The following is a 57671-nucleotide window of genomic DNA, read 5'->3' as shown; positions in this document are numbered from 1 at the left end:
GCCTCATCCGACAATGCGATGAGGCGTGGCTTGTATTCTTCCTTGCCGAGCGCCGCGACGATCTCGTCGTAGCGCTCCCTCACCTGTGCGTCTGTCACGGGCTCGGGGCGGATGGTGTCCTTGAGGTAAAGCTGCGTTTCGGCGTTGGCCTTCGCGGCATTCGTAACGTCCTGCACTTCGGGCTTTTCGCCGTAGTGCGCCTTCTCGGCCTGCTGACGGAACAGTTCGCGCACGATCAGTTCCTGCCTGAGCGCCTTGCGGACCTTAGCGCTATCGGGCTGGCCGGATGCACGAACCAGCGCGTCAAGTTGCGTCTGCGCAATGTTGACGCCGTTGACCGTCGCCACCACACCCGGGGGCAGCGCAGCGGCCGGCGCCGAAGTGGAAATCGAAGCGGTTTGCGCCAATGCAGGCATCGCTGCGCCAAGGTAGATCACCGAGGCGGCAACGAACGTAATCCGGTTTGACGGGTGTCGAGTTCTCATCGAGATAATCTCCTAATAGTTCCAGTTAAGCGTGAATAGAAAAAGCGTGGCTATGGGCCCCAGCGAAACCGGTTGCGTCAGCGCACGACCGAGCATGGCTTCGGCCGAGAGCAGCTGCCGATGCCATTGCCATTGCGCGCGCAGGCCTGCGCCGGTGCCGACGAGCGACGGAAATCCGCCCACCGCGACGAGACTCGCCTTGCCCGCATCAAAGAACAGGTACGGCTCAATGCGGCCGTCATGCCACGACGGGACGTTCACCAGCGCAATCTCGTTGCGCGAATAAAACCCCCGGTCGCCCACGATCTCGCCAGACCGGAACCCGCGCACGGTATCCATCCCGCCGAGATAAAGCTGCTCGGAGCCGAACAGCGCCACATTCGTGAACTGGCCGCCGAGCACGCCGCGGTATGCGAACGCCGCCGGACCCACCGGGGTGCTCAGTACGGGCAGCGGTAGCGTAAAGGTTGCGGTCGCATCAAGCTTCGTGAACTGGCTGTGCGCATCGGCCTTTGCGATCCTCCCGGCGTCGTGAACCGCCTCGAACCACGGCAGGCCCTGCGATATGCCAGCATTGAGCGTCACATTGGCCGGCGTATCGTTCATGACAAATTTATGCAGCCACGTGCCGCCCGCGCGTAGCACCGCGATATGTTGCGGGTCCAGTTCGATATCGTTGACCTCGCGGTCAGTCCGCCGCCATGAAAGCGTTGTGTCGGAACTGACGGCGTCCGAACTCGTGTTAGCAAGCGCGTAGTTCCAGCCGAAGATGTGGCTGAGCGTGCGTCCATACATCACCGCCGTGGTCTCAACGAGTTGCTGATACTCCGAATCGGAGACTGTGTAGCTGAACGTGTGCCGTCCAAACGGCACGGCGATCGAGCCCACGACCGCATTACTGTCCAGGCTGTCGACGTAGCTGAGACTAATAGATTCCTGCAGCCCGATCAGGTTATCGGCTTCCACGCCCGCGCGATAGCGCATCACACCAGTGGCTTCGCTGCCATAGTTATCGGCACCGAGGGTGTAGTAGAGGCGATCGCCAGGCTGGTTGCTGATAGCGATCAGCGAGTCGCCGGGGCTCTGCCCGGGCAGGATCTGGACTTCTGCCTGATTGCGGCGCAGCCGGTTGACCTGCGATACGCCTTCGTTAAGATTTTCGAGTCTGAGCGGGTCGCCTGTCGAGCCGGGGAAGGCGTTTTCATATCCGGCGTCGGTGAGCCATCCCCCGCCCACCGATTTCTCGCCAGGCGCGAGCCGGTGCAGTGTTTCGCCATTGAGTGTGTAGCCGCCGACGCGGCCGACTTCGACCGTGATGGTGAGTGTGCCCGATCCGAGGTTTTGCGCCCCGAGGTACGCGCGCGTCGTGATATAGCCGGCTGACACGAACGCATCGGTGAGCCTTTGCAGGAGCACGTTGGTCCGCCGTGAGCCGATATCGTGATCAACGAAGGCCGACGTAATCGCATTTATCCGCGAGGGTGGCAGCACGGTATTGCCCTGCACGTCGATGTGGTGAATTCTGAAAACCGGACCGGTTTCGGCGATCTGGTCGACTGGCGTATCGGGCGGCACCTCGGCGGAGGTTCCCGGCGTCGACGGTGGCAGGGAGACGGTCGCCGGCGGCTGATTAAGTTTGCGTTGTGCGGCCTGCTCGCGCTGCTGGTCGATCAGCAGCTGGGCTGGGTCCTGAACCGGTCGAACCGGTACGGCAAAGGGCAGCGCCGGCGGCGTTTGCGCGAAGACAGGTGAAACGATCACCGCCAGCAGAATGATTTCCGCAGCGACCAGAACGGATATCCACCACATCGACTTTGGATTGGGCATCAGAAGCCAATCCAGGTAGTGAGACCCAGATGCTGGCCAAGCTGCACAGGCGTCGTGGCAGGCGAGCGAAGCGTTGTGATGCCGCCCGTCGCCGAGACGCCTTTCGCGCCGTTGATATAGCCACCGTTAATAATCGCGTCACCGGTGAGCAAGACCGATCCATCGGCCGTGAAGCCGCCGCCAACATCGGTCGCGATGATCTGGGCCCACGTGCTCCCAAAGAACGCCTTGAAGCCACGATCCTGATTGATGGCCGAAAAGCCGGTCACGCCGGTTGCATAGGTCGTCGGTGCCGTGACGTTGATATTGCCCTGCGCGAAAACATTGCCGCCGATGTTGCTCGCGGTTTTGCCCGCGGTAATCGAAATGTCGGTGCCAGATTGGATGGTGCCGCCGTACGGCGCGACATTGCTTGCCGCGCTCGAGTGGCAGAAGATCCAGCAGCTACGGGCGTAGCTCGCCTGTCCGGTAAAAACCGCTGCGTTGCTGAACGCGTTTTGCGCGGTGATCGTTATGCCCGCGTCGTTCGACTGGATGATGCCGCCGGAATTCCTGACGTTCTGACCGGAAATGCCCACCGGCCCGCCTGTCGATGCGATGTAGGCCAGTTGGGTCGGCTCGGTGACGGTACCGTAGTCGACGTTAAAGCCGCTCGACGTGTGGGTAAAGAAGATGAAGCTGCCGCCCGTGTTCGAGTATGCAACGGGAGCACCGCCGTTGGTGCCGCCAGTGTGGTCGATGACGTTCTGCACGTCGCCCTGCGCGGCGAGCGTTACTGCACCGTTGGCCAGAATGCGGGCGTTGTCGTTGGTGATATTGCCTCGCGCGGAAAGAGCCGTCGAGCCGTTCGCTGAAAAAATGATGCCGAGGTTAGCCGGCGTTGAGTCATTGACGATGTTGCCGCTTGCTGTCAGCGACACGTTTCCATCGGCCTTGGTGCCATCGGACGCAACCGAGCCAGCCTGGATCGCGCTGCCGGTATTCGAAATGTCGCCTGTACTCGTCAGATTCACGGAGCCGGTGTTTGCGGCCAGAAGCGTGGCGCCGTTGCCGTTGTCGCTGAGGGCGATGCCGTTCGCGCTGATGTTCACGTCGTTGGCAGCGTTCACCTGCGCATGCGTAAGCGCTACGGCCCCGGGCGTGCTGAGCTGGACGTCGTGTTCGGCAACGATGGAACCATCGGTCACACCGACATCGCCGTTAGCGAGAATGATTGCGTCACCCGCGTTTGCATAAAGCTTGCCGAAACTGCGTACGCCCGCGCCTTGGTCGTTCACGATCAGCTCGATGCGTCCGGCCGTGAGGCTGCCCAACGCGCTGATGTCCACCGCAAGCGCGGAGCTGGTCGAGCCCGGCGAGGTGCTGCTCGCCAGCCAGTCGTGTGTGTTGTCCGAGGGCGAAAAGCTGGTGTTGTAAGTGTTCGTGCTGTCGCCGACGATCGCACGGATGCCGCTGTTCGAACTGGTAAAGCTGTTCGTGACGGGGCCGTTGATGGCAAGCTGCTTCGCGATCAGGTCGAGGTTGATCAGCGTTCCGGTGAGGCCGCCGGGACCAATCGTAATCGTCCCCTGACTCGTCGTGAGCACGACGTTGCGCTGGGTTACGCCGGGCGCCGGTGTGAGGTCGTTGAACGAGACCTGCCCGGTCGAGAGCACGACGTGTCCGGCGTTGATGAAGCTCCCCCCGTCAATGGTGACGCCATTCGGATTCGCCAGGATGACGTTTGCGCGTGGACCGAGTACCGAAATGGCACCCTGAATCAGCGAGGGATTGGTGCTGGTGACCTGGTTGACGATCGTTCGCGCATTGATGCCGACGTTGTCCAGGTCCGCGCCCGCCGATGTGACATTGAATAACGAATAGGTGTTGTTTGAAACGCCACCGATCGCAGGGGCTATGTTCACGGTCTGGTGGCCATTCGACCTGGTTAATACAGAGGTAGCGGTGCCGCCGTCTGCAACGATGGCGGCACCGTCAGCTGCCGCGCCAAGAACCTCCAATAGCGAGCCGAGTACAATAGCGGTCATGAACCGTTGAGAAATATTCATCCAGCGTGAAGCCTGTCTGATTGTTAAGTCCCGCAATGAGCCATAGTCCGACAAAGCGGTGTTTCGTCGTTGCGCCGGTCTTAATGTTAAGAACCCCGTCTCCGCTAGTCACTGGCGACCCGGCTCAAAGACGTGGACCGGCGCATACGGCATTCCCAACAGATTAATACCGCCCGGCGCCTCGTTGATCTCAAGCCAGGCCTTATTGCTCTGAACCTTTTTCACTGTCGGCCCACATATTTGAGCGACTTCATATGCCCGGCCGCGGCTTCCGGAGTCTCCACAAAGGGACGGACGTGGCCAACGATGAATCCGGGAGTCACAGTGGTCCGCACATATTTTGTTTCACCTGCGGCAAGCGACAACGTGAGCGTGTTTTCCGCCTCCGTTCTCACTGACACCGTGTGCTCGCCCGCTGGTTCGTCAACATAGAAATACTGGCCTGTGACTGAACGGCCAACTGCAACGCCGTCGATATTGATGAGTGGACTAACTCCGGCACCAAGAAACGAGCTTTCCCGGAAAAAATATACCCGTCCATGGTTGGGCTGCAGCGTTGGTATGCCCGAGGCATCCATCTCTCTGAATTGCGGTCCTGATGCACAGCCGGCAGCCAATAGTGCGGTGCAGGTCGAGAGCAACACGGCGCGATATATTTTGGTCATACAGGTTTCCACCCGCTAGGGATCAGTCGGTTCGGCGACTAACTCTCGCCGCAGCCGAGTGCCGGAAAGATCAGTTAGAAAAAGCTGCGTTTTGAATAAAAGCCGTCGTGGCTCGGCGAGATGCAGCGCAATCAGTCGCTTAGCGCTTACCTAAGGCCGCCACCTCAGGGGGAACAGCGAACAGCGGCAATGGCCTGATCTAGCGAAAGCCCTCGCAGCGTAATAGCTATGCTGGCGCGCCGTGCGGTCCTTCATTCGAAACGCAACTCAGCTGAGCGCTGTGGAAATCGTTCGTGCGTGAAGGTCCGGCGGCTCAACGAAAGTCTTGACGCTATGTCAAATTTCCCAACCTCTGCATCGGCTCGGATTCGCATAAACCAGTCTTTACCACCGTCAGCGCACTCAATTCCTCAAGGTTCTCAAAAACCGGACGTCTCATGGAAGCCGCGCTGGTTTTCGATGCCGCAATTTTTCATTTCCTTGAATAGTGATCAGCGCTTCCTTTTACCGTATTCAGCCATGGGCTTGCCCACTGCTCATACCGCGCGCCACTCAACCCGAATGCCGAGAACTCACTATGTTCACTGGAATTCAAGAACCAACTTGCCTCCAGCACGGCCAACACAGCACGATCTCGCTCGTCGTCGCGTACCGGCTCGATAATTGAGTCATTCTGCCAAGTGCGTCGGGTGTTGCGACCTAGATGCCATGACTGGTTCTACCGCAATGAGATCGAGATTCTCGTAGGCGCTGGTCTAGCTAGGCAACAGGACGTCCGTCATGTTGTCAAGCAACTTCACCCTTAGGCTTGCGCCAGCCCGATATCCTAGGTAATTGGCCGTGCTACCGATATTGCCCCTCACCGATGAATGGTCTGGGACGGGGTGCTGCCGCAATCACCGCTATGATCCTCGGCGTCTTTGCACTTGAATCTGCACATCAACCTAAATTTTTTAGCAACCGTATATCCTGAGATTTAGAGGCAATTAGAAAGCAGCGGACAATTGAGTATCGAGCGAATCCTCCCGCGGCATGCGCTGCCCAACGATGCCCCTTCCGCCACTGGATGCCAGCGCCGTTGTTGCCTTGTCACCGTTCATTGCCCGCATCACGTTGCTGATTGCTTCTAGGCCGGTAGCGATTGCAGGGATATTAATCGGACAGACCGCAAGACCTTGCCGTGCCTTGCGCAACACGCCTGATAACGAATCTGCTTAAACGGTCTGCTAGGAATCACCGACGGCCTTGGTCGCCTAAGCGTTACGATCGAACCCTTAGGCTGTTCGTTGACGACTGGACAGTATTCCCAACGTAAGTGCGGCCGTCACGGCGCCCTGAATGCCAACTTCTCGGTGCAGTCCCACTTCACCATTTCTCTGCGACGCCAGTTTTTCAGCTCATGAGCACCTCTGACAGGTCAAACCGTTCATCGTAAGGTTCTTTGCACCCCTGAGCAATAACGCGGCTAGCACAAATTTTTGATTCGATTCTCTCTTTAGCGTACATGAAGCGAGTTCAGTCTCGCTCATGCTTTGTGATGAAGTTTGGGGCTGACTTCAGATTCACGCAAACCCCAGGCCTCTCGGCCGAGGGTTTGCTTTGGCTTCCTTGTGCTACGAGTGACGCTTAGAATTTGTGGCGCATTCCCAGACTTACTATCTCTTGCGACTTCGCCGTTGACAGATAGTCATAGTCGGCGACCGAAGCGAACGCACCAGCGCCATTCGCATGCTGATAGGCGCCTACGAGGTAAACGTCGGTTCGTTTCGATAGGTTGTAATCCCCTCCAAGCGATACTTGATGATAGGACTCAGACACGTTGCCCTTGCCGTGGGTGTAAGTGTAGCCAAGACCAATCATTGCAGCAGGAGTCACCTGGTAATTTACAAAGCCGGCACCAACATCATACTTTTGGGTAGCAGAAAAAGCAGAGAGTGCATCCGGCTTGTACTGGGCGTTGCTGTAACGCGCACCGAGAGTGAATGGGCCCGCAACATACTGGCCCGCGATAGAGGCAATATTAATGGACTTTGCAGATTGGTACGGGAGATTGATCGAATTGAACGTTCCGTCCGAAGTGGCCCCGGAGTTCCAACCGATGCGAGCCATTGTCGTGTTGGAATTATCCATGACAATATAGCCTGCCGCGATGCTAAACGGACCGGCCCCGTAGGTTGCCGCGAGGGACCAGGTCTGCCCAGATCCTGTTGAACCAGCAGCACCTCCGAATGCATACATGCCTTCAAACTGCAGGCCCGCCCATACCGGTGAAACGTACTTCGCAGCGTTGTTCGTGCGCGAGCTGTTGTCGTTATTATCAACATCGCTCGGAGTCGTAAAGGTAGAGCCCCAGTAGTTATCCGCCGTGAGCGGCTGAACGAGATCCACCACCGGATCGTACTGTCGGCCGAGAGTCAAAGTGCCGTAAGCATCATCCGTCAGGCCAACATACGCCTGACGCCCAAACATGCGATTACCTTGATTAAGTTTGCCGTTGTTCGGGTTAAAGCCGTTTTCCAACTGGAAAATGGCCTTGATACCGTTACCAAGGTCTTCTGAGCCTTTCATACCCCAGCGATTGCCCTGCAAATTACCGCCTACCATGCCGATAGAGTTGGCGTTCCCACTTGCTGCGGTCGTGTTGTGCACGAACTGCACAGAATCATCGATCACGCCATACAACGTCACACTGCTTTGTGCATTCGCAACGCCCACGGTTGCGAGTGACGCCAGCGAGAGGGTCGACATTACTAGCTTTTTCATTCATTTCTCCACTTGGATTAACAGGTTATGTTGCGGCGTGGAGGTTAGCGCAGCCCGATACGCTTAGGAATAGAAAATTTATTTAGTGTTTCCTAAAAGTGACACAGGAAGGGGTGGATCCCTATCAAGGAGTAACTACACGGGCAGGCTTTGAGACGTCATTCTGTTCGGAACTCATGTCGCCGCGAACATCCACGACGGCTACCGAACTTCCAGGCATGAATTTTTGATCCCCGGCGAGCAAGCGAGGGAACTGTTGCGCCACGAAATCCACCCATGTCTGAACCTTTGCATCGGAACCATGTGCGGCGAGATATGAAACGAGCGCGTTCGTTTGCGCAAAACTATGCTGCGATAGCACGCGGACAAGATTGCCGGAACCGAGCGCAGGAGCAGCCCTCGGCAGCATCACGGGTCCAATGCCCGCACCGCTTAGGACTGCGTACTCCAGAGTTTCGATAAGATCCGCCTGTAGCGGCGTCGATGTAATTTTGAATGACTTTCTGCCTTCGGCAGTTTCGAAAGACCATTGCCCCGGATCAGCGCTGCCATCATTTAAGACGAGACAACGGTGTCGCCGTAGATCATCTACCGCTTCTGGCAACCCGTGACGGGCCAGATAGGCAGGCGATGCGCACAGGACAGCTCCAAAGGCGCCGAGGTTCCTGGACAAAACGTGATCACTATCCGACGGCGCACCACATCGCAGCATGACATCGCAGTCTTGAAGATGGGCGTCCGAATTCGCATGCCCACGCACAAGCTCGACCGAGATCTCGGGAAACCGCTCGAGGTAGCCTGAGATCACGGAAAGGAGGTGATGCCTGTCGAATAAGGGGGAGATCCCCACACGCAGTGTGCCTGCCGGCTGGGCACATAACGAAGCGGCTTCAGCTTCCGCCAGTCGCAGCCGCTCGAGGATCGACCTGCAATGTGCGAGATAGCGCTCTCCTATAGAAGTTAACGCGACGTACCGGGTCGTTCGATTAATTAACCGGGCACCGAGATGAGTTTCGAGGTCAACGATTGCGCGCGAAACCTGCGGTGTTCCAACGCACAGACGCTTTGCCGCCGCGGTAAAGCCTCCAGAATCCGCTACCGCGACGAACGTCTGAATCCCTTGCATCATGTCCATTGCATGCCTAGCTTTGTTTGGGGAATTCAATAGCCTTTGTAGTCCTCGTCACCGCTACCCGCGGACAATACGTCGCCCCGGGCAAACCGTCACTTGACCCCCCATATTTTGCGGTAGACATTAACAGCCTTTTTCCACTTTTCTGTGATCAACTGTTATTAGATGTGATCCAGCTTCAGCATTACCGCGAACAATGATTTCACGATCGGCCGCAAGGGCCGACACATTCCACACACCGCCCAGCGGCGCAACCATGTACAGGTGCCGTACCTCGCCACGGCCCATCTTCGCGTCCGCAGTGCGACGGCCGTACATCTGCCACACCCGGCCCCGATCATCGTCAGCAGCCAAACAACTGCAAAGCTCTCGTGGTCAAGGGTCAGGCGGTGTAAATCCGGCGGTTGTGCGGTTGGGCACGATAGGTTTGACGAAGTGCGTAGCAATTTGTCGAACATATCCATCGTGCCTCCTCTCACACCCAGTTTTGCGCCGACAGGTTCGATCAGTTGCAAATGGGTTCATTGCGGATGCAACAGGTTTCATTCAGTTTCACAAGGGTTCGCTCAAGGTACAGAGAAGGTACAAATAGTTGCAGAAGGCTTCGGTGCGGGTACGGCGCGACCCGGCGTTCTCAGCTTAAGGGGGCACGACGAATGTCTCCGACGCCGGCCGTGCATAGCGCAAAGCACAGAAGCAATCGTACCGCCAGAAACGACAAACCCGGCGCTTGTGCTAGGTTCATGCGTCTGTCGATCGCATGTCGTGCTCCGTTGGGCGCGGCTGCGCCTGCGTTCCGTTTCCCGAGCGTCAACAAGCTGCGCGCGGAGACGATCTCAACCCGCACGCGAAGCGTCGCGTTGGCCTTCGGGTGTCGGGCGCAGCCTGACCAAGTGGGTTGTGGCCACGATCGCGCGGTGTCCGCGATTGTGGCCACAACCCATATCTTGCACAGCCTTTGAAGTGGAATTTTTCCGGACAGAAACCGGCGCATCTGCGCATCGCCGTCGTACAGCCTGCGTCACGCGAGCGGGCGCGCACGTGACACGACCACGCACAACAGCGTGCATCGCGAACTCCACAAACAACAAACCCGGCCAAAGCCGGGTTTGCATGCAAGCGCTTGGACGCGTGCGCAATGTGTGTGCTCTTAACAGGGGAGATTTTGATGTTGAACTACAACGAGCGTTTGCCCAATTCGGCGGCCGCACCGACCGTCGAGCAACACGACTCTCATCGCGTTATTGCCGACGAGTGGCTACGGCGCGCGATCGACGGAATCAGGGAAATGCACCTCAACGAGAACGTGCGCCGCGAAGTCGCAAAGAGGATTTTCTAGCCAACCGGTGCCACACGCACAACGACCACGAATTGCACAAACCGGATGACAGCGCCACGATGCTCCCCGATGCGCTAAAGCACAAACCCGGCCGAGGCCGGGTCCGTTATTCACGCTCGCTTCTTGGCAACAGCCGTCAAGGCAACTACCCCCTCACAGGCAGTTCAAACGAGAAACGGGAACCCTCAGTCGTTTTCCCGATGATTTCGGAAGAAGTAATCGTATAACTTTCAATGACACCTTCAGTTACAAACTTCCAGAGCTCGCTTCCGGTTGGCGCAATGCCAACAAACCCCATCTCATCTCGAACAATAAGCGAATCACCAGCATAGATGAATTCGTGAAACACCAAAGGCATGCGGTAGGAGAAGTACTTGGCACCGACCGATAAGTCATAGCCGACCAAACATTCGTTGACTCCCACAAGCATACGGTGACCTACGAGCACGGCCTGCGGCACTAGCCCTATGTTCGCGTAGCCAATGTTCAGATGTCCGCCTTCCGGCGTTTGAACGTATCCCCACGTATTCGCATCAGAGGTCAGCAGCGTTCCCACAACCTTCTCTCCGGAAGCGCGCGCTTCCATGTCACTGCGGGAATCGCAGGGTACCCACTTCAGAATGTCAAATCCAGTCATGGTCACTTAGCGATAATGGTGAGTACTTTCCCATTTAACTCAACAAATTGAATCTTGGAACCCGTACCGGTTACTCCTGGCAAATAGAATTCCCGAAGGTTACTACCGGGCACCGTTCCCGGGCCGACAATGGTTGATGGGTCATTGTAGGCTTGGTTAAACAACTGCGTCACTTCAGCACGATTTGCGGGAGTATCTGCAATTCCGATTCTGCTTGCGTTTCCGGCTGCTCTAGCTGCGTTATATGCGTTCGACGAATCAATGTTGCTGTTGAACAGAAAGTCCAACTTGCGCCCGTTAGCACCGAACGTTAGTTCACTCGCAGTGCTTGTGGCAACTGATTCGGCGAACGCCGAAGAAGCAAGAGTGCCAAGCCCGAACGTGCCGTAAAGCTCACCCAGCGCACCAAGCGCCGGATTGCTGTATTGGAAATATGGCACGTAATCCGGCATCCCCGGCAGCGAGAAGGTCGCCGCGTTCAGCGCCGTATTCCCGATACCCGCGAGCACGTCGGTACTTGCCGCCGACTCCATCGCCGGAACGTCTGCTCCTGCATTGAGTGCATTGCTGACGTTGTTCGCAACCGCCGTAAGCCACTTCCCGCAGGAGTTGTGCTCGCAGAAATTGTTCAGCGTCTCGTTCTGCGCCGCCGTCACCGCCCCCTGAACATTGAGCCCAAGCGCGCCCGCGACACTGCCACTGACGAGCGTTTCGACCGCAGCCAAGGCAGCAGGCGAGAGGTTACCGCTGCTGTTGATGATCGGGTTCAATCCCGCCGACACGGCTCCGCCAATGGCACCGCCACCGCATCCGGTCCCTTCAGCCGCACCTGCCGCGCACCCCAGCGCCGCGTGCGCCGCCACGTACCCGAGGCCGGTGAGGTCACCGCTCTGGTTCAGGTTGCCGATCCCGTATGCCGCCGCTGCTGCGACATCGCTCACTGCGCTGTTGCGGAAGTTGGTCAGGAAGCTGCCGCCTTCAATCGCAGTCTGAACGCCCGCCTGGAGTGCGGCTTCCCCGGCAATCGCTGCGCCTTGGGTGAGCACGGTCGTAGCGTTCACCGTTCCAGCCGTCGGCACCAGCGCATTACCCACGCTCTGCACGCCCGCCAGCGACGCCGGACTGTCGACCGAGCCGCTGGAGGTCCACCCGATACCGCTCCCGTTTGCCGTAATGCCATTGGTCAGTCCCGCAGTCAGCATGGCCGTCGCGCCAGCCTCGAACATTGAGGCTGCACTGAACGAACCGTCGCCGAATGCTTCCTGGCTCATCGCGCTGTTGAGCATGCCGGTAAAGCCCGCCGAGAGCGCCATATTGCCAACTCCCGCACCCACGGCAATTCCATCTACCGAAGTTCCCGCCGCCGAGAAAGCCATGCCTGAACCGGCCGCTTCACCGGCCGCCGCACCGATCGCAGCCGACGCCGCGCCCGCCGAAATGATCGCGATCCCGGCGAGGTCCACCATCATGAAGAGGTTGTCCCACATCGACGGGCCACCGACCACCGACGTGTTCAGGTTGTTGCCCACCGTGCTTTGCGTGAAGCTCGTGCGGAGCTGGCTCTTCAGGTTCGAGAGCAGCTGCGCGGTGGCGGCCTGATTCACGCTGCCGTCGGCATTGACCTGCTGGATCTGGCCACCGATGTTGTCGATCGCCTGCGCGTTCATGTCGTAATTCGCCGCCGACATGAAGCCGCCTTGCTGCACTACCGTGCCGGTGGTCTGTTCAAGCACGCCGTCCTGCACGATCTGGTAGATCGTGCCGACGTTCGTCGAGTGTGTTTCGTTCGTCAGGGAACCGGTGTTCACGCTCAGCGTGCCGCTCGCGCTGATGCTTCCGGTGTTGAGGATGTTGTTGCTGTAGTTGAGCGAGACGTTCGTGCCGCTGATTTCGCCGTCCGCGCTGACCTGTGCATAGTTGGCTGGCAGCAGCACTTCTGGCATCAGCGCCTGGACCGGCGGACACGCGCCGCTACCCGTTACCGTGCATCCCGGCTCGGGGACGGTTTCTTCCGTGTACCAGAGCATCGGCGCGTTGATCAGCGCGAGCTGCGCCTGGCTCAACTGCGTACCCAGCGCGATGTTGTTCTGCTCCGCGTACTGGAGCGCTGCGCCATACAGCGCGTTCTTGTCCTGGTTCGCGATGGACGTCTGGCCGGTGCTGTCGGTCGCGCTGGTCGTACTGTAGAAACTGCTCTTGCCGGTCGCCGTGAGCGCGGCCTGCTCGATCTGCTGGTCTTCGGTATACGGGTCGTAGTAGAACGGCACACTGGCCGGTTGCAGGCTGGAGGGCAGTTGCGCGAGAAGAGCGCCCGGCGTGATATCCCCCATGACCTGCGCCGCAGGGTTGTTCGTCAGGTAACTCACGGTCAACGTCTGGCCGCTCAGGGTCTTCACGGTGCTGCCTGCCGGGGTGTACGCACTGTTCACGGCTGGCGCGACGGGTTTGCCGACCGTCTGCACGCCAATGGGCACGCCCGACGGCACACCCGCCGTCCCGGTCACCGAAACCGGCTGCCCGGTGAGGGTCGTGACGAGCCCCGCGCTGTTGACGGTCGTCGTTGCACTGCCCGACACCGCCGGAGGGCCGAGCGAAATCACCTGATTCGACACGACAGGCGGCGGGGTATAGACGTGCGGATTCGTCAGGCCGTTGACCAGCTGCGAGCCGCTCAGCGCCACCGTCGTACCGATAACATTGCCGGTGTTGGTCAGCGTTGGCGAATTCACCGACAGCGTATTCCCCGCCTGGATCGTGCCCGTTACGAAGTCAGGCAGCCCGACGGACGAAGGAAGGCCAGCGGGGTTCTGCACGTCGCTTGCCGAGTACGCGCTACCGTAAAGCGTCTGGCACAGCGACGGATTGCTCGCGCAGCCCCACACGCTGAAGCCACCCGGATTGGCGTGCCAGTACGCATTCAACAACTGGCTGCCGCTCGTCGCAGAACTGGTCGCGCTGATCGACACGTTGTTCAGCGCGGTGACGAGGCTACCGGTGTTACTGAACGTATTGCTGGTGATCGACAGATTATTGTTTGCGGTGATCGACGCCGGATTTCCCGCCTGCACGTCAATGTACGCCTCGCAATTCTGTCCGCATCCGGCGAACGGCGACGCGCTGCCGTAGTTCTGGTGAACCTGCACCGGCGCAGCGATCGTGTTCACAACGCTGGCCGCGTTGATCTGCACATTGTTGGCCGCGATCGAACCGGACGTATTCGTGAAACTTGCCGCCTGCGTCGCGTTGGCCGCAGTCGTGCCCGCACCTCCGATTGCAACCGTACCCGCCGCGACCAGATTCCCATACGTGTTGGTCACCGAGTTCGCCGCGATCACCAGGTTGTTGCCCGCCGTGACCGTGCTGTTGGTCTGCTGATAGGCGTAGGACTGCGAGCTCGGGTTCGTGGTATTCAGGCCCGAGCAGCCTGCCGAATACCCCGACGCGCAGCCGGCCGTGGTCGTTACCGTCCCGACATTCGTGCCCTGATTCGTGAAGCTCGCTGCATCGATGTTGACGTTGTTTGCTGCGGCGAGTGTGCCGGCATTCGTGAGATTGCCACCCGAGAGATTCAGGTCGTGCCCGGCGATAACCTGTCCGGTCGCGCCCTGCACGGTCACCGAGGACGACGTGGACAACGGCGTTACCGTACCAGGCGCCGCGAGCTGGATGCCGGACGGATCGATACACGCGCCACGGCTGTTCGGGCAGCCGGTGCCGCCGTTCGTGACCGTGCTCCAGACCGAGATCGTCGAGGGGGCCTGCGTCAGGAAACTGTTGATCGAGGCGACGTCGACGGTATCCGTCACTGTCGAGGTATAGCTGGAACCGCCATTGTTCAGCGACTGCAGGTTCAGTGACGCGTCGTTCCCCGCGCTCACCGTGCCGCCCTGGTTATTGAGGCTGTTCGCCGTGATGCTGGCGTTGTGGCCAGCGGCGATCACCGAGGTGGTACCGGCGGTGCCGCCGGTGGTCGTGGTGGTCTCCGTTGCAGTCGGCAGGTTGAGCGTCACCGTGGCGATCGCACCCGCTGCGTTCGCCGCAGTCCTGACGAACCAGAGGTTCTGGATGATCGGGTTTCCCTGACCGTCCGTACCCGTCACCGGCACTTCGACAAGCGTGACGGTGTTGCCGGACACGAGTGCCGGACTTCCGGTCAGCACTCCCCACGGAAACCGGTCCGCCACCAGCTGGTTGTTAATGGATGTCGGGTCGACTACGCCGTTCGCAGACACAGCGTCGGCCAGCGTCACCTTGTTGGAGAACCCAGCCACCGTGCAGCAATATCCGTTTTCGGCGGCCCCATAGCTGCTGGCCATGTCGATCGTGTCGGTCCCCACGACTAGCCCCAGCGCGAGCCCCGGATTGTTGACCGTCGTGGTGGTCGTAATCGTCCTGCTACCTGTGGCACCCGAATTGTTGACGTTGTTTGCGGTAATGCCGATGTCGTTGGTCGCCGTCAGCGTGCCACCTGCATTGCCCAGGTCGCCCGTGAGATTGATGCTCAGGTTCCCGCTGCCAGACGGGCTGCCCGCATTGCCAGCCTTCGTGGTGCCGTTCGAGTTGTCGTAGCTCGACCCACTGATCGTCACCGTGTTGGCCGCTTCAACGGTACCGGTGTTCGTTCCGGCGCCGTTGATCGTCAGTGCATCGTTGGCCTGGACCGTCGCGTTTGTCAGATTCGCGAGGGCGCCATTGATCGTCAGGTCCTGCGCGGTGACGGTGCCGGAATTGTTGACCGCGCCGTTCAGGGCGAGCGTGCCCGTCCCATGGTTGATCGTCCCTGCGTTATTGATACCCTGCGATGCCGTGACGGTCACGGCGGTGCCCGGCAACGTCCACGTCCCCGAGTTATTGACTGCCTGCGCCGACAGGTTCAGCGCACTGCCGCCGTTCACGGTCCCAAAGGTGCCAGCCGACGGGTCGACCGACTGGTTCGGCAGCGCGAGCGAGAGGTTGCGAGCGGCAAGAATCTGCCCACCGGTATTGTTGAAACTGCCATTGCCGCCGTTGACCGTAACGTTCGTGTCACCGCTCGCGCTGGTCGGGTGGTTCACATCGCCCGCGAAGATCAGGCCGCTGTTAGTCAGCGAATTTGTGGAAAGCGTCAGGATGGTCGTCGCCAGCAGGCCGCCTGTGTTCGTGGTGCCGTTCGCCACCGCCAGATCCGTCGTCGGCCCATAGACTGTGCCCGAATTATTGAGGTCCGTTGCGTTGACCGTCATCGTCTGCAGCGACGACAGCGCTCCCTGATTCGTCACCGTGGAGCCCGTGACGGTAAGATTGCCTGCGGCCGTCTGCTGGCCGACGTTGCTCACCGTTCCGCCTGCGAGGGTTGCGTTGCCCTGGTAGGCCGCGGTGCCTCCCGTCGTCAGGCTCGTGGTGCCCGTTTCACTCAGGGTGCCGCCGATTACCGCATTGGCAGTTTTGACGTTTGCCGCCGACAGCGTGGCATTGCCATTGACGCTCAGCGCGGGCGCATTCGCATTGAACACCGCGTTCAGCTGGCCAGCCGACGTGTCGAGGCTGGTCTGCGCGGTCGCCGTGAGGTTGCCGCCGACGGCGACGCCCTGGGTCGTGATGTTGCTGGCCGTGAGCGTGGCGTCCTTCGTCACCGTTGTCTGGCCGGCGAGCGTCAGGTTCTGTGCAGCGTTCAGCGTTGCGGTCCCCGCCGTCGACACGGTGCTGGCTGCGTTGAGCGTGCCGCCACGGGCATTGAGATTCAGGTTGCCCAGGCTCTGGACGGATCCCTGCGTGCTCACGTTGCCGCCCGCGCTCACCGCCATGTCGCTGCCCGAAAGTGCATTGCCCGCGAGCGTGGCGTTGCCACTGGTCGCGGTAAGCGTTTCGGTGCCGACTGCCGTAGTCTGTCCGACCGACAGGTTAGTGGCGGCTGTAGCGCTCAGGTTGTTGCCCGTCTGGATCGCGCCCGAGACGCCGATATTGCGGCCGGCCGACAGCGTGGCATTGTTCGCAACGCTCACCGCCCCCGTGCCATTGATATCACGCCCGGAATTGACAGTCGCGTTGCCGGCGCCGTCGACCTCCAGCCCGCCATTCAGGTTCGCATCGCGCGTGGCCGTGACGGTGCTATTACCGCCACTGTGCAGCAGACCGGTGACGGTCGCATCCTGCGCCGCATTGATGCCGATCGTGCCCGGACTCGCGAGCGTGCCGGCTACGGCGACGCTCCCCGTGCTGGAACTGATCTGCGCATTGCCCTGACTATAGACCGTGCCGCCAAGGTTCACTCCCTGCTGGCCGCTGGCACTCAATGTGCCAAGCGTGGTCACGTTACCGGTCGTGCCGAGGGTGCCGCCATTGGCGAGCAGACTCATATTGCCCACAGAAGCGGCCGCTCCCTGCACGGTCGCGTTGCCGCCTGCCGTCACGGTCAGGGTCGATCCGCTCGTCGCGTTGCCGCCGATCGTGGTGTCCTGCCCGGTCGTCACCGTGATCGCACCGGACGCGGTGAGCGTGCCGCCGAGGCTGGCATTTGCTCCAGCGGTTGCACTGAGCGTGGACGCGCTTTGCAGCGAGCCGGTCAATCCGATGTTGCCGCCCGCATCGAGCGACACCGAGCCCTGGGATGACGCGATGTTGCCTGAGCCGGTGAGTGAGCCGTTCTGCGCGGTAACCGATACCGGTCCCTGTGACTGGACTGTGCTGCCCAGCGTTGCGTTCCGCGCGGCGCTCGCCGTGAACGTGCCGTTGGTCTGTACGTTGCCCGCAATACTCGCGTTGCCCGTCGTCGCGATGACCGAGGTATTGCCGACGCCCGATAGCAACCCGTTCACCGCGGCGTTGCGCGCGGCAGTCAAGGCGACCGTGCTGCCGCCCTGAACCGATCCGTTAACAGTCAGATCCCGACCGGCGCTTGCCGTCAGCGTACCGGGAGCGGTCACGGCCGAATTGACGGTCAGATCGTCCGTCGTTGTCTGAAGCGCCAGATTCTGGCCCGAGACTGAACCAAGCGTCATCGAGCCGGTGGCGTTCAGGTTCGTATCGCCGTTGGCCGCAACCGATGCGGCCGACAGATTGCCACCTGAAGTCATTGTGGCGTTCTGTCCCGCCGACACGGTGCCAGTCGACGTGATATCGCCGCGTGCATTGACGGTGTAATTCTGGTTCGAAAGTCCGGTGCCCGACATCGTCGTCGAACCGGCACTCGTGATCTGCACATCCTGGTTCGCGAAGGTGTTGGCGACCGTCACGTCGCCATTCGCGTTGATCACCGCATTACCGGCCGTTGCGGCCAGCGGCCCAAGGCTCTTCACCCCCATATCCGTCGCTGTCGCAACGATATAGATGCGTCCCGCGGTGATCGGCGCGAAGCTCGACGCGTCGATCGCGAGGCCGTCCGCGGTCGGGATGGCCGAAAGAGTATTTGCTGCGCCGTTGGACGTGGTGGCGTAGGTGACGCCGGTGGAATCCGAGGCCGTCGGTGTGACCATCTGGTTGCCCGCAATCAGGTTAACTTTCTGATTTGCGTACAGCGGGGCATTCACCGCAATCGTTTGCGCTATAAGATCAAGATTGCCCACCGTTCCTTCGATACCCGCTCCCGGTGTGCCATTTGCGCCCGGTGGCCCATTGACCTGGATGTCACCCGAATTCACTGAAAACGCTACCGCCGCCGCATGCGCAAAATCGGTTGACGTGCCACCCACACCCGTGAGAAATTGCGGCGTACCTGTCGTGAGAGTCAGATTTGATGCGTTCGTGACTGCGAGACCGTTGATACTGAGGCCGTTCGGATTACTGATGATCACACTCGCCGTATCACCGAAAACCTCAAGCGGGCCAGCCAGCGTGCTTCGGTAGGCTGCGCCTGTCGACGTCACCTGCGCAAGAATCACCGACGCAGTCCGACCGTTCAGATTCGGATTAGCCCCCAGCGTGCCACCCAGCAGCGGCGTCCCGCTTACAAGACTGTTATTGAACACCAGACCAGTCGAATCAATGTTCAGCGACTGAAGGCTATTCACGCTCAGACCACTGGAATTCGGCGCGGAAATGTTAAGTGCAGGGACCCCCGTACTGGTCTTCGTGACCGTTGGCTGAAACTGGATTGGTGCGCGCGGATCGACGATCGGCGCGGCGTTGGCCACTTCGTCACCGAGCAATGCCAGGGGACCCAGATACATGACCGATGCCATGACGGCAGCAGTCACGCGCATCCATAACGGGCGACGCGCGCCACCGGCATCAGGGCACAACGCAAAGACGACAGCAGACCTGGCAGCCTCCCTCTGGGCTAACCCCGTGATCAACCTTGTCGTTTGGCTTGGCATGTCTGCTTGAGTCTTAAAGGGATTTTTATAAAAACGACGAACACGGGCGTCCTGCGTTACGGACATTAGAAGCTTATGGTCGATCAGGAGTCTGAATCAGCAACTTTTCGGATGGTGCGCATTTGTGCACTCCCTGCCTGACCGGCACGATGGTCAAGGGCAGGCCCTGGCCAGATCAACCCTGTACCCTACGCCGCGGACCTGAACGATCTCGGCATCGTTCCCTTGAGCCCGCTGCAATGTGTTGCGCAAGCGACAGATGTGTACATCGAGGGCACGTGAGGGAAAGTTCTTGAGGGTTCCCCAAAGAGCTTCGTGCAGGCATTCGCGTGCAATTACGCGTCCAGGACTACGGAACAGCAGCAGTGCAAGAACATACTCTTTCGGGCGCAGATAAATTCGCTGCCCGCAGATATCCACATATTGACGACGCTGGTTAAAAACGTACCCCCCAAGCTGCATATCCAGATCACTATCGTCAGGCAGAGTTAATGGCAGGTCGCCTGATTTTCTCGAGACGATCTGTGCGCGCAGATGGGCATCAAGGCGAGCACGTAGAACCGCAGGCGGCAGCGGGGCAATAATATAGTCCGCTGCGCCGTTCTCAAGCGCATACACGATGTCGGCGGCCTCGGCGTGCTCCGTCAGAAACACCAGTCGCGGTATGACAGGAAACATCGCCCGCACCCGTTGCAGCACGTCCCGTCCATTGATACCGGGCAGATTCCACCCAACGATGACCACGTCCCATGTGGAGACCTTGAGCGCACGGAACAGTGAGGCGACTGTTCTGAATTCGTGATAGTCCTGGATTCTGGACGGAATATGCGCAGTATCTCCTCTTTTTACGATACCGCGTTCGGTGCAGAAAGCAATTCGCATGGAGTCAGAATCAAGAAAGAGGCGCTCGCGCCTCTTTCAGTAGAACAGATATCAGTCGGTTGTCAGAACTTGTGGCGGATGCCAACCCGTGCGGTGAACTGGTTCTGTCCCGAAGCGGCCGAAAGGCCATTGATATCAGCGGTCGCGGGAATCATGTCGCCCGTTGCATCAAGCGTCTCGCCAGAGGCATGCTGGTACACGCCCACCACGTACACGTCGGTCCGCTTCGACAGGAAATAGTCCGCGCCGAGTGCGCCCTGATGGTATTGCGCACGCGAAGCGTTGCCAAGCTGCACACCACGCGTATAGTCGTACGCCGCACCAACGAGCAACGCGGGGGTCAACTGATATTTGAAGTTCAGCTCTGCGTTGTTCATCGTTGCCGACTGACCGCGATATGCTGCGAGGCCGGAAGAGTATGCAGAGGCCAGATTGCCAAAGCGGACGTTCGAATAGGTTGCGCCAACCGTAGCCGCACCGAAGGTGTACGCCGCGCCGGCGCCGATTACCTGGTACGTGTTAGCCGATGCAAAACCCGAATAGATCGACGAGGTTACGGCAAAGCTTGCCGGCGTCGTGAGCGTTGCCCGCTGGTTCAAGGCTGCGGTGCTACCGTTATTGAACAGACCACCTGCAGCGGCCGGTGTGCGGGCATTCAAGTAGCCGACGCCCAGGACCAACGGACCGTTGTTGTAGCCAGCGCCCAGCGACCAGATCTGGTTCGACGTCACGCTGCCTGCGACGCCGCCGAAGCTGTACGTGCCGCCGAACGTCAGGCCGCCGTAGTTCGCGCTCGTGTACTTGACCGTATTGTTAGTGCGATACGCGTTGTTGAAGTTGTCGAGGTCACCCGGGTGAGCTGCGATGTAGCCGCCCCACTGGTCGCCCACTTCAAGCGGCCCAACGTAATCAACCACGGAGTCGTACTGACGACCGAGGGTCACCGTGCCAAGCGCGCCACCCAAACCTACATAAGCCTGGCGACCGAACATCAGGTTACCTTGGCCCAATTTTCCGTTATTTACGTCGAAGCCGTTTTCCAGCACAAAGACTGCCTTCAGACCGCCGCCCAGATCTTCCGTGCCGCGCATTCCCCAGCGAGAGCCTTGCAAAACGCCGCTCGACAGGTTGTACAGGTGCTTGCCGCCCACGTTGGTGGTGATGTTAAAACCTTCGTCAATGATACCGTACAGGGTCACGCTGCTCTGGGCATGAGCGACGCCTGCGAACGCGCCCAGTGCGGCGAGAGCGAGAAGCGACTTTTTCATTGGATTTTTCTCCGGATTTGCGAATTAAACGGCGCAAAGGCAAACAGCTGCCATGCCAATCTTCATTTGTTGTTTCAACGAAACGGCTTGAAAGATAGCAAAAGACTTTGATGACGACATCGTTTTTGATTACAAAAAATCGATGACTGTCGGCACCCTGCAACACGCACTCCAAGTATTGTCGTTTCAACAGATTTGTGTATTTTCACGCCTTAAATACGGCTTGGGAGAGCCGAACTTTTTATTATTTCATGCTTATTACTTAATCCAAATTAGCATTTGTGATTTTGAATCATCGACATCTGATCTTCAGGCCCAGAAGTCTTCGACAGCGATAAGGGAGCATCCAGAAGGAGATAACCTGATCTGATGCCCTGCGGCGACAGCCGGATGTGATCCGGGCCCGTGTCCAGGTCGGGAACTCATGCAGGACGCTCGAGGCCCCGATTCGACTGGAGAAGAAAAACTGCGCAAAGGGTTTGCTGACGTTGCCAATCGGAGTCGCCGTCACACCAGTCGCCGATATGACCGCGAGACGGAAGATGGTTCGTACGCGCTCCTGACAGATGCGCTCGGCGTTCAAGGGATGCGACGAAGCTTTCGATTGAGGCGTTCTCTCACGCGGAAGCACGATGGCTCCTGGTGAACGTCGCATCTGGATTCGATGCGAATTTCTGGTTTGGCCGCCCTGGATATTTACGAATTCGATCGGAGTGTAACAACTAAACGTCGCCCGGGCTCGCGCGGCCAGCATGCCCTGCGCTTTGCCTGGAACCACTTGTATGGTGATGCGCCGGGAGATTGGGGCGCCGAGGCTGCGTCCGTTTGCCAGATCCAGAATGGCGGGCAGACATAACCAGCCTTGGCCAGTTCATATACCGATCCATATACCGGTCCGGACATACGCGATGTTACTGACCCGTGCATGCCCAGCCTGCCAGCCGTCAAAACAACGCGCGCGCATATCTGGAGACACATCGACGGCGTGTCAACTGCGTCATTACCACCACAGGAACCCTCCCGGGCGGCGAGCGTCAACGGCTCGCGATCGCCTGGCCGTAGTCAGCCATTCCCGCTTTCTGATTCCTGACGAAGCGGCCGGCGCGCTGCACTTCGAGACCGAACCCGTGATCGAGGACGACATGAAAGCATCATCGCAGGCCAACATCGTCCTCATTAACGACCACTGCCTGGGTTCAGTGCGTCAGGGGTACCAGTCATCGAAAGGACAGGGGCACATCGAGCGTACACAACAGTCGCTTGCCACATCGGCGCAGCGTTACCAGCACAGGCGCAGGAAGCCACCTGACAGGCTTTACGCACAAATGGCACTGGCGAACGCTTTCCATCGCTATGAGCAGGTAGCAGCTGGCTGCGCGTAACTGTTGCGGCTAAACAGCGGTCCCGGACGACTCGCTTCGGTCATGCACGGCAGCCATGAGCCGCGTGGCGTTTCAAATCCGATCATGCAGCGTTGGTCTGACTCGGTATAGCTTAACGACGGGCAGGTCCAACACGTAAATATCTCGTCCGAACAGAACAGACGACTTGCAAACCGGAGCAGCAGGAACGGGTTGCAGTGAGATAAGCAAACGAAGAGCATTTAGGGTATCAGGATTCCCGGCCCCATCGAGGTCGACTATGTCAGAGTCATATCTCTGATCAGCATCCCTGCGTGGTGCGGCAAAGACTAAAGCCCGCAGGACAGTTTTCAGCAATCGGCGCGACCGTGCAGTCATTTTTCCAAGCCTTCCGGCCGTATGCGCCAGTGCATTTCATCCGCCAGCATGTAGGCGCTTGCCAGCCTCCCGTCCAAACCACGGCAACGTGCGACGCATCCAGGCGGCATACGCCCGCCAGCGGTCGTTGTCCTGTTCATAGAGCTGCTCGCGCATCGTCATTGCGAACTGTTTGCGTCGCGGCCACCTGCGCGCCATTTCGTCCTTCCACAAGGCGGCCACGGTCTCAATGCGCTTCCGATAGTCGTCGATCAGCATGTCCGGGCTCACGAAGTCCATCGGATCAGCTGCAGATATTGCACAGCGCTGCCACGGACCGATACGCGACTGCTTCACCGTCGGCGGCTTGCCGTCGAACTCCCGGGAAAGCTCCTCAAGAATAGTCATGATATGGCCAAGCAGGAACTGCCTGTCCTGTGGCGTCAGACGACCGCCAGGCAGCACAGCGAAGACTGTCTCAACGCCACTCCTGACTGCACAACAAAATGCACTTCTGGACTGCATTACTTTCTCCCACCCTGTCCGTCCCGTTGGTCCGGACACCCGGCCATCCGCCCTCGCATTACCGGCGCCATCTCCATCAACCCGCGGTGTCCGGGGCGCCGGCCTCGTCAGCCGCTGGCGGCGCCGGTTTCAAAGTCTGACGAAGCGACTCGTTAAACCGCATGCGAGCGGCCAGCAGCCGGTGAAGGGGCGTTATAGTCATCTGCTCATCGTGCAGCGAGACGAGTCTCGCCAGTAAGCGGAAGTCTTCTTCAGTGACGACCAGACTCGCGTTGCGTCCGTTTCGTGACCGTTCAAGGAGAACCTGCCAGGCACGGTCAAAGTCTGCTCGCTCGGCAGCGTCCCGCCCGTGATCCGCCTCATGAAGGCAACGTGCGGTGCCGATCGCATTGAACAGGCGCGCCATCACGTCGACACTCGCGTGGCCGGCGCGCAGCGAGGCTAGCGACAGATGATTCTCCAGCGATTGTTCGCGTGCCACGGCCGCTGATAACGGCAGCAGCAAGGTGCGGCTAAGAGGAGCGCGCGCCGATGGGTGACGGTGCGTACGGCGCGGTTTCGAGGAGCGTGGCATCTGAAAACGGGCACTTCAAAAGTTATTATTGCCGCGGGGCGGCGACAGCGGGGGGCCATATGCCATACAGTTCAGGAAGTCTGCTGTCCGGCGCGACCAGCGAATGGAGCAGATGTCTTACGCGTGCGACGAACCAGAGTCATCGACGCAGATCGTGCACCCGCATCAGGGTCGCCGCCCACTTACTCCTGATTCCCTGTGCCGCACTGCTTACGCATATGTTTTCGCCCGCGCAAAGCGGCCGGAAAGTCCATAATGGACGCCCCTCCTCATGAGCCTGCAGACTCCCGTTCCGGCCACCAGGGCTTCGCCGTCGGGACAATCCGGTAATCCTCCGGATTCCTGCCCTTCAGCCAGTTAGGCATGCGTCCCTTGCCCGACCAGCGACGACCGGTGTCGGGATCGTAGTACTCGGAGCCACCGGTCTTCGCACGCATCTTGATAAAGCCGAGCCCCCTGAGCAGTTCGAGTTCCGTAATCCCATATTCCTCGACCTGTAATCTGAAGGCTGCCAGTGCGGCCGCCTTTTCCTTTTCCTTTGCTTCGGCGATCAGCAGGTTCAGGTGACCCAGCTGCTTTTTCAGGTCCCGAATATCCGTCATTTTCTCCATCATCCGCTTGCTTCCCTGCTTACCCGGCCAACCGTGGCTAGCGATTGCATCACCGCCCTGACCCGCCCGTTTTCGTCGCACACAACGATACGTAACCGGGGCCGTCCGGCCTGCACCGTTAAGCGCTAACTCGTTGATTCACGCATTTGAGGCGATGATCATCAGAAAGTTTTCTCCCGCATCCCGATTTTCGCCGTGCCCTGTACTGTCGGGCCTCGCATCCATTCCTGCCTGTAACCCGATCACCCGGCCCCATGGGCCCAGCAGGTTCGTGAGCCTTCGCGCCCGGATTGGTGGAGTCACCGGCCAAAATTGAGAAAGAGCCCGTCCGGCTGACCGGACGGGCGAATTCAGTGAATGGGTCACTGAAGGAGACAAGGTGCGTGACGACGCGGCCAGGGTGTTCATAGCGCAGCCCACCTGCGCGACGAACACCACCGACCGCAAACAGGCATCCTAGCGATCTTTGCTTTACTGTCACGTGATCATTCATGACATCGAGGGGCGCGACGTGGCATACCGTTCTTTTTGGGATGGCCACACAGTCCACGCGCCGAATCTTTCCAGACGCGGACATGTGGATAGCGAGGGCATCTTGACTTCCTTGCGTGCGCCCCGGCCCCTGTGTCAGGCATCGCGGTGGCCCGCAACGCGGGCGCCGTAATAGCCCCCCGGGGCAAACGTCGCCCGGCCCGCCCGCACGCATACCGGGGTGACGGCAGCGAGAGTGCCGATAATCCCCCCATCACATCGACCGGCATGTCGCGGGCGACCGCTGCGCAACCCAGGCAATGTCTGGATGCATGGCACTGGGGCCACAAGGTACGCAAGGCTCGCCTGACAGGAAGGCCGGCCGGTCCAGAGCATTCCCGAGCCGCCTGCGGCAATATTTTCACAAGCCGCCCGGACGCGTCGCGGGCGTGAGGCATTCTCACCAGCGCGTTGCGGCGCTGAGTAAGACCTTGTCCGGGAAGCACCTGCGGTGCAATCCGCGGCTTGGCTGCGCCCGGCGCGTCGAAGTGGCCTCCCCCATTTGCCCGGTACACATGCTGCGTCTGCACTGTTGCTACGCTTCCCGGCACCATGCACTGCCGGCGTCGCCTGCCTGCTGAGTCGCATGGATGCGACTACTCATCCTCATGGGGTCTTGAGTGGCCGACGCGAATCACGACATGACGGCATGCGACGGTCACAGATCACGTCTGGTTCAATGTCGCGAATCTCCGACCGCCCCTGCAACAACCATGGTCGAGACAGCGTGAAGCATAGAAGGGGCTCGCGTACGGGTATGGAGCTGCTCCGTTACCCCGATAACGACCGCGGCATCCGTCATGTCAATGCAGGCCGAGATTGCTATTGAGCATCGAGCGCCGATCTCGCGGTCTGCGTCATCGTGCAGCATTGGACGGTTTGGAACAGATTTCATGACAACTCCACGATTCATCCGGCCCCTTCCAGAATTCGGGCCCTGTGCAGACAGTCCAGGACGGTCTTGGCAATGACGAGGTTTTTATCACCGCAAGTTTGCCTGACAGCGTTGCCCACCGACGATCTGCGGTGTCCCGACTCCCTGCACGCCTGAACGGATGTTGCGACCTGCAGCAACCAGCCCATCGAACTGGTGTGACCTCTCGACCAGCATAAGCCTCCAGCTGGCAAACCTCGCCCTGGACACTGCCACGTGCCGTACAGGGCAACCGGAGAGGCCTCCAGCGCCTCCTTGCCGGCTTCTGGAGAACAACCGGCCAGACGATGCCGTTACCCGTCTACCCTCCTCAAGCGTTACAGACATCCGGCCCGCCGCAGTTGCGGGCCATCGATGCATCGTCGCGAGCCCGCAGCCTCGTACCCGGCGGCCGGCGTGATAGCGACGGGGGTCGCTGCAGACAGCCGGCGTCCAGCAGGCAACCTTGCCGGCAGCGCCTCGAACGGCGTCGGCCGGGTTGAGGACCGTCGCTCCGCCAAAGCAACGTTTCCTGTGAGAAACCCCGCTTCGAGGCTCGTTGAGCGAGACGGAAACTACCACTTCAGAGGCTTGATGAGCGGTCCGGCCGCCCGACGTGCAGGCCCGAAAGGCGCTCGTGCACTCGTGGTCAGGCAGCCGATCAGTAACTGCGAATCGTTCCGGCCGCTCGCCTTGCGAGCGATATCACAACGGCCGGGAGCACCCGGCTCTCTCTCGCCACATCAGCTTAGAGACCGCGGGATAGCGCCGACTTGCGAGCTGGCGAGACGTTTAATCAAAGCCAGGCATGGGTCGCATGACCCCGCGAGCTTAAAAAAGGGTCAATCACGCACGCTAACGGCAATCCTCGTCGCAGCAGCGTATTTTGAAGACATTGCAGTATAAGGAACTTGCACCATGGGCTACCGTTATTACAGTTTCCGCGGCTTCGAAATCGCTCTTCACATCTCCCTGGTCGAAGAACGGGACATCGACGCAATGGTGCCGGCCGCGCCCCGCTATCGTTGCCATATCTGTATCCGTCCAAACGGTTCACAGCTTCGCCTCGATGTGATGACATTCGACTACAACGGAAGTGAGCCGTTCACAGACGAATTCGAGGCCGCCCTGTACGGCTGTTACGCGGCGGAGCGCCGGATCAACGAGCACTGCCATCGCAACACCGCGCAGCGCGAGTGGGAACCTGCCACCTGAATTTCCGCCAGGCGTTGAGTCTGAGGTTCCGCGCCTCAAGGCATGCTCACGCGGCGAAACGCCATCAGCCTCTGGCGGGCCAATTTGCAGCGGCTGCCGGCCTGTGATGCTGATTCCCCTGCCTCAACTTGAGGGAGAAAAATCATGGTTGAGCGATTTTTCTGTTACCGAGGGTTTGGAATATATCTGCAACCGCGTTGCGCCTCAGGTATGCGCATTGATGGGGGACGCGGTAGCACGCCCCTTCGTTGTGACGTGCGAATACAGAAGCCGGACCACCTTGCCTTTCTCGGCTCCTTCACGCTTGGCGATTCAGGCGGACGACCTTTTTCAAACGAATTCGATGCGATAGTCAAGAGCTGTTATACCGTCGAGCGCTACATCGACCAGTACATCGGCCTGTCTGAGCGGGACCGCCCGCTCACCCATGCCATACTGGCCGAGGGCAACGAACGAGAACAGCTGGAGTCGGGCATGCGTTCCGGTTAGCCGGACAATCCCCCAGGGATAAGTGCTGCCGGGCGCTTGCCTGTAAGCCTTGGTTTGCAGTCAGGACCGCCACTGCCAGCTAGCCACTGCCAGCTAGCCACTGCCAGCTAGCTACTGCCATGCAACAGGCAGCAGAGTCTGCAACGCTGCGTGGCTAACTGGCGGCGCCGGGAAAGCACGCACGCTCGACCCTGCCAGCGGGCCGACTGTCTCGGTGACCGGCATGCTGATTTGTTGAGCGCTTTGACGATATCAAGGCTAACTCGCTCCCGCCTCCTGAAAGCGGGCGACGCGATCGCCTAACGCTGCACGTTATTGCGATAGGCAGCGTCTGCACATACGTTTCATCAGACGACATCCGGAGTGAACCATATCTTCTTCCCGCTGCGTCCCTAGCAGGCGATTGACGTGCACACCATGCTGCGCTCCGGTGCGACTTGATCCGACAGCTTCCGACCGCAGAGCCGCGCCTGCGAACCCTTGCTGCTGAACGCGGCAGGAACAAAGCCGATGGCCAGGTCAACGCCAGCGACCAAGGCCAGCCAGGAATGCTCACAACTGCTCACGGCAAGCATGTCTTCCAACTTCTAATCTTGAATGACGGATCCGACGCAACGCGAAATTGCATCTGACTTCGTACCTGATGTGCCTCGATGCTCTCGGTTTGCGCGTGTCACTCCTGAAGGACACGCGCATCTTTTTCGCTTGATGAAGAAAGCTGTTCTCGGTTCGCTTGGAAGTCTGCATACCGCTGAACGCCAGTATGGCGCAATCACCGCAGACTGACCCTACAAAAATAATTCTATCGACCATAACTCTGGAGGAGGCGCAATGGACGATCTTGACTGGTATCTGCAACGCATTTCCGACGAAGTAAGACTTTTTGAGCAGGAACAGCAACTGGCAGGCAGGCTTGCAGCAGAGGAACTATTGCGCAAGGCCGAAGAACGCGCACGAAGACAGGAGGAAATGCAGCGGCGCGCCCATCGGCTTGTTGATCGGATCTTCAGGGTGTAACCGTATCTCCGACGCGTGCGTCCTGTTGACGATCGGCTAACCATTCTCTCCCGGACAACACGTCGCTCGCCATGCTGATGTCCAGGCAGCGGATTTCAGTGACCCACCGCGAAGGCGTTCAGACCCGGCTGATCACGCGATGTATCACGCCTCTCCTGAAGCTGCACATACGGCAGCCGCGAGTATTTCCATATGCGTGCCGTTGAGGCTGCAGGGATCTGAGCGATATGCCCGAACTGAAGCAGGAGTGGTAGGGCGACCACCGCCGAATTCAGGCAGCAAAGAGGTATGATCGGTCAAACAGGGCTACAGATCTGACCCGCAAATACGAAAGTGTCTGCCCTCCTCTTGCTAGCGAAAATTCGTTCGTTTTACTGAACGGGGAGGAGCCTTTTCCGGCATGAAAGGCGCCACGCGCCGGACTCAGTCACCGCGCGAAGAAACGGCACATGGATCGCGATATTCCCATTTTCAGTGTGCTATCTGCGTTGGACACCTTGCCGAGACACAACATCGTCTGGTCACGATGGCGAACGAGCGCTCTTACACTATTTTTTGGGACCTGCTAACATTTGCGTCCCGGCAAAAACGCCGGTCTTGAACGCCTGGCTGATGCCATCCGCACCACTCATGCGCTTTACAGTATCCGGCAAAACCGGAGAGACTAATAATCATGCATAACGACATGGAGACGTTGCGCCATCTGGCCGAATGTTGCGACTGTGCGCGACCCGTGGCAAACAATGCCACCTACTGTTATAGCTGCCAGTCCAGAGATCCGCTAAGTCACCAACGCAACCTGCACCGCCGTGTTCGAGCTACGATGCGTTTCCTCGCTGGCTCAGCGCTGGTCATTCTTTCACTACTTTTCTTTGCGTGGGTTTTTGCCTGGCTACCAGTGATATTGCCCACTGAACTCGTTCCAGATTTCCTTCGGAACTGAAACGCGCCCTGTCGATACTTCCGCCTGAAGAGACTGATGCCATACTGCTCCGACTGCAAACGACCGGTGAGCCTGACTGCGGATTTCTGTTACGCATGTCTGTCAGTCGACCCTCATGGGCACCACCGCAAAGTCATGTTCACCTTTCTGGCAATCGCAGTAATCGCATTCGCGATACTGGCGGCCACATTACTGGCGTGCATTCCCGAGGCAATTCTGGTATGGCTACCCTCGCTCGGGCCTGACTGACCCGTTTGCGCTATCCGGCATTCACACCTGGGCCCCGTAACATCTGGAACAGGTGTAGCCATCATGATGGCTGCATCACGAATGACACAACGATGCAGGCTAACATCGCGCGCACGACCACCTTCCGAAACAAATCCCAGGCATTGCAAATGAAAGATAGACGATAAAGCCACAGGGTTGTTATCGTTCCTCTCACCTGACATCCGAGAATCAGGTTATGTCTACTCCTCCTTCTATGCGCAAAACGCTCTCTCAAGCAGCAGCCATTCAACTTGCCCAGTAAAGTCAGCGGGGCTCTGTTGACGCGCCCACATCAATAGTGCGCCTCACTTGCCCAGGTCCACCTCGCGTGCCGTATTATTCCGTTTCGACGGGTGCCTCGTCCTGAACTTTGCTTTATGTATAACAAGGGACCACAGGGCGCATCCATGCATTCAACCGCTTATACCGCCATTGATGATCACCTGGGGAACATGGTTCTTATCCCTGCCCGACGGTCCATGCTTTCAACGAGTGGTTCGGGACAGCGCAATGCCAGGAACGCGGCCCCGAACCTCGATCTGGTCCGAGGCCGGCGATGTGAATGGCTGTTCTGATTCCCTTCAGTCCATAAGACGTACAGACTTCGAAATCGCTTATGTCAGCCCACATCGGGCAACTGGTGCCGCCTGACGCATCGGTTGCGGCGTCAATGTTCGTGTAATGAAGGCGCGGCCGCCAAAGAACTAGCGTGCGTTGACCGCATCCTTGAATCGTTTTGCGGGCTTGAACCTGACGGTCTTTGAGGCAGCGATCGTCATCGCTTCACCCGTTGACGGATTCCGACCTACCCTTTCGGAGCGCGTACCGGTCGAAAACAGACCGAAGCCAGTCAGCTGGACAGTATCGCCGCGGACCATCGCCGCCATTACGATCTGAAGGATGGCGTCGACCACCTCGCCCGTTGCAGTTGCGTTGTTACCTGTCATGGTCGCCACGACACCGATAAGTTCCTGCTTGTTCATATCACAATCCATAACACGCCCGCGTCTTGCAGGCAGGACGCTCACCCTAACGGATGCACGCGTGACAATCAACCGCCGCAGGCCAAAAAAGATCTGCATCAGGAATAAGGCAGCGAACTCGCGATGATCGATTGAAGAAAAAGGCGATCGCGCTGCGATGACCGGCTGCACGTACCGAGGGGTGTCGCGATCCGGCGTATCCACGAGCACCCGATCAAGCGATCCGTCTACATGCGGATGGACCGCACCGGCGACCCGTATTCGACTACCAGTCATGACCAGTCATGAGTTACTGGACAGGTCCCGCGAGCGCTTCCAGACCGTGGCCCTTGATTGGGCAAGACAAAGGTCAGGGAAGGGTACAAAGAATCTTTGTACGCCCGGCTGCAACGGCACGGGTGGAATATGACGCGGCCCGGATATCCTCTGCGTAGCCGACCTACGCGTTGCCGCATCACATCCAGACTCATTCTGGCATCTACTGCGGGACCGTCTGTTAGGACTTGTGACAATAGAAGCGCATCCTTACCGGCCTGATCTGTCCGGCCACGCTGAGCGCGCGCCAGCGTCGCTCGCGCGCTAGCAGCCTTTGCAAAGGGGCCGTCCATGACGGCCGTTCAGTCGGTTTGCGTCGTGCAACCGGGACGAAGCCTGAAGGGCAATCACAGACTGCGTCGCAGAAGCGTCGCTCGCAGAGGAGGCAGAGGACAGTTCAGTAACCTGGAGTCGGATTTTCAACGACAGCGCTACACGGGCGATGAAAGAGCGCTACTGGGGCATGGTGCGCCAGATATTGCAGCACGCACCTCACACCAGCACCAGCGCAAACATGTTCGGGCGCACAGATACGGAGAATGAGACTTCCCCGGAACGGAAACAGTGAAGATCCGCTTCTGCGCCGCCGCTCAGCCTGCAATCATCTTTTCACGCGCCCACGCAACTGCGGCACGTGCTGGCGCCATCCCCGTCGTTTGTACACGCTCAATCAGCTGATGTACCCGCTGCCCGATTTCAGCGATCTCGGCAAGCACCGCCTGCTCCTGTGCCGAGCCAAGGTATTCACGCGCGCAACTGATGATGCCGCCAGCGTTCACGAGAAAATCAGGCGCATAGAAAATGCCGCGGCGATGAAGGACATCACCTTCGGCCAACGACATCAGCTGGTTGTTTGCGCCGCCCGCAATCACACGGAACCTGCAATCCGACGCTACAGACCCGGTGATGGCACCTCCCAGCGCGCACGGCGCGAAGACATCGGCCTTCGCCATCACGATTTCCGACGCGTCGACGATCTGAGCGCCGAACAGCTGCTGCGCTTCGGCTGTCCTGGCGCTGTCAATGTCAGCCACAACAAGCTTTGCGCCCGCCGCATGAAGGCGCTTGCACAGCTCCCATCCGACAGAACCAAGCCCCTGAACGGCCACAGTAACGTTCTCGAGCGTCGATGCGCCCAGTACGCAATGTACTGATTCACGCAAACCCATGAACACCCCGTACGCGGTATAGGGAGACGGATTGCCGCCGTACACGTCGCCGCCACGCGGGATCCCGCTGACGTAACTGGTCTCAGCCTGAACCGCGCGCATATCAGCCGCCGTCGTACCGACGTCTTCGGCCGTAATGTAGGCGCCACCCAGCGACTCAACCATACGCCCGAACGCATTGAACAGCTCCATGCGATCATGAATCTTCGTATTCCGGATGATCACGGCCTTGCCACCGCCGAAAGGAAGATCTGCGAGTGCATTCTTGAAGGCCATGCCCTGCGACAGTCGCAATGCGTCGTTCAGCGCTTCGTGCTGGGTTGCGTAATGCCAGTTACGACAGCCACCAAACGCGGGACCGCGAGTGGTGCTATAGATCGCAATAATTGCCTGCAGGCCGCTCGCAGCATCCGAGGCCATAAGGATACGTTCATGGGGAGGTTCACCATGAAGACCGAGCAGGTTATCATTGGCGGCAACGTTGAGTCGGTCCATCGTCCTTCCTTTTGAGTGGATATATCTTCGATCGCGAGGTGGATTACCTGCAATCGGACGCCTGCCGGCTGGATCGCAACCGCAGACTTGCACCGCTAGACGCAGGATGCGCCAAGCGCTGGATTCTAACCAATATAAATCGTGCAGCGCCCCCGATTTCTCTCTCACAATAAAAATTCATATGTCTTGCGAAAACACGGCTCGCGGCGACAAGTCATCCTGATGTGCCGGTCGTCGCATCGTAAGCTGCTGCCGGGCCAGCAATAGTGGACCCTCATACCAGTGACCGGCAAGTCGGGAAAGCACTGGTGATCCGGATCCGTCGTGGGTCGCGCTTCACCACGCAGCGCGGCGGTACTTTTACGATAACTTCTCCGACGGGGAGATGCTGCTTGCAAAGGCTGTCACCCATTCTCGCGCTCGCTCACCGCGGCCGCCCTCAGCCGCCGCGAATTCCATGCACCCTGCCCTCTATGACCGTCGCCCTTCAGGATGCTGGTGGGCCCTTCGCCCTCGCCCGCGGTCCACAAATCCCGTACAGGCTTTGGCGCCGCGCGCGTAGAAACCGGAACGATAACGTGCCGGCGGCCGGAATCACCAGGCATCAGCAAATCAGATTGGCAGTGAATCAAGGCATGAGCATTGGCGGTCATGGCACGTTGATGGAGCCACGGTGGCCCAGCCCTCAGGCATGCCAGGTAAAGGATGATGGCCGTCGATAGTTGATCGTTGACCTGCAACCGACTTGATCGGATCGGCATCCCCCTCTGCCACCTTTTCCGCACCGGGGCTATCTCTGACAGACGCTCCTGCGCCCCGCCTTTCTGGGGATTGCCAGCGTGGCGACTTCCCCCTTTCCCCGGCGCAGCGACCGGAAGGTGCAACGATCAGTGCAGGGGCCCGACACCGGTCCTCATGCTGACGGCTTGCGGGAGGATGCAGGGGCGCAGTCATACAAACGGGACAACTGCGCGATGAAGCGCTCAGCAGCCGGATCAACGCAATGAAGCGCGGGGTGCGTCGCCAGAAGCTTCGTAGGTGCTCCTGTCAATGTGGCAAGCGTTTCACAGAGGTGTCTGCGGACTGCGTTAATTTCCGCCAGCGTCCCATCGCAGACGCACTCCTCGCTGAACGAATCTGCGCATCGCAACGCGAGTTCTGCGATAGTGCCGCACAGTGCACCTGCACGAAGAACTGACGGTGTCTGCGCACGCTTTCTCTTGCGCGTCACATCCCCAACGGGCAACGTGTCCAGAGAGGACTGCGAACCAGAGCCGGAACTGCTCGAGAGGGACTGCATCATTGCGCTGAAGGCCGAGCCAGGGCACTTTCGCTGCTTTTTGATCGGATCGGAGTCTGCCATGGCTTCCTCGAAAGAAAATCAAGGAGTTGTTCGCGCTTATTATACGGGCCGGATCTGACCGGGCGGCATCACCCGACAGCCGCGTTTTCAGCAACTAACGTTGTCGCAGATGACGTGATACGCTGTCGTGCGGTCCCGACGAAGCGGACGTTTAGCCTTTTGATCAGCCCCACCGCTGAGCCATTCGCTTTGAGTCAAAGTTCACGGAGAAGGATAGCGGGCAGCCTCGCCGCATTGCAACCGGGAAGCGCGCAAGACTGCGTGTCTATCTCAGGCGACACAGTTGCCATCAACCTGCTCGGTGTCGCTCCGTGACGATAGGGTTCCCGCAACCAAGGTGCGGAGCATCTCATGTGATGTCAGAGGCAGAATGCCACTGATTAGGGGTGTACCCACGTCAGTCTCGATCTACGATGGCGCCTGGTCCGCGAGTCATCACAGCGTTGTATCCGCGCACCCTGCGACTGACGAAGACACCTTCGCTCACCCGTGCTGTTGTATCGGCCAGTTCTGTGCCGCGAGATTTACGTCCGACCCCAGGGGAACCGTCAGGCGCTATGTCTTTCCACGACGGGAGGGCGTTGCTCAATCTCGGCATGAACTGTTCCGTGCGGTTTTAGTCCCCATAACTCCACCTTCTGGCGATCGCGTATTTTGAAGGCGAATCTGTTGCCGATCCGACGTAAGACCGGCCCGATTGACGGCCCTACCGCATCCGGCTATAACCGTGACCGGTCAGGAGTGTTGTCGGGCGTTCGCGGCACGTGCGGGCTTCCTATCTGCATGATTGCGAACAGGAACCATCTTCCACCATTAAGACGCCACGCTGACCCGATGGCACGACAAGCATTGCGCGCGGACACGGGCGCTTCTGGAGTCTTTCACGAAATCCTGGATCAGTATCACTGGAAGCCCCCTGCTCACCCGCCGTGGTCGAGCCTGAACATACCGGGAATGGCTCCGGCCACCCCTTGCTCCAGAAACAAGGCGACACCTGAAGGCGCCCGATTTACGCCAGGGCGTGCCAAGGCTGGAACAGTACCAGGGATGGCTAGTCTGACGCCAAAGGCAGCCTGTCAGACATGAAAAAAGGCCCACCTGTCAGGGCGGGCCAGTTCATATCGGAGGGAGATATGAATGAGACGGTCGGGACTCTACCGGACGGTTAATCTGCGGATATGAAGAACGATGATTGCGGCCGAGCGCTGTATCACGCTATGCCGGCACCTCCATCGGGCGCGCGGACAACGTACATAAGGCTGGACATGGCGCCGCTATGCTGCCCGCCCGACCGCCGCAGTGCATCCTTCCCGTGATAAGCGGCTTTGGCGAGAGCACAGTGCCCGCTGCCTTTTAAGAACAACTGCCGGCAGCAAACGGGTAATCACGTCGAAGTGTGCCTTAGGCGGAAATGGATCGCCCACTAATAGAATCTGCGTAGACCTGACCATCTTCTCCTTTCAGCTCGCTCGGTGACATTGGCTTTGCTACCCGGAATAATTTTTCCTAACAATCTCTTCGCGAGGAAGGAGCAGATTGCTCAAAGGCCCATCGTTACAGAAGGGTCCCAGGAACAGATGCGAATGCGAGCTCTTCGCGCGGGAGGATGCCATGACAACTTCGCAAAAGCGGGAACAGCAACGAACCGACCTGGAGTGGGTAGTCAAGTGGCTTGATACGCATCAGCCAGCAACGCTGATGCAGATCGTTGCGGACAGCCATCTGAGCATGGCTGATGCGGCGAACGCGCTTGAATACGGACTTCGGCATCGACTTGTCGAATATGACGTCCCGCCCGACCCTGTCTGTTTCGACGTGTTCCGATACCGGCTTGGTAATCGGCCAGTCGCGCCCGCACGGGCCTGTGTTGCTGAAGAACGCACTAACCATCCCTTTGAGGCATTACTCGTGGCCTGGGGGATTGCGCTCGAACCTCCAGTCATCTCCAGCACATTGTCTTACCGCATGACCGGCTAACTCCTGCATTCATGAGATCTGGGGGTTTGCGGGGACGTCATGTCGGGCACATGTCCTCTGGAACGCTCCAAACCCCGACGCCATGCTTTCGTGCCGGGATGTGGGGCAGACCAACCATGGTCTTGCGTCACCCCATGCGGTAAAAGAGCACCGGACGTCGCACTGTCCGGTGCTTAACGCAACTTCACTTCGAGAGTTTGCGCGCCGTGTCCGGGAAAGATTTGTCAATCGCAGCAATCCAGTTTGACACGCAATTTATGACCATCTATGAGTTCCTGACGAGCAATGACATTCAAGCCGCCATCGGCAACACTTTGCTCCCCGTCAAAGACCGGCCGCATGACAGGACCAGGTGCAGGATCACAAAACGAATACCGCTCCAGTGCCGCCCTCGCGATAGTCAATGCCCGGCGCCCTTCCTGGGCGTTTCTTGCTCGTGAAACCGGTTTATAAATGCTGTCCTGAGGCACCGCGCAGATCGCGATACGTCGCGTCGTTGTGTTGGCCCGCAACGGGAACGACTGAGAGCGAACGGATGGACGCTCCAGCACCACACCTGGGTTGAGAAGCTGACGCGTCGCGCCGAACGGCCTGTCGTCAGCAAAGAAATGGTCATAGGCAATTTCGTCCGAAGCTATACAATAAACTGTGATCATCACACCTGTGATGATCACAGGTCGTTTCGTAAGTCGTTTCACAAGCGCCGGCTCACTGGCGCTTCTTTTTTTCCGATGACAACTGTTCTCGCTCACCCCGCTTGATAACGTATCGATAGTTCGTTCGCCTTGCATCGGGTTCAAAGAACACAGACTCGCAGCACGTGGTCTATAGAGACCGGTTCCCAGTCAATCTGGTTATGCCGCCTTTCAGGCAATGTTTATCGGGATTGCTGATGGTCCAGTTCTGGCGGCCTGGCAACGCAGGCTTTTCATGACAAGCTGTCATAAATCATCACCCGAACCTGGTGCGAGAAAATCACGCTTGACCCAGTCCGTATCAGTGAGAAGCCTATGCGTGTGCTTAAGGAAGTGAAGTATCCGGCGCAAGCTAACGCTGCTGTCCGGAGATGCGGACGGCAGACAGAGATACGCATACGGGTCTGCATTCCGGGATGCGTTTCCCATATGATGCTGTTCGCAGCCCTGATATGCACTGGGCTACCGGCTTTTGCCCAGGTTGCAGCAACAAGACCGTGCGATGACCAGGCGTTGAGCCTTGCGAAATTGAGGCGCGCGGATACCAGGGCTTCCGCACAGCCACAGCCAGACGGCCGGGCCTCAAGCTTTTTCGACCGATTCTTTCCTGATTCACCCGATCGCAATGCGATGAGCAAAGGACTTCTCAGTCCCCTGGTCTCGCCAACGTCCTCGCACTCAGGCGATGACTTCCCCGATGCCGATTGCCGTAACGACGCCCGCCCATCAACGGTAAATACCTCACCAGAATGACCAGTCGCACGGCGGTCACTCCTCCCGCCCCGGTTCATCCTGGATGAGCACTCATCCTGACGGATATTCAGCCAGGCGCGGCGTCGCCCCACGAAAAATCATACCGGCAACGCGTCGCGTCAGAGAACTTCATCGCCGGAATGCAAACATGCCGCCATCGCATTTCAGGCGTCGGCCGGCCTGTGGCAAGATCTTGGCGACGAAGCCGAAAGAAGCCCCGCAGTCGGCACCTCGGGGCACTCAATCTGGCAGCGCCCGACGGATCGCTGGCGTGTGTGGACTATGCGTTGTTGCTCGAACCGGAGCCGACGACCCCGGCCAATCGGAAAAACCACTTGAAAATCTGGCGCCTGCGTTTTCTTCGGGCAGCCTCGATGCATAACTCCTCCGCTTTCTTTCTAGCGTTCGCTATGGCTTGGCGTGCCATCTCGCGGCTCAGCCTCACATTTCTAAGGTGGTCGATGTAAGCGTGTTGTGACTCGTCATGCATGGAAATAGCTGGACAAACTGTTTTACAGGATCGATTCGACCCGCATCACCGCTCGGGCGCTTGCGGATCGGTGGCATCATCACGGAAGATTTAACCGTTCGCACTTCTGACGACGTAACGCGGCCAGATGAGTGTCGCCATGTGCGTATTGACAGGTCTTCGCACCGTCACAGGGTCAAGTCGATGGATTGACGTGCGTGACTGCAAAGAGCACGAAGCAGAAGATTAACAAGGCGGGGTGGTGAGGTGCGAACGGGTCTGATCTGCCGCGTTACATCCCGAGAAGAACTGCTGGTGGCCAATGACCCCGGGCGGAATGAAACTTTTCCCATCATGTGTCAGCTCAGACAGCAAGAGCTCTACAAGCCGGACATCCGCACCGAGCAGGAGTGCCAGTCTGGAGCTCGCCAGAGTGCCGTAAGTCTCGAGCAGCGACATGATTTCATCGCACAACACCGACTGGTCACGCACGTACTTCCGGGCAGACACTCTCGCGTCGCAGATACGGCCGTCGTCTTCGGGGAAAAGAAACATTCTCATGATTCTGGAGCAAGATGTGCTGCGTACGCAGGTCAGCCTGGCCGGATGTCTGACGGTATAGGCCGACAGGCGAGCGTGCGCCGCCCACAGCCGATGCGCAGGGTTAAGCCTGTCTGAACACTCCGATCCGGCACATCTTCGTCACAATTTTCCCAGAGGTCGTCAGCTGCCTATCGCAGATTCACTGGAGCGGGCGAAGCGAACCAGATTCCTTGCCGCAGGCGGGAAATGCCTTGGGTTCATCAGCTACTTGCACACAGCGTTCAGTGTTTGCCGGGGTCGTGCATTAGGGCCGTCTCAGACCATCGCCGGGCCGTCTGCCGGGCTACTCCTGCAGCCTTGCAGCGAATAAACAAAAAAATCCCGCCCGGACCAGAGGCGGGACCAAGAGGGCACAGCATCAGGAGGAGCCTGATGTCTGCCCAGGACCATGCACCCGAGGAAGTGCATGACCACATTCTGCATCCACTCGTGCTACCGACGGCTCTTCAGATATGAGCATCGATGATTTCACATAAGTGAACGGCAACCGTGGATGAGTTCTCCACACGTTATCTACTGACAGTAGCCCGCCACCTTCAGCAGATGCCACTCGATTCCCACCTGCCAGACCATACGTCACCAGCCCTGACTCATCGATATCGGGATACAACCCGCCGCTTTCCCCAACCGAAACTCTCAGGCATGCGCATCACGGAAGCACCGTGTCGGCCTGAGGGCATTGGCCGGACACTCCACCTGCTCACTTCAGCATCACCGCCAACGCTCATACATGATCACAACTCGGACGCAAGATTGATCGCAGCATACATCTGAGGCAAATGACGAGCGTTACGACTTTTGTCAGGATGGTGAGTCGAGCCCGCCTGGAGAAGTCATACCGATGGCGAGCACCGTAATGATGTAGCTGGCAAGAATGCTTCATGAACCTGAATGACGGGGATGCAGGCTACATGCCGGCGCTCGGGATGATAACGACAGACCGTATGCCGCCCCGCCTCACAGGACGGTTATGCACTGCCAGAAGATTCGGTTTTACACGAGGGGACCCAAGATGAAAAAGCTGTTGCTCACACCTGTTGTTGCCGCTGTTTTTGCTTTCGGCCCGATGTTGCAGGCTGGCGCCGCTACTTATACCAACGGTACAGCTACTGCGACTTTCAATGTTTCGCTTACCATCCAGGCCAATTGCGGTATTTCAGCGAATCCTCTGAATTTCGGAACGAACGGAGTACTGTCCAGCGCCTTGAACCAGCAGACGACTGTCTCTGTGACCTGCACCAATACCACGCCTTACAACGTGGGTCTTGATGCTGGCACCGTCGCCAGCTCAACCGTGACGAGCCGTTTGATGGCCGGAACTGCGACAGGAAATACCGGTACGACAGTTGGATTCCAGCTCTATCAGGACTCGGGACACACAACCGTTTGGGGCAATACACAAGGCACGAATACTGTAGGCGGTGTCGGTACGGGTTCGGCCCAGTCTCTTACAGTTTATGGTCAAGTGCCCGTCCAGGCCACGCCAAAGCCTGACAAGTACCAGACGACTGTGACCGCGACAGTCTATTTCTGAAAAGCCCGTCCGCATGAACAGGACGCGGCATGGTCTCAGGGTGGCCGCGCTATGCGCGGCCACCCTGCTTCCCCTGACGGCATGGCCAGCCTCTTTGCAGATCTCCCCTGTGAGTGTCGAACTCCAGTCAGGCGAGAAAGCGACCGGCGTCACCTTGCGTAACCCGGACGAACAGCCCATGTACGGACAGGTCCGCGTCTTTCGCTGGGATCAGGAAAATGGCGAAGATGTCCTTGCACCGTCACAGGAATTGATCGCAAGTCCTCCCCTCGTTGAGATGGCGCCCCATGGCGAGCAACTGGTGCGACTCGTGCGGGCCAATGCGGTGCCCTCGTCCACTGAGCAGAGCTATCGTCTGCTGATCGACGAACTGCCACAACCCGAAGAAGGCTCGTCAAGCGGCGTGAAAATCCGCCTACGCTACTCCGTCCCCGTGTTCGTCGAGCCTGCCGGCGTCGCGGGCGTACCGGACCTCACATGGCATTTATGGAAGACCTCAAGCGGATGGACCATGCGCGTGCAGAACACCGGCACGCGCCGTGCACAGATTGCAGCGGTTGACGTGGTCGATCGGGCAGGCACACCTCATCACGTGAATCGCGGCCTGCTTGGGTACGCACTTGCCGGTCGCGCAGGCGAGTGGTCCATTACGCTTCCGGGCGGCACAGATCTCACTGGCTCCGTCAGGATCAAGGCAAATGTGAATTCGCTTCCCATGGAGACGGTTGTGGTAGTTGGACCGCCTGGTTAGCTGTTTGCATTTCGAGACATTGCCCGCAGGGCATCTTCGTGGCGGAATATATGCGTGGCGTGCGCAAACGCGGCTGTTTCGCGCGCTCACCCTGAGCGCCGGCATCATGCTGTTCTACGGTGCACGAGCGCAGTCCCTGCCTTTAACGGCCGGCATGGATCCAGATGGAATCCATAACCTGATTCTTGAAGTGAATGTGAACGGCCAGCCTACAGGCTTGCTTGGGCACTTTCGCGACGTCGATGGCCGGCTCTGGGTTGATGCCCGCGAACTGGCTTCGATCGGCGTTAATACGCAACGCCTGGGCATCCCGGATACTGCGGAAGTGTCGCTGGACGTGATACCGGATCTGCACTATGCCTACGACGCAGGCAGACAGGTGCTCACCCTGGACATTCCCGATAGTGTCCGCAAGCCTTACACATTCGACAATCGTTCCCTGCAAGCCACAATGCCCGCCAGTGCATCCCGTGGATTCGTCCTGAATTATGATGCCTTTGCCCAGACCACTGGTGCACAACAATTTGCGCTTTATAACGACTCCCGGTACTTCGATCCATCGGGCGTATTGAACAATACTGGTATCGCCTACCTTTCCGCGCGCGGCCAGCGTTACATGCGCTATGACACCTCCTGGGGCCACTCGAACCCTGCCGGACCGAGCACGATCCAGTTCGGTGACACCATATCCTCAGCGCTTGCGTGGACCCGCGCGATTCGTCTGGGCGGCCTCCAGTGGAAGAGTGACTTCGCACTGCGACCTGACCTCGTAACCTTCCCCGTTCCAGCGCTAACGGGGTCTGCAGTTGTGCCTTCCGCTGTTGAGCTGTATGTGAACAACGTGCACCAGTTCACTGGTACTGTGCCCAGTGGTCCATTTGTCCTGAACACCGTACCTGGCATAACGGGGGCCGGGCAAGCGTCTCTGGTTACTCACGACGCCTTAGGCCGTCTGGTGACGACGTCTGTGCCACTCTATGTTGATACCCGGCTACTCGCACCCGGGCTGTCGAGCTATTCGGTCGAAGCCGGATTTCTGCGTCGAAATTACGGATCCGCATCCTTTGACTACGACCCGCGCCCTGCCTTCAGCGGCTCGCTACGGCGCGGGCTAACGGACAGTCTGACTGTAGAGGGACATGCGGAAGCAACTTCAGGCGTTGTGAACGCGGGTGCGGGTGCACTGCTACGTTTGGGTATGTCGGGCGTATTGAACGGTTCACTTTCGGCGAGTTCCGGGCATCTGCCTGGCACCCAGCTGGGCGTTGGATATCAGCTGATCGAGCCAGCCTTTTCGATCAATGCGCAAACGATCCGAAGCTTTGGCAGCTATGGCGATCTTGCCTCACGGGACGGCGCACCCGTTGCTGCGGCGACAGATCAGATTACCATCGCCCTGCCATTCCGGCGCCAGCAAACGCTCGCCGTGAACTATATCGGTTACCGGCTCCAGCAGGGCCCTGCCTCGAAAATCGGCTCGCTTTCCTATACCTTCAATTTCGGTACGTCGGTGTCGCTTAACCTGAGCACATATCGTGACTTTGGACAGCACAATGCAAGCGGAGCGTTTGTATCGATCAATTTCGGCATGGACCACCATACCTCGGTCAACACGACTGCTGGCCGGCAGGACGGACTGCCAGATTACAACGTCGATGTAATTCGCGCGCCGGACTACGACGGCGGCTGGGGTTGGGGCGTGCAGATGGGCAATACCGGCACGGCACCCTACCAGCAGGCCCAGCTCGAGTATCTGGGCAGCATTGGCGAAATAACCACAGCGGCGCAGAACGTCGGCAGACGCCGTAGCGCCTCTCTTGATGCAAGTGGGGCGCTCGTGCTCATGGATGGCAGCGTGCAGGGATCACGCCACGTCTATGACGGCTTCGCGATGGTGTCGACCGACGGATTCGCTGGCATCCCGGTACTGCACGATAATCGACTGATCGGCACAACCGACCGCTCCGGCCACCTTCTCGTGCCGGACCTGAATGCATACGAAAGCAACCAGATCAGCATTGACAGCATGGGACTGCCTGCAGATGCGCGTGTTGGTCTGACTTCATTGCAGATCGTGCCCCAGGCACAATCCGGTGTACTGGCACATTTTGAGGTGGCGCGCTACAGAGCGGCCTCGGTCATTCTGCAAACGCCTGACGGGCGGCCGCTGCCGCCAGGCGCGCGCGTGCATCACGTGGAAAGCGGAAAAGACACGATCGTCGGCTACGATGGCATGACGTTTATCGAAGAGCTGAGGAACCAGAATCATCTCGTAGTACAGAACGGCTCGCTAAACTGCACGGCGGTCTTTGACTATCGGCATCCCGTCGACGCCTCCTTGCCGACGATCGGCCCCCTGCCTTGCGGCAGTGCTCAGGGAGGAGTCCGGTGATTCTGAAATTCGCATTACAGCTGCTGCTCGTAACTTTGCTGGCGCTGCCCTGTGAGGTTAACGCGCAGACTTGCTCAGCGAGCGCATCGCCAGTCAGTTTTGGCTCTGTCAGTCCTATCGCTCGCACGGCGGTAACCGCCACCGGGACCGTGAACGTCACCTGCACATGGCCTGCTACTGCAACTGATTCATACGTGAAGGTCTGCCTGAACATCGGGGGCACCAGCCCCCGCTTTCTCGTAAATGGGTCAGCCGCCATGCAGTATGACCTGTACCAGGACGCCGCGCATTCGGTTGCGTGGGGTTCAGTTTATTATGGAACGCCACCCATATCGCTCACTCTCGCCAGGCCAGCAGGCGGCACGCACCTGACGCAGACCGTTACCGTCTATGGACAGCTTGCGAGTAACCAGCCGACCATACCAACGGTGGGCAACTCGAGCACGGTCTATGCGCAAACGTTCGGCGGCAACACGACCTCCGTCAACTACGCTTTCTACCAGTTTGCAGCCCCGCCGTGCTCGTCCATTACCGGTAGCGCCGGCACTTTTCCTTTTACCGCCAGCGCGACAGTAATCAACGATTGTTATATCAATGCGACCAATATCAGTTTTACCTCTGTCGGAGCACTCGGTACCTCGCTGAATGCAAACGGATCGATTACGGCGCAGTGCACTAGCGGCGACGCCTGGCGAATTGCCCTGAACGGCGGGTCCAGTGGCAGCGTAGGTGGGCGGACAATGCAACGTTCAGGCGGTGGTGGCACAGTAAACTATCAGTTGTATAGCGACGCATCACACACTGTCGCATGGGGTGATGGTACGGCGTCAACAACAGCAGCGTCAGGCGTGGGTACAGGGTATCAACAGATCATAAATGTCTACGGCGTGGTGCCACCCCAGACAACGCCCGCCCCCGGCACCTACTCTGACACGATCACGGCGACCATCAGCTTCTAGGCAGACAGGTATCCGCCTGATGCTGGACGGTCATGGCCCACGATACTATGGCCATCAGGCACAAGCGGAACGGGTCAACAACACTGAGACGGCTGCTGGCAGCATTGCCGCCCTCGCGGGTACTTCCCGAGTGCAGCTCGCAACGAGTGGCTCGCTCCGGCAAACCGCTGCATTACGTGATGAAGCAGCCATCCCGATGGGAGCTCGTGGACGAAGGGCGTGTCAAGCTGCGCGTTGCGTGCCTGTCAGCAAACGGGTCATAGTGCACCTCGAAACAGGATGAACAGGAGCGCACGATACATCCATGTTCCCGATCTCGCGGCTATTGATGCCGGAAACGCTTGACGCCCGCTATAGATAGACCGGCCCATAGGCCGCAAAGGTGAAGCAGCAGGAAACTGCACATTCGTACGTCAACCCATCCGAGATTGCGTCACAGGGGTGTCGATCAGACGCTGATGTTAGTACTCGAGCGGCGCGTCAGGTCAGCCCGGTCTGGCGCACGACCAGATCCAGCGCCAGCAGCCCGGCCAGTTGGGCATCGGTTTGCGCGTGCCTGGGAACCGGCAGTTGATCACAAATGCTCACAGTCGAGCACTGCGCGTCTGGTAACCTTCTTTTAACCTGCTTCCCCGAGCATGGTTTTGGCCTCGCAAATAACTGCGATTAAAGCATCGGGTGTTGCGTCATCCGATGCTTTCTTGTCTTTTGCCACCACGCCAGACAGATCCGCGCGTTGCGTCTGCAAACGCTTGCAGATCAGCTGTTCTGATCTTCCCCAGTTTCGCCCCTTACAAGCTATCAGACATCTGCCGCGGCGTAACGTCACGATTAGCTCTCGCATATTGGCCTGTCAATCGGTTCCCCGTCGACGAGAACGCGCTTAAAAATGACTGGCTCGCGTCAGTCGCCGTACAGACGTCATCCCGTTCGCAGGCAGGCTTCGAGCACTACAGTAAAAGCTTGACGGGGACGCGAGGAGCCGGAACGGCTGCATCTCCCGCCTCCCCACAAAGTTCAACGCATGCGCTCGGGACAGCCCAACAGGTGATGGCAAGCCGATTCTGCTCTGCCTGTGCAACATCTGATGCCTGGATATCACTTTTACTCGATAAACGTCGCTTAAGACCAGGTCGCTTCTTCATTGCAGTGTATCGATTCTACCAAGCGACAGCGCAACAGGCCGCGGTAGCCGATAACGGCGGCGCCGTTACAAACGCGCCCCATGTCCGACCGACGGAGCACGGCGCTTGCGGTTGACTCAGGCAACGCTTCGCCGGGGTTCACCGCGCACTGGGTCACTGGTCTGCCCGGAGAAAGGCATACAGGGTTTTACCGGACATGAGGTGATGATGGCCTGAATCGTGCGCTGTCGCGCATGCAGGAGCGCGATTGCATGCCAGGATTACAGATATGTATTTGAGGAGAAGTCGATGGACGCTATCTATTTTGTGCGGGAAAAAGCAGATCCCGCCCTCGACATGACGCTGACTACCCACGATCTCACTCCAGGTCAGCGACCCGCCACCCACACACTGCAAACGGGTGCTCAACTGATTGAGGCGCTGTTGCCCCTCGGCTCAAGGGACGCAATCGTCATCTGTGACTGGGATCTTGTATCCGGGCACGGCTGCCTGAGTCTCGATGATCTGTGCATCCGCTTTCCTTATGTTTCATTTGTGATCACTTCGGGCAGTGACAGCCTGACCGTGCCACAAGCGGCGTTGCGCGCAGGCGCCGCGGGTTTTTTCCGGAACGACAGTCCGATATCACTCATCAGAAATGTCCTCGATATTGTGATCGGGGGCGAAGCGTTTGCCGTACCCGGACATCTGAAACCTTAGCGAACAGCTTCATAGCACGACGATCAGCAGATCCCGGGACGGGGCGCCTGCAGTACAACCTTGCTCCGGAGCTTAATATTCACTTAAGCTGATCCGCACGACGACAGAACGCACTGCGTCGTTGCGCGGCCTGGGCACCGGGCCGGGGCAGAAGATGCGTTGTCACCGTTCAGTCAGGCCTTCTGTGTGACGTCGATCTCTTCGTCTGCGTAGCGTGCCACCGACCGGTTCAAGGCTGCTATTCGATTTTTGCAACATTCCGCTTTTACGCCTGACTGCCTCCCTGATGCCGGTCTCTCTGCCCGCCGTCGGGCAAACTCACAGCGGCGCACCATGCGTTAGCGCCGAAGCGCAGATACAGGCAATCGCGACGATCGCATAGACAACGTAAGCTGGCATAAGACGCCGGCCCAGACAGACTGCGGAAAAAATTGCCGTAACGGCAAAAACCGGGTGGTGAGGAACGTGGCAAAAAATCTTTACAGCTGCAACGGCGAGGAATGTGCTCGCCACTGAGCGCAGCACGCGCATTCCCCGTTCGAAACGCGGATCGGCCTCGAGCGTCTGCAGGTGGCGCCGTGCGAGAATCACAAGACATCCGGACGGCGCGAACAATGCGAAAGTGGCGACGATGGCGCCGGGCCAGCGATGAATCAGATATCCCAGGAATGGCACGACATTCAGCAGCGGCCCGGGGCTGGCCGGTGAAAGCGCAAATGCCAATGTGAAGTCACTTTCGGAGATCCCGGTCACGGGCGTCACGAACAGTGTCTTAAGTATCGGCAAAGCAGTGAAGCCACCTCCAAACAGGACAAGACCGGCACCGCCAAGCCGGATCCAGAGCAGCCTTGCCTGCCACGACGCAGGAACAGGCATGCAAAACAGCACCACAAGCGCGGCGAGGAGCGAAAGCAGCAGGCGATCCCAAGTTGTCCACTGTAGCTGCAGACGGCCAGGACGGGTTTCTGCCGTGCACCAACCCGCTAGAAAACCGCCTCCGAGTACGAGCACGTACGCTAATGCACCCTGTGCCACCGCGAGGACCGCACAGCAGGCAAAGGCTGCGACGAGTTCAAGCCTTCCCCACACAACCGTCTGTGCCTGCCGGTACCAGGTCACAGCAATCAGCGCCGCGAGAACTACACGAAGATGATCGAGCATGCTGGCCGAGCTTGCCGCCTGTACAAAGGGCGCCCGGTAAAAGGCGCCAAGCATTGGCATCAGGAGCATGAATGGCAGCACGCTCGCGAAACCAGCTACCCAGGCGCCGGCCCGCCCCCCGATGACGTAACCCACCTGAATCGCGACATTGCAGCCTACGGGTCCGGGTATCATCCAGGCAAGTGTCGTGAGATCCGAGAATGCACGACGCGACAGGCGCGCCTCTTCAACCACATACCGATGCTCAAGCTGGGCGATCAGCGCAAGCCCGCCCCATGAAAGCGCTGACAGAAGAAATATGGTGCAGAAAAGTTTCCACAGGGACGCAGCTGCCGGGGGCTCTTCCGCCCTGAAGAATGATGGCCTGCTGGATTTACTGCGCTGGATGTGTGTCGACGTCCGCTGTAGCGTCATGCTGGATGCTGACAGTTAGCAGGGGCAGGCTTGAACGGCGCCACGCGGTTGCGGCCGGTTGCCTTGGCGTCGTACATCGCTTCATCGGCAGCCTTCATCGCCGCGTTCAATTCTCCATTCATGCAGGGGTTCCAGGTAACCGCGCCGATGCTCGCCGTTACACAGCCGTACTCGCTTCCTGCGTGCTCAATATTGTGCGCATGGATGGTCAGACGGATTCTCTCGGCGATGGCTATTGCACCGGCCGCCTCGGTGTCGGGCAGGATCACGACGAACTCTTCCCCCCCGTAACGGGCGGCGGTGTCGCCCGGTCGCCTGATACAGGAAACAATACTCTTCGCAACATCGACAAGCACCGCATCTCCAGCGGGATGGCCGTAAAGATCGTTATAGGCCTTGAACCGGTCGACATCGACGAACAGCAGAGAGAGCATGCTGCCTGTACGCTTGGCTCGTCGCCACTCCTGGTCGAGCAGTTCTCCGAGCCGACGGCGGTTAAGCAAACCCGTGAGCACATCCGTCATTGCAATCTGTCGCAACTCGGCTTCCGCGTGAACACGTCGACGAAGCTGGACGCCCAGAAGCGTGGACAGACCAACAAATGCTATTGCAAGGAGAGTCACGAGCGAGCCAATCGTCACGGCACGATGCGACCAGGCAGCCAGAATATCCTCATTGGCAGCAGCGGCCATGATGATGAGCGGAAGGTGCGGGAAATCGCGAAACCAGTAAAGTCGGCTGACACCGTCGATGGATGCCGTATCAGTGAAGCTACCCTCCGATGCAGCCATGAAGCGATGAAATGTGCTGGCTTCGCGAATGCTGCGACCAGGTATCCTGGGGTCGTACGGCTGACGCATGAGCATGACGCCGTCCCGGCTGATCAGGGACAGGGAGCCGTGGAGCCCCGGTTCAAGTCCTGCAAAAAGACGATGGAAGTACTCAAGATTCACCGGCAGCACCACCACTCCAGCAAACGATCCGTCAGGCCCTGAGATACGCCGGCTCAATGCAATACATGTCGTATTCCTGCGAAGCCTGGAGCTATAAGGTTCGCTCACGTAAAGCCCCTGCCCCGGATTATCCCGCTGGATGGTGAAGTACCGCCTGTCCGCAAAATTCCCATGGCGCGGCGTGTCGCTCGCTGAATCGAGCACGATATCGCCTTTCGCATCAAGCACGAGGAAAGCGCCCAGGTCCCGTGCACTGGCGGCCCGATCGAATAACACTTCCCTGCGCAGGCGGGGCGCCAGCGTCATGACCTCCCTGTCACGCATGCCATCCACAACTGCCTGCAAGGAAAGGTCGTATAGCTCAAAATTCCTCTCAATGTCCCGCTCGGCAATCAGCGCAAGATTACGCAGAGCGTCGCGAGCATGATCCTGCGCATCCTGCCTGCTCTGGTAGAGCACCCACGCGCACAAGCCAACCATGACAGACGCGATCAGCGCTCCACACATAGTCATTATGGCAATCGACATGGACATTCTTCCCATGACGTTCGTAATCAGCTTCATCGTCCGCTTCATCGCATTGCTCTGCCGTGTTTCCGGCGTTAGACATCGCCAGACCGGATTGAAAATCATCAGCCGTATCACAAATGTTCAATACGGATTTGCCACTGGCGCCGTCTGTGACTACGCAGGTCAGATGTTCTCGCCGGCGGATAGCGTGTAGACAAGGAAGGTCTGAACAGACAGGCCAGATTGTGCAAGGTGAAATGTGGCAAGCGCAGCGCGGTTGTCAGGGCAAATACCACCATCATTACCGTCACCGGAAAAACCCAGAAAAAGGGGCGGCCATGCCGTCGCAACAACAACGCATTGACCGAATAGCAATTAAAACAGTACACGGCTGCCCGGGTAAGCGCATGGCCACAGTGTTCGCACGCTATCTTTCTCATCCGCATGTCCCCGTTGTTTTGATCTATCGCGCCCATTGCTCACAACCGGATAAATTTGGTAACCGTTACGCCGAAATGCGGAGCAACCTTCACGAAAAAATGTCGGACGCCTAATGGATTCTGTTCAGATTGGATTCGAGGTAAATGCAGACATCCCGGTGGCCAGGGAACCGCTTCCAGACATGCACACCCTTTGCTTCAATCCTCAGAAGATATTAGACGCTCACTCACATGTCATACGTCGCAAGAAGATGTCACCCGACCAGTGATGACACGTTCCCGTCGGTCGAGTCGAAGTCACGATCTGGCGATCGCGCCGACGCATTGTTTTTCTTGCATTTCCTGTCCCTTCCCACCGCAGAATCAATTGCCAGATCCTTGAGCACTGCAGGAATGGTTGACAACCAGCCAACAGGAAATCAATCCCTCAGACTTATGGTAGTTATAGATAATGATAAATCATCAATTGACAAGCGACCACCTGGTTGCCATTAATTTATTTTTCGAAATATAGAGATTAACAACAAACCCGATGTTGACTTCGCGAACGGAAAACCGTGAAGCCACCGGATAAATTATATTTTGTGATCATTTATTATTTTCGTGCACCCGGGACGTTTGTTGCGCCTCGATCGGAGACCGGTTGGCCTCGCAGCAGAGTCAATATGTACGGCACCGTTGCAGTTGCGTCGCCGGATATTGCAACCAGAAGGCGCATTTAATCCGGCGATCGCTCCTTGCAGCATCCCTCTTATCCATACCAGGGCGCCGGGCGCAGCGGAGAGCCCGGCGCGCAACTGTCAATCGATTAAGGCAGGACGGCCATTATTGCGTGCCTGACGACATGCGTGCCGCTACCTGAATCATTGTGGAGCCAGCAATTGCCGTCTATCCATGGTCCACATCCTGAATGAAGCCGGGCGCTGACATATGCAGCGGTATGCCTCCGTGATATTGAAGCGCAACGGCGATTTCGGGCGGAAACCGCCAGCCCGGCAACTTCTCTCCTGCCTCCTGCGTTACTTCGACATCAACGCAAATACCGAAACGCCTGCCTTCCTGATCGTGACGCGGGCACTTGCAGCCGCTGTCGACGCGCCGACAGGGCGCGTCGCGTCTGGCAGATCGGGATCCGTTTTGCAGAATTACAAAGATGGCAGGACACAATCCGCGTACCCTCCTCACCGCGAACCAGCGTATCGCCCCTGGTTTGACGGGTCGTCGCGTGCGTGACGAGCCTTAAGACGCCTGGCGGCCGCCCCCCAAAAAATTGAACTGACCACAGAAGCTCTAAAGCTGCGTTTGGGACGGACTTCCGACGCAAACCGAATATTTGCGTTGACGAAAATCATGTAGCTGTTGCCACACTGCCGTCACGGCTGTCTGTCCGGAGCAGTTGCTCAGGCATTGTGCCGGCCTGGTGATGCGGCAACGCACGCGTTGTCGATCGCCCGCATTACCGCTTATCCAGGTTTGATCTTGTTCAGACCATGCACTGCATTCACTGGTACAAACTTCATGCTTTCTCAGGAAGGGCCGATCATCCGGTCTGCCGCAAGCTGAATCGCGGGAAAATCTCATGTACCTTCTACAGGACTTCTGCGGGCGACAGGCGCTGCCGCTGACTGCAAAAGTCGTGCGGCGGGATGCGGTACAACATGCAAGTCGCTGGCCGTAGAACAGACAGTTTGCAACAGATGCTATCAAGCAGAACGTAGCAATGCGGGTATGAGTGGCAACCAATTGCCGATATTGCCACGGGCACCGCCACCGCAACACATTGGCTTGACGGGACCTGACTTAAGAAGGAAATTTTCTCTGCCTGGCCGGAGCAAGCCGGATGGCAGGTATGTACCGTTTCTTCAAGCCGCGGCGCATAGCTGACGCAGCAAGGTAATGAACCGGTCCGATGCGGCGTCGACGCCGTACGAAGCACGGCGCCACAGTGCTTACGTGGCCGTAGCGAACTGCGACCAGCAATATATTTACTGGCCGGAGCGCGCAAGGTCTGTCGATCACAGCAGCCTGTTCGCGCGCTGTCGACCAGATAAGGCGAGAGGAGACACCCGGACGTTGTACCGACGTGATAGAACCGGCGTGCGCGCCCCAACATTCACTGTCGGGGCGGGATGCAGATGACCTGTATGTCAGAGACCCTTCAGGCCCGTGCCGAGCACGACGTTCACATTGTAGTCAGCCGTCGAGCCATCAGCGGCCGTGACAACGAAGGTCTCTGGATGCGAAAAATCCAGCACGGATGCGCCACTCACCTGTGTTACACCGTTCACAGTGACGGCCCCGCCGGTCGTCGTAAATTTTGCCTGCTGAGCCGTCAGAAGCGAGCCCGGTGGCAGCGTGACAGTGATGCTCTGCCCGTTAATCTGCCCCGGGACGCCATCCAGCGAGAATGCCGTGATGGATTTGGCTGTGCTGGGCGCAACTGAAACGGTGACGTGATAGATTGCGGTCGACCCGTCGGCGGCAGTGACCACATAGTCGAGCGGAGCACCAAAATCGAGCAGCGACGAACCGCTAACCTGCAGCCTGCTACCGACAGCAACGCTCTGGCCCGTCGTCGTAAATAGCGGCTGAAGGTTGTTCAATGCAGTGCCAAAGGGCAAGGTAATCGAGATATCCTGGCCGTTAATAAGCCCCGGTACCCCATTGATAGAGAACGCGGTAATCGCCTTTGCGTTGCCCGCAGCGATGTTCACACTCAGCGAATACGTCGTTGATGAACCATCTGCGGCGGTGACTACAAGCGTCTGCGGATTACTGAAATCCGCTGCTGAAGCGCCACTCACAAGATTGGCACCGCCGAGGCTGACGCTTGCCGCCGTAGTCGTAAAGGTAGGCTGCAGGTCTGTCAATAGAGTGCCGAACGGCACCGTCACCGAGATATTCTGACCGCTGATGACTCCCGCGATGCCGTCAAGCGAGAAAGAGGTGATAGCCTTCGCATTGGCCGGTGCCACTGCGGCGGTAACAGTGTAGGTGGAAGTTGAACCGTCGGCCGCTGTCACGACATAGTTCACCGGGCCGCTGAAATCCTGCGCGGCCACGCCGTTTCCCTGCGTCACCCCAGCGACGCTCACCTTTACGCCCGTGGTCGAAAAAACGGGCAACAGACTGGTGAGATCAGTACCTGCGGGCAATGTTACCGCGATATTCTGTCCATTGATAACGCCGGCGACACCGTTTAGTGAAAAGCCTGTCAATGCCTTTGCTGACGTGGATGCGGCACTGACTGTAACTGTGTAGGTAACTGAGGTTCCATCTGCCGCGCTCACCACATATTGCAGCGGACCTGTGAAGTCCTGCGTCGTTACTCCGCTGACCTGGGGTGTGCCGTTTACTGCCACCGTGACACCGCTATCAGTAAAGACGGGGCGAAGACCCGTGAGTAGGGAGCCAGAAGGCAGGGTCACAGAAATAGTCTGACCTGAAATTACCCCCGCCACACCGTTGAGCGAGAATGATGTTATCGATTTGGCGCTCGCGCCTGCCACCGACACGCTCACGATGTAGTTTGCCTTTGATCCATCCGGGGCGGTGACAGTGTATGTGATTGGGTGGCTGAAGTCATTTGTGGTAACTCCGCTCACCTGGGTGGTCTGCCCAACCGAAACCTCACGCCCAGTCGTCGCGAAGGTCGCCACCAGGCTGGTCAGCGACGATCCATATGGCAGGGTAACGGAAATCGTATTACCGACAATAACCCCTGCCACGCCATTCAGGGAAAACGAAGCCATATCCTTGCTCGCCGAGAGCGATGAGGGCTGCGCCGCACTCGATGATGATCCGGTCGATGGCGGATCAGATAGCGAACCACCGCAGCCTGTCATTCCAATACACACACATAGCAGTCCTAAGAGTCCTGCAAAATGCTTCGACTTTGACGCGCCTTTTTTCAACATACTTCAGACCTCAGTCAGATTGAGAAATCACGTCGCCAGACAAACCAGGCAGACGCAGTCAGGCCCCGGAAGTACATATGCAGGAAAAGGCTTCCGTGCATGGTCCGGGATAAATCTCAAGGAATGCTGGCCGGCTCACCGGAGCCGAAAGGGATTCGGAACGTTACTTCCGAAATGGTGTCGCGAATGAAGACAAGGGACGCAGCGCAGATTGTTGTGCAGAGGTGTAATGCAGCATTCTCATCTCCTTGGTAAGGGGTGAAAGTTTTGCCTGGGTGATACGGCTTTTGTACAGAGATCATCCGTCACAAGCCTTCTGTATGACGGGGATAAACGGCTGTCATACAGTGCTGCCGATACTACCCTGCTTTTACGTCAATGAATAGAGAGTGTTGCACGATGAACAGGATTAAACGCAACACGGCTTTCGCGGACATGTCTGCATTTGCCCCGCCAGTCAGAAAGCCGAGATAGCCCGGCCGCAAGAGAGTTAGACACTTAGCCTTTCAAATCAACAGCAAGCCGGACGGGAAAATAGTACATGTACTACATACGAGGAAAAGGCGTTTTTCCCATCCGCTTCGTGATCGACATGAAAAACCAGAAGGAATGTTGTCCATGTACCGCTCTGCGTGAAATAAACTGGTGAAAATAAGGAAACCTAATTTATGAGTGCGGTTGAAAATATGCCGCAATACAAAGGTGAAGGCCGGTAAAAGTTCGTGAGTTCCGTCACTTGTTGCTGACGCCGTTCTGAATGAGCCGGATCAAACAGACGCGACCAGACCGGTCTGCGGAAACGAAGCCCATCGCAATATCACAACAAATAATAGAAAATAATCCAGTACGCTACTTGCCGTGCTAGATGCGGAGCGGTATCGGGTCAACGTAGCTGCAGCTTCTGGCACGCAGGATCTGTACTCGCAGATCCACAGGAACCGCTCCGCCTCGACATGACTGCCCTGAGTAATCGTGCTGGAACCTGCGGCGACTGCGCTGGCGTTACCGTGGAGGCCATTCGTGTGTTGGCATCACGGTTGCGTCGTTCGCGAGCTGACCAAAGAATGTTCATCTGCGCTTTTCCCTTCGGTTTCCTCAGCGGAATGCTTCTTCATGCGTGTTAATACTCCCAGGTCCCGATCGAAAGCAGAATAAGCCTGAACGCCGACCCGGTTCTACACCTCCCAAAACAAGGAAGGCCACACCGACAGTCTGGCGGATCTGTGGATGCGGGCTTGTAGATGCCTGCGCGATTCGGAGGAAACAAGAATGGACAGCCTTCTGTCAGGCCTGCAAACCTGGGACTTCTCTATCATGTGCATTGCGATCTGGTTTGCAGCACGACGACCTTATTCACGCAGAAGGACACGGCGATCGCGCTTCCCGGACGGAGTCCGGTGATGGCCGACAACCAGCTGCCGCCGAGCGCGGAATTGCGCCAGAGGCCACGCGAGCATTGCTTTACCGGACTGGCGCGCGAAGGCAACCTGATCAAATACGATGGTGATGTTATTTACCAGGCCTCATCCAGCGAAGAGGCTATGGCGTATTACGCTCACCTGGTCAGTCTTTACGCGTGATTGACGCGACTGTCACTCGCTGACCATTAATCACGATGTCGGGACGCCCATACCGGGCAAGCGCTTCGTTCAGCGCTCGACGATATCGACGGCGTCCAGCGAAATCGCCGCGCGATGCACGAGAATCTTGCGGCCGGCTAATTCAACCGTTGCCGCAAGACATACGAAGCCGCGCGCCGTCGGAACGTAGATCGTGCCGGGCGCGAACACCTGATTGACGCAGTCGATCGTCAAGGCACGCAGCAGATACGACCAGACCTTGTGCTGCGCGTTGTGTCGTCTTCTACCCGGCTTGCATTACAACACCGCCACACCCATGCGCTTCATCGCGCGCTCGCGACGGCGGCTAGTCCGCAGCCCTCTCCCGACGCTGCAATGGAACCAGCATTCCGTTCCACTGCAAGCGGAAACGGATCGGCACCGCTGCTTTGACACCCTTTATCTTCGACCGCGTGACCAGCTTGCATGACCCATCCGGCGTCGTTGCAGGTCAGCGCCCGCGCCTCGATGAGAATCGCGCCTTGCGGTCCTGAACCTCCGTCGGCTTCATACCCATTTCCGTTCTCGGGTTTTCCGTCAGGCCGTGCGCCGTTCGCTTTATCGATTATCGGCGGTCGAAAAACCAATCAGGTAATCCGGTGATACAGCAAGCGGGATCAGGAGACCAGGCAGTTATTCCAGCCACCTTTGTCCATGAGAGACAGTATTTCGGGTGACCAGCGCCCAGACCGTGTGCGCCGGCTTGTTCGTCAACGCACAGGCTGCCACACGGAAGTGGCGCCGCGCCAGTAATCCGATGACGCTCCAGCGAACTGCGGATCGAAAGAGCGTTGACAGCGTCTGCCGTGAATCCTGTCTTCAACGGGCAGATTGCATGGAAAGGCGCGAGGCGGGTGTCGCTCCTGTCAATTTGGCAAAAGGCTGCACAAACTGCGGCAAGTTCAGCGTGAGCTGACTGAACCCGGCATCCAGCATCGGCACGCCTACCGGTAGTTCGCCGGCACGGGTTCCCACTCGAGAACCGCCAGGGCGACATTTGCTTGAACGCCACCAGGTGCGCACGCACGGCGCTCTTTGCGTCACTTCGCAGTCCCGTTGCCGGCATTTGTGTCTGCGTTTTAACCCTCGTGCGCCCCAGGCGGCCCACTCAACCCGCTGCCCGGTTTCGCGCGACCACCTCGCGAAACGCCGGCGTCGTTCCCCGGAAGGATGCAACGGCCGTCCACCACACTTCTATCCGCTTGTCACCCCGGATAGGATATGCCATTGCAGGCACCGATGTGACGGACGCAGCTCGAATCAGGAACGGGAGTGTCGCCTCAAACTGTACCCCCGGCGTCGCTATCGATCGTCGCTGTCTTGCTGGCGACATCCGGCTCCAGACGCACGATTTCAAGCGCGAGTTCCGCGGAATTGAGCGCCCCTTCGATGAAGCCCTGATAGTCCGAGTAGGCTTCCCCGACAATATGAATGTTTCTGGCGCCGCTTCCAAAGTCGAACCCGCGGAACATTTCCATGACTTTCCATGATCTCACCCCCGGCTGCCAACCATGATTGGCGGCGCCGTAAGGTGCTCGCGCCCAGTCACGGATACCATAAGTGACGATTGACTTGCGGATGAGTGCGCGCACTTCGCTCACGCTCCTCTCGTGAAAGATTTCCCGGGAGCGCGCCGTCAGGCGCAATGAAGCCTTGCCTGACTCAGTCAGACGCTTGATGTCTCGAGCAACGAATAATGCAAATGCATCGACGATGTCCGGATTGTCATCAATTTCCGCCCTGTCGTGATGGTCAGGCCGTGCCAGATAGTGTTTCCAGAATTCCGTTGCAGGACGATCCATGTAGAGCAAGACCATCCCATGTCCGTCCATGTCCGCGGCTTCAGGCCGCCGGAAATAATGGATTTCACGTGTCGGAAGGCAACACGCATACTGCTGGGGGCGCTGGTCATAATCCCACCACGGCGAATCCGTTACGAAAAACACTTTCAGCATGGGAAAGCCGTTTACCGAGTCGAGGTGCGATGCAACGGGCTTCGGGAGACTCCGATGAAGGCCTAGCAAAGGAAGTCGCGGCAGCGCGAGAACGAGCCGGTCAGCCTGCACCGTGAACCTGCTACCCCGCGTTTCAACGTCGAGTTCAAGCCGGTCGTCTCCGAACGACAGGGGACGGAAAGCGCATAGCGTATGGCCGCCAGCGAGCGTAACGTTCGGATGCTTTCGAAGGCGCGACAACAGACTTTCTGTCAGCT

34 protein-coding genes (2 of these 34 cut by a window edge) are annotated in these 57671 nt (G+C 58.5%); 13 read left to right on the top strand and 21 right to left on the bottom strand.

Going from position 1 to position 57671, the window contains the following annotated elements; all coding sequences use genetic code 11:
- The 6 genes from AAGS40_RS29935 to AAGS40_RS29910 form a co-directional block, all read right to left on the bottom strand.
- Positions 1–485, bottom strand: partial view of a peptidyl-prolyl cis-trans isomerase gene (locus AAGS40_RS29935; RefSeq protein WP_345817639.1) — the 5' portion only. The gene continues 403 nt to the left of window position 1, outside the view; only the first 485 of its 888 coding nucleotides appear in the window; it begins with the start codon at positions 483–485; the stop codon falls past the left edge of the window.
- 12 nt (positions 486–497) lie between these two features.
- Positions 498–2312 (bottom strand): ShlB/FhaC/HecB family hemolysin secretion/activation protein, encoded by a 1815-nt coding sequence (locus AAGS40_RS29930; protein WP_345817828.1) that lies wholly within the window; start codon positions 2310–2312, stop codon positions 498–500.
- The gene (locus tag AAGS40_RS29925) at positions 2312–4339 is read right to left on the bottom strand and encodes a filamentous hemagglutinin N-terminal domain-containing protein (protein ID WP_345817827.1); all 2028 of its coding nucleotides are present in this window, start codon (positions 4337–4339) and stop codon (positions 2312–2314) included. The genes AAGS40_RS29930 and AAGS40_RS29925 overlap by 1 nt, the downstream gene beginning before the upstream one ends.
- Positions 4340–4581: 242 nt before the next feature.
- Positions 4582–5025 (bottom strand): DUF2846 domain-containing protein, encoded by a 444-nt coding sequence (locus tag AAGS40_RS29920; protein WP_345817826.1) that lies wholly within the window; start codon positions 5023–5025, stop codon positions 4582–4584.
- A 1626-nt stretch (positions 5026–6651) separates the two neighbouring features.
- The gene (locus AAGS40_RS29915) at positions 6652–7788 is read right to left on the bottom strand and encodes a porin (RefSeq protein ID WP_345817825.1); all 1137 of its coding nucleotides are present in this window, start codon (positions 7786–7788) and stop codon (positions 6652–6654) included.
- 124 nt (positions 7789–7912) lie between these two features.
- A complete protein-coding gene (locus tag AAGS40_RS29910) occupies positions 7913–8923 on the bottom strand; it encodes a LysR family transcriptional regulator (protein WP_345817824.1) in 1011 nt (336 codons plus the stop codon).
- Between the two features lie 1165 nt (positions 8924–10088).
- Between AAGS40_RS29910 and AAGS40_RS29905 the strand changes: the two genes are divergently transcribed.
- Positions 10089–10259: a hypothetical protein gene (locus AAGS40_RS29905; RefSeq protein ID WP_345817823.1), complete on the top strand. Its 171-nt coding sequence runs from the start codon at positions 10089–10091 to the stop codon at positions 10257–10259.
- A 145-nt stretch (positions 10260–10404) separates the two neighbouring features.
- On the opposite strand, the gene AAGS40_RS29900 is transcribed toward AAGS40_RS29905, so the two are convergent.
- From AAGS40_RS29900 to AAGS40_RS29885, 4 genes are all read right to left on the bottom strand, one after another.
- Complete coding sequence (locus tag AAGS40_RS29900; RefSeq protein WP_345817822.1) at positions 10405–10845, bottom strand: hypothetical protein; 441 nt, start codon at positions 10843–10845, stop codon at positions 10405–10407.
- A 53-nt stretch (positions 10846–10898) separates the two neighbouring features.
- Positions 10899–19040, bottom strand: coding sequence for a filamentous hemagglutinin N-terminal domain-containing protein (locus tag AAGS40_RS29895; protein ID WP_345817821.1), 8142 nt, complete (start codon positions 19038–19040; stop codon positions 10899–10901).
- Between the two features lie 300 nt (positions 19041–19340).
- Entirely contained in the window at positions 19341–20069 is a 729-nt protein-coding gene (locus AAGS40_RS29890) for a response regulator transcription factor (protein WP_345817820.1), read from the bottom strand.
- Between the two features lie 62 nt (positions 20070–20131).
- Positions 20132–21337: a porin gene (locus tag AAGS40_RS29885; RefSeq protein WP_345817819.1), complete on the bottom strand. Its 1206-nt coding sequence runs from the start codon at positions 21335–21337 to the stop codon at positions 20132–20134.
- Between the two features lie 1142 nt (positions 21338–22479).
- Here AAGS40_RS29885 and AAGS40_RS29880 point away from each other — a divergent pair.
- Positions 22480–22719: a hypothetical protein gene (locus AAGS40_RS29880; RefSeq protein WP_345817818.1), complete on the top strand. Its 240-nt coding sequence runs from the start codon at positions 22480–22482 to the stop codon at positions 22717–22719.
- Between the two features lie 393 nt (positions 22720–23112).
- On the opposite strand, the gene AAGS40_RS29875 is transcribed toward AAGS40_RS29880, so the two are convergent.
- From AAGS40_RS29875 to AAGS40_RS29865, 3 genes are all read right to left on the bottom strand, one after another.
- The gene (locus AAGS40_RS29875; RefSeq protein WP_345817817.1) at positions 23113–23580 is read right to left on the bottom strand and encodes a hypothetical protein; all 468 of its coding nucleotides are present in this window, start codon (positions 23578–23580) and stop codon (positions 23113–23115) included.
- A 76-nt stretch (positions 23581–23656) separates the two neighbouring features.
- On the bottom strand, positions 23657–24061 hold the full coding sequence (locus tag AAGS40_RS29870; RefSeq protein ID WP_345817816.1) for a hypothetical protein: 405 nt from the start codon (positions 24059–24061) through the stop codon (positions 23657–23659).
- 362 nt (positions 24062–24423) lie between these two features.
- Complete coding sequence (locus AAGS40_RS29865) at positions 24424–24756, bottom strand: H-NS family nucleoid-associated regulatory protein (protein WP_345817838.1); 333 nt, start codon at positions 24754–24756, stop codon at positions 24424–24426.
- A gap of 2371 nt (positions 24757–27127) precedes the next feature.
- Here AAGS40_RS29865 and AAGS40_RS29860 point away from each other — a divergent pair.
- The 3 genes from AAGS40_RS29860 (at position 27128) to AAGS40_RS29850 (ending at position 28930) form a co-directional block, all read left to right on the top strand.
- Positions 27128–27424 carry a hypothetical protein gene (locus AAGS40_RS29860; protein ID WP_345817815.1) on the top strand — a complete coding sequence of 99 codons (297 nt, stop codon included), beginning with the start codon at positions 27128–27130 and terminating at the stop codon, positions 27422–27424.
- 144 nt (positions 27425–27568) lie between these two features.
- Positions 27569–27913: a hypothetical protein gene (locus tag AAGS40_RS29855; protein WP_345817814.1), complete on the top strand. Its 345-nt coding sequence runs from the start codon at positions 27569–27571 to the stop codon at positions 27911–27913.
- An 831-nt stretch (positions 27914–28744) separates the two neighbouring features.
- A complete protein-coding gene (locus tag AAGS40_RS29850; protein ID WP_345817813.1) occupies positions 28745–28930 on the top strand; it encodes a hypothetical protein in 186 nt (61 codons plus the stop codon).
- A 1917-nt stretch (positions 28931–30847) separates the two neighbouring features.
- Here AAGS40_RS29850 and AAGS40_RS29845 read toward each other — a convergent pair.
- Positions 30848–31126, bottom strand: a complete 279-nt coding sequence (locus AAGS40_RS29845) for an HU family DNA-binding protein (protein WP_345817837.1) — start codon at positions 31124–31126, stop codon at positions 30848–30850.
- 905 nt (positions 31127–32031) lie between these two features.
- Complete coding sequence (locus AAGS40_RS29840) at positions 32032–33105, bottom strand: Glu/Leu/Phe/Val dehydrogenase dimerization domain-containing protein (RefSeq protein WP_345817812.1); 1074 nt, start codon at positions 33103–33105, stop codon at positions 32032–32034.
- Positions 33106–36079: 2974 nt separating this feature from the next.
- Here AAGS40_RS29840 and AAGS40_RS29835 point away from each other — a divergent pair.
- Positions 36080–36445, top strand: a complete 366-nt coding sequence (locus tag AAGS40_RS29835; RefSeq protein WP_345817811.1) for a hypothetical protein — start codon at positions 36080–36082, stop codon at positions 36443–36445.
- Between the two features lie 224 nt (positions 36446–36669).
- On the opposite strand, the gene AAGS40_RS29830 is transcribed toward AAGS40_RS29835, so the two are convergent.
- Complete coding sequence (locus AAGS40_RS29830) at positions 36670–37119, bottom strand: hypothetical protein (RefSeq protein ID WP_345817810.1); 450 nt, start codon at positions 37117–37119, stop codon at positions 36670–36672.
- 2912 nt (positions 37120–40031) lie between these two features.
- Here AAGS40_RS29830 and AAGS40_RS29825 point away from each other — a divergent pair.
- The 5 genes from AAGS40_RS29825 (at position 40032) to AAGS40_RS29805 (ending at position 46445) form a co-directional block, all read left to right on the top strand.
- Positions 40032–40499 (top strand): spore coat U domain-containing protein, encoded by a 468-nt coding sequence (locus tag AAGS40_RS29825; protein ID WP_345817836.1) that lies wholly within the window; start codon positions 40032–40034, stop codon positions 40497–40499.
- Between the two features lie 40 nt (positions 40500–40539).
- Positions 40540–41250 (top strand): molecular chaperone, encoded by a 711-nt coding sequence (locus tag AAGS40_RS29820; protein WP_345817835.1) that lies wholly within the window; start codon positions 40540–40542, stop codon positions 41248–41250.
- The gene (locus AAGS40_RS29815) at positions 41234–43642 is read left to right on the top strand and encodes a fimbria/pilus outer membrane usher protein (protein WP_345817809.1); all 2409 of its coding nucleotides are present in this window, start codon (positions 41234–41236) and stop codon (positions 43640–43642) included. The genes AAGS40_RS29820 and AAGS40_RS29815 overlap by 17 nt, the downstream gene beginning before the upstream one ends.
- A 2-nt stretch (positions 43643–43644) precedes the next feature.
- Positions 43645–44601: a spore coat U domain-containing protein gene (locus AAGS40_RS29810; RefSeq protein WP_345817834.1), complete on the top strand. Its 957-nt coding sequence runs from the start codon at positions 43645–43647 to the stop codon at positions 44599–44601.
- 1433 nt (positions 44602–46034) lie between these two features.
- Positions 46035–46445, top strand: coding sequence for a hypothetical protein (locus AAGS40_RS29805; protein ID WP_345817808.1), 411 nt, complete (start codon positions 46035–46037; stop codon positions 46443–46445).
- 318 nt (positions 46446–46763) lie between these two features.
- Here the strand turns inward: AAGS40_RS29805 and AAGS40_RS29800 are convergent, their stop codons facing one another.
- On the bottom strand, positions 46764–48020 hold the full coding sequence (locus AAGS40_RS29800; RefSeq protein ID WP_345817807.1) for a chromate transporter: 1257 nt from the start codon (positions 48018–48020) through the stop codon (positions 46764–46766).
- On the bottom strand, positions 48017–49516 hold the full coding sequence (locus tag AAGS40_RS29795) for a diguanylate cyclase (RefSeq protein ID WP_345817833.1): 1500 nt from the start codon (positions 49514–49516) through the stop codon (positions 48017–48019). The genes AAGS40_RS29800 and AAGS40_RS29795 overlap by 4 nt, the downstream gene beginning before the upstream one ends.
- A 224-nt stretch (positions 49517–49740) precedes the next feature.
- Between AAGS40_RS29795 and AAGS40_RS29790 the strand changes: the two genes are divergently transcribed.
- Positions 49741–50037 (top strand): hypothetical protein, encoded by a 297-nt coding sequence (locus AAGS40_RS29790; protein ID WP_345817806.1) that lies wholly within the window; start codon positions 49741–49743, stop codon positions 50035–50037.
- A 2033-nt stretch (positions 50038–52070) separates the two neighbouring features.
- Here the strand turns inward: AAGS40_RS29790 and AAGS40_RS29785 are convergent.
- Complete coding sequence (locus tag AAGS40_RS29785) at positions 52071–53840, bottom strand: DUF5018 domain-containing protein (protein WP_345817805.1); 1770 nt, start codon at positions 53838–53840, stop codon at positions 52071–52073.
- Positions 53841–55240: 1400 nt separating this feature from the next.
- Here AAGS40_RS29785 and AAGS40_RS29780 point away from each other — a divergent pair.
- Complete coding sequence (locus tag AAGS40_RS29780) at positions 55241–55420, top strand: hypothetical protein (RefSeq protein ID WP_345817804.1); 180 nt, start codon at positions 55241–55243, stop codon at positions 55418–55420.
- A 69-nt stretch (positions 55421–55489) separates the two neighbouring features.
- Here the strand turns inward: AAGS40_RS29780 and AAGS40_RS29775 are convergent, their stop codons facing one another.
- Positions 55490–55654, bottom strand: a complete 165-nt coding sequence (locus AAGS40_RS29775; protein ID WP_345817803.1) for a hypothetical protein — start codon at positions 55652–55654, stop codon at positions 55490–55492.
- Between the two features lie 1085 nt (positions 55655–56739).
- On the bottom strand, positions 56740–57671 hold the 3' portion of the coding sequence (locus tag AAGS40_RS29770) for an FAD-dependent oxidoreductase (protein ID WP_345817802.1). It continues 652 nt past the right edge of the window; 932 of the gene's 1584 nt are visible here — the last part of the coding sequence; its start codon lies beyond the right edge, outside the window; it ends in the stop codon at positions 56740–56742.

The organism is Paraburkholderia sp. PREW-6R, from assembly GCF_039621805.1.
Classification (GTDB): Bacteria; Pseudomonadota; Gammaproteobacteria; order Burkholderiales; family Burkholderiaceae; genus Paraburkholderia.
This window is presented reverse-complemented; position numbering and strand designations above follow the sequence as displayed.

Coding starts and splice junctions, on each gene's coding strand:
- AAGS40_RS29895 (WP_345817821.1), bottom strand. CDS start 19,040: ATGTATCTGGGTCCCCTGGCATTGCTCGGTGACGAAGTGGCCAACGCC.
- AAGS40_RS29920 (WP_345817826.1), bottom strand. CDS start 5,025: ATGACCAAAATATATCGCGCCGTGTTGCTCTCGACCTGCACCGCACTA.
- AAGS40_RS29825 (WP_345817836.1), top strand. CDS start 40,032: ATGTTGCAGGCTGGCGCCGCTACTTATACCAACGGTACAGCTACTGCG.
- AAGS40_RS29835 (WP_345817811.1), top strand. CDS start 36,080: ATGACAACTTCGCAAAAGCGGGAACAGCAACGAACCGACCTGGAGTGG.
- AAGS40_RS29925 (WP_345817827.1), bottom strand. CDS start 4,339: ATGACCGCTATTGTACTCGGCTCGCTATTGGAGGTTCTTGGCGCGGCA.
- AAGS40_RS29875 (WP_345817817.1), bottom strand. CDS start 23,580: ATGCAGTCCAGAAGTGCATTTTGTTGTGCAGTCAGGAGTGGCGTTGAG.
- AAGS40_RS29795 (WP_345817833.1), bottom strand. CDS start 49,516: ATGGGAAGAATGTCCATGTCGATTGCCATAATGACTATGTGTGGAGCG.
- AAGS40_RS29905 (WP_345817823.1), top strand. CDS start 10,089: ATGTTGAACTACAACGAGCGTTTGCCCAATTCGGCGGCCGCACCGACC.
- AAGS40_RS29910 (WP_345817824.1), bottom strand. CDS start 8,923: ATGGACATGATGCAAGGGATTCAGACGTTCGTCGCGGTAGCGGATTCT.
- AAGS40_RS29880 (WP_345817818.1), top strand. CDS start 22,480: ATGAAAGCATCATCGCAGGCCAACATCGTCCTCATTAACGACCACTGC.
- AAGS40_RS29800 (WP_345817807.1), bottom strand. CDS start 48,020: ATGACGCTACAGCGGACGTCGACACACATCCAGCGCAGTAAATCCAGC.
- AAGS40_RS29780 (WP_345817804.1), top strand. CDS start 55,241: ATGGCCGACAACCAGCTGCCGCCGAGCGCGGAATTGCGCCAGAGGCCA.
- AAGS40_RS29865 (WP_345817838.1), bottom strand. CDS start 24,756: ATGACGGATATTCGGGACCTGAAAAAGCAGCTGGGTCACCTGAACCTG.
- AAGS40_RS29915 (WP_345817825.1), bottom strand. CDS start 7,788: ATGAAAAAGCTAGTAATGTCGACCCTCTCGCTGGCGTCACTCGCAACC.
- AAGS40_RS29930 (WP_345817828.1), bottom strand. CDS start 2,312: ATGCCCAATCCAAAGTCGATGTGGTGGATATCCGTTCTGGTCGCTGCG.
- AAGS40_RS29790 (WP_345817806.1), top strand. CDS start 49,741: ATGTGGCAAGCGCAGCGCGGTTGTCAGGGCAAATACCACCATCATTAC.
- AAGS40_RS29860 (WP_345817815.1), top strand. CDS start 27,128: ATGGGCTACCGTTATTACAGTTTCCGCGGCTTCGAAATCGCTCTTCAC.
- AAGS40_RS29890 (WP_345817820.1), bottom strand. CDS start 20,069: ATGCGAATTGCTTTCTGCACCGAACGCGGTATCGTAAAAAGAGGAGAT.
- AAGS40_RS29855 (WP_345817814.1), top strand. CDS start 27,569: ATGGTTGAGCGATTTTTCTGTTACCGAGGGTTTGGAATATATCTGCAA.
- AAGS40_RS29900 (WP_345817822.1), bottom strand. CDS start 10,845: ATGGAAGCGCGCGCTTCCGGAGAGAAGGTTGTGGGAACGCTGCTGACC.
- AAGS40_RS29845 (WP_345817837.1), bottom strand. CDS start 31,126: ATGAACAAGCAGGAACTTATCGGTGTCGTGGCGACCATGACAGGTAAC.
- AAGS40_RS29885 (WP_345817819.1), bottom strand. CDS start 21,337: ATGAAAAAGTCGCTTCTCGCTCTCGCCGCACTGGGCGCGTTCGCAGGC.
- AAGS40_RS29840 (WP_345817812.1), bottom strand. CDS start 33,105: ATGGACCGACTCAACGTTGCCGCCAATGATAACCTGCTCGGTCTTCAT.
- AAGS40_RS29850 (WP_345817813.1), top strand. CDS start 28,745: ATGGACGATCTTGACTGGTATCTGCAACGCATTTCCGACGAAGTAAGA.
- AAGS40_RS29805 (WP_345817808.1), top strand. CDS start 46,035: ATGGACGCTATCTATTTTGTGCGGGAAAAAGCAGATCCCGCCCTCGAC.
- AAGS40_RS29785 (WP_345817805.1), bottom strand. CDS start 53,840: ATGTTGAAAAAAGGCGCGTCAAAGTCGAAGCATTTTGCAGGACTCTTA.